This window comes from Tsuneonella flava (genome assembly GCF_002870965.1).
Lineage (GTDB): Bacteria > Pseudomonadota > Alphaproteobacteria > Sphingomonadales > Sphingomonadaceae > Tsuneonella > Tsuneonella flava.
This window is the reverse complement of sequence record NZ_PHSO01000006.1, coordinates 1-57,671: the sequence shown is the minus strand read 5'-3', so window position 1 is coordinate 57,671 and position 57,671 is coordinate 1. Positions and strand designations below refer to the sequence as shown.

At 59.7% G+C, this 57,671-nt stretch carries 46 protein-coding genes and 1 riboswitch; of the genes, 35 read left to right on the top strand and 11 right to left on the bottom strand.

Annotated elements, in window-relative coordinates:
• Positions 1-259 precede the first annotated feature (259 nt).
• The gene (locus CV013_RS10145) at positions 260-3,058 is read left to right on the top strand and encodes a TonB-dependent receptor (RefSeq protein ID WP_223805229.1); all 2,799 of its coding nucleotides are present in this window, start codon (positions 260-262) and stop codon (positions 3,056-3,058) included.
• A 23-nt stretch (positions 3,059-3,081) separates the two neighbouring features.
• On the top strand, positions 3,082-4,008 hold the full coding sequence (locus CV013_RS10140) for an alpha/beta hydrolase (RefSeq protein ID WP_157935762.1): 927 nt from the start codon (positions 3,082-3,084) through the stop codon (positions 4,006-4,008).
• 102 nt (positions 4,009-4,110) lie between these two features.
• Here the strand turns inward: CV013_RS10140 and CV013_RS10135 are convergent, their stop codons facing one another.
• Complete coding sequence (locus CV013_RS10135; protein ID WP_102155323.1) at positions 4,111-4,860, bottom strand: polysaccharide lyase family 7 protein; 750 nt, start codon at positions 4,858-4,860, stop codon at positions 4,111-4,113.
• Positions 4,861-5,011: 151 nt separating this feature from the next.
• On the opposite strand from CV013_RS10135, the gene CV013_RS10130 reads away from it, so the two are divergent.
• From CV013_RS10130 to CV013_RS10070, 13 genes are all read left to right on the top strand, one after another.
• Positions 5,012-5,839, top strand: coding sequence for a FadR/GntR family transcriptional regulator (locus tag CV013_RS10130; protein WP_223805230.1), 828 nt, complete (start codon positions 5,012-5,014; stop codon positions 5,837-5,839).
• Between the two features lie 108 nt (positions 5,840-5,947).
• Entirely contained in the window at positions 5,948-8,215 is a 2,268-nt protein-coding gene (locus CV013_RS10125; RefSeq protein ID WP_102155320.1) for a polysaccharide lyase 6 family protein, read from the top strand.
• Positions 8,216-8,280: 65 nt separating this feature from the next.
• Positions 8,281-10,389: an alginate lyase family protein gene (locus CV013_RS10120; RefSeq protein ID WP_223805231.1), complete on the top strand. Its 2,109-nt coding sequence runs from the start codon at positions 8,281-8,283 to the stop codon at positions 10,387-10,389.
• Position 10,390: 1 nt separating this feature from the next.
• Complete coding sequence (locus CV013_RS10115; RefSeq protein ID WP_102155315.1) at positions 10,391-10,753, top strand: cupin domain-containing protein; 363 nt, start codon at positions 10,391-10,393, stop codon at positions 10,751-10,753.
• A gap of 3 nt (positions 10,754-10,756) precedes the next feature.
• Positions 10,757-12,031: an MFS transporter gene (locus CV013_RS10110; RefSeq protein WP_102155314.1), complete on the top strand. Its 1,275-nt coding sequence runs from the start codon at positions 10,757-10,759 to the stop codon at positions 12,029-12,031.
• A 34-nt stretch (positions 12,032-12,065) separates the two neighbouring features.
• Positions 12,066-12,821 carry an SDR family NAD(P)-dependent oxidoreductase gene (locus CV013_RS10105; protein WP_102155312.1) on the top strand — a complete coding sequence of 252 codons (756 nt, stop codon included), beginning with the start codon at positions 12,066-12,068 and terminating at the stop codon, positions 12,819-12,821.
• 28 nt (positions 12,822-12,849) lie between these two features.
• Positions 12,850-13,737 carry a sugar kinase gene (locus CV013_RS10100; RefSeq protein ID WP_102155309.1) on the top strand — a complete coding sequence of 296 codons (888 nt, stop codon included), beginning with the start codon at positions 12,850-12,852 and terminating at the stop codon, positions 13,735-13,737.
• A gap of 174 nt (positions 13,738-13,911) precedes the next feature.
• On the top strand, positions 13,912-14,664 hold the full coding sequence (locus CV013_RS10095) for an ImuA family protein (protein ID WP_190276498.1): 753 nt from the start codon (positions 13,912-13,914) through the stop codon (positions 14,662-14,664).
• Positions 14,585-16,333 carry a Y-family DNA polymerase gene (locus tag CV013_RS10090; RefSeq protein ID WP_102155307.1) on the top strand — a complete coding sequence of 583 codons (1,749 nt, stop codon included), beginning with the start codon at positions 14,585-14,587 and terminating at the stop codon, positions 16,331-16,333. The genes CV013_RS10095 and CV013_RS10090 overlap by 80 nt, the downstream gene beginning before the upstream one ends.
• Positions 16,330-19,581 carry an error-prone DNA polymerase gene (locus CV013_RS10085; RefSeq protein ID WP_102155306.1) on the top strand — a complete coding sequence of 1,084 codons (3,252 nt, stop codon included), beginning with the start codon at positions 16,330-16,332 and terminating at the stop codon, positions 19,579-19,581. The genes CV013_RS10090 and CV013_RS10085 overlap by 4 nt, the downstream gene beginning before the upstream one ends.
• Before the next feature lie 215 nt (positions 19,582-19,796).
• A complete protein-coding gene (gene acpA, locus CV013_RS10080; RefSeq protein ID WP_102155305.1) occupies positions 19,797-21,440 on the top strand; it encodes an acid phosphatase in 1,644 nt (547 codons plus the stop codon).
• A 182-nt stretch (positions 21,441-21,622) separates the two neighbouring features.
• Positions 21,623-21,964: a hypothetical protein gene (locus CV013_RS10075; protein WP_102155303.1), complete on the top strand. Its 342-nt coding sequence runs from the start codon at positions 21,623-21,625 to the stop codon at positions 21,962-21,964.
• A gap of 155 nt (positions 21,965-22,119) precedes the next feature.
• Complete coding sequence (locus CV013_RS10070; protein ID WP_102155300.1) at positions 22,120-23,070, top strand: glycosyltransferase family 2 protein; 951 nt, start codon at positions 22,120-22,122, stop codon at positions 23,068-23,070.
• 441 nt (positions 23,071-23,511) lie between these two features.
• On the opposite strand, the gene CV013_RS10065 is transcribed toward CV013_RS10070, so the two are convergent.
• Positions 23,512-23,772: a helix-turn-helix domain-containing protein gene (locus tag CV013_RS10065; protein WP_102155298.1), complete on the bottom strand. Its 261-nt coding sequence runs from the start codon at positions 23,770-23,772 to the stop codon at positions 23,512-23,514.
• Positions 23,773-23,879: 107 nt separating this feature from the next.
• Between CV013_RS10065 and CV013_RS10060 the strand changes: the two genes are divergently transcribed.
• Positions 23,880-24,800, top strand: coding sequence for a hypothetical protein (locus tag CV013_RS10060; protein ID WP_102155296.1), 921 nt, complete (start codon positions 23,880-23,882; stop codon positions 24,798-24,800).
• Here CV013_RS10060 and cas1 read toward each other — a convergent pair whose 3' ends face one another.
• Positions 24,801-25,874 carry a CRISPR-associated endonuclease Cas1 gene (gene cas1 / locus CV013_RS10055; protein WP_157935761.1) on the bottom strand — a complete coding sequence of 358 codons (1,074 nt, stop codon included), beginning with the start codon at positions 25,872-25,874 and terminating at the stop codon, positions 24,801-24,803. It lies immediately after the preceding gene.
• A gap of 108 nt (positions 25,875-25,982) precedes the next feature.
• On the opposite strand from cas1, the gene CV013_RS10050 reads away from it, so the two are divergent.
• From CV013_RS10050 to CV013_RS10035, 4 genes are all read left to right on the top strand, one after another.
• The gene (locus tag CV013_RS10050; RefSeq protein ID WP_102155292.1) at positions 25,983-26,648 is read left to right on the top strand and encodes a hypothetical protein; all 666 of its coding nucleotides are present in this window, start codon (positions 25,983-25,985) and stop codon (positions 26,646-26,648) included.
• Between the two features lie 113 nt (positions 26,649-26,761).
• Positions 26,762-27,331: a hypothetical protein gene (locus CV013_RS10045; protein ID WP_123640011.1), complete on the top strand. Its 570-nt coding sequence runs from the start codon at positions 26,762-26,764 to the stop codon at positions 27,329-27,331.
• Positions 27,332-27,339: 8 nt separating this feature from the next.
• Positions 27,340-27,705 carry a hypothetical protein gene (locus CV013_RS10040; protein WP_102155288.1) on the top strand — a complete coding sequence of 122 codons (366 nt, stop codon included), beginning with the start codon at positions 27,340-27,342 and terminating at the stop codon, positions 27,703-27,705.
• Positions 27,702-30,767 (top strand): hypothetical protein, encoded by a 3,066-nt coding sequence (locus tag CV013_RS10035; RefSeq protein WP_102155286.1) that lies wholly within the window; start codon positions 27,702-27,704, stop codon positions 30,765-30,767. Before CV013_RS10040 ends, CV013_RS10035 begins: the two co-directional genes overlap by 4 nt.
• Here CV013_RS10035 and CV013_RS10030 read toward each other — a convergent pair.
• The 3 genes from CV013_RS10030 to CV013_RS10020 form a co-directional block, all read right to left on the bottom strand.
• Positions 30,758-32,128: a DUF6414 family protein gene (locus CV013_RS10030; protein WP_102155284.1), complete on the bottom strand. Its 1,371-nt coding sequence runs from the start codon at positions 32,126-32,128 to the stop codon at positions 30,758-30,760. The two genes, CV013_RS10035 and CV013_RS10030, sit on opposite strands and share 10 nt — an antisense overlap.
• Positions 32,128-33,357 carry an ATP-binding protein gene (locus tag CV013_RS10025; protein WP_102155282.1) on the bottom strand — a complete coding sequence of 410 codons (1,230 nt, stop codon included), beginning with the start codon at positions 33,355-33,357 and terminating at the stop codon, positions 32,128-32,130. Before CV013_RS10025 ends, CV013_RS10030 begins: the two co-directional genes overlap by 1 nt.
• Before the next feature lie 908 nt (positions 33,358-34,265).
• Positions 34,266-35,381 carry a glycosyltransferase gene (locus CV013_RS10020; protein ID WP_102155280.1) on the bottom strand — a complete coding sequence of 372 codons (1,116 nt, stop codon included), beginning with the start codon at positions 35,379-35,381 and terminating at the stop codon, positions 34,266-34,268.
• A 60-nt stretch (positions 35,382-35,441) separates the two neighbouring features.
• Here CV013_RS10020 and CV013_RS10015 point away from each other — a divergent pair, with 60 nt between their 5' ends.
• Positions 35,442-36,314 (top strand): glycosyltransferase family 2 protein, encoded by an 873-nt coding sequence (locus CV013_RS10015; RefSeq protein WP_102155278.1) that lies wholly within the window; start codon positions 35,442-35,444, stop codon positions 36,312-36,314.
• Between the two features lie 408 nt (positions 36,315-36,722).
• Here the strand turns inward: CV013_RS10015 and CV013_RS10010 are convergent, their stop codons facing one another.
• Positions 36,723-37,727, bottom strand: coding sequence for a glycosyltransferase family 2 protein (locus CV013_RS10010; RefSeq protein WP_102155276.1), 1,005 nt, complete (start codon positions 37,725-37,727; stop codon positions 36,723-36,725).
• A gap of 95 nt (positions 37,728-37,822) precedes the next feature.
• Here CV013_RS10010 and CV013_RS10005 point away from each other — a divergent pair, with 95 nt between their 5' ends.
• Both CV013_RS10005 and CV013_RS10000 read left to right on the top strand, forming a co-directional pair.
• A complete protein-coding gene (locus CV013_RS10005; protein WP_102155274.1) occupies positions 37,823-38,758 on the top strand; it encodes a glycosyltransferase in 936 nt (311 codons plus the stop codon).
• Positions 38,759-38,760: 2 nt separating this feature from the next.
• A complete protein-coding gene (locus CV013_RS10000; RefSeq protein ID WP_123640012.1) occupies positions 38,761-39,819 on the top strand; it encodes a polysaccharide pyruvyl transferase family protein in 1,059 nt (352 codons plus the stop codon).
• Positions 39,820-39,846: 27 nt separating this feature from the next.
• On the opposite strand, the gene CV013_RS09995 is transcribed toward CV013_RS10000, so the two are convergent.
• Positions 39,847-41,202, bottom strand: coding sequence for a lipopolysaccharide biosynthesis protein (locus CV013_RS09995; protein WP_123640013.1), 1,356 nt, complete (start codon positions 41,200-41,202; stop codon positions 39,847-39,849).
• A 193-nt stretch (positions 41,203-41,395) separates the two neighbouring features.
• Between CV013_RS09995 and CV013_RS09990 the strand changes: the two genes are divergently transcribed.
• The 10 genes from CV013_RS09990 (at position 41,396) to CV013_RS09945 (ending at position 54,331) form a co-directional block, all read left to right on the top strand.
• Positions 41,396-43,303, top strand: a complete 1,908-nt coding sequence (locus CV013_RS09990; RefSeq protein WP_102155268.1) for an ArnT family glycosyltransferase — start codon at positions 41,396-41,398, stop codon at positions 43,301-43,303.
• 52 nt (positions 43,304-43,355) lie between these two features.
• The gene (locus CV013_RS09985; RefSeq protein WP_102155925.1) at positions 43,356-44,381 is read left to right on the top strand and encodes an ArsR/SmtB family transcription factor; all 1,026 of its coding nucleotides are present in this window, start codon (positions 43,356-43,358) and stop codon (positions 44,379-44,381) included.
• Entirely contained in the window at positions 44,381-45,280 is a 900-nt protein-coding gene (gene metF, locus CV013_RS09980) for a methylenetetrahydrofolate reductase [NAD(P)H] (RefSeq protein WP_102155266.1), read from the top strand. Before CV013_RS09985 ends, metF begins: the two co-directional genes overlap by 1 nt.
• Positions 45,277-46,323, top strand: a complete 1,047-nt coding sequence (locus CV013_RS09975; protein WP_102155264.1) for a homocysteine S-methyltransferase family protein — start codon at positions 45,277-45,279, stop codon at positions 46,321-46,323. The genes metF and CV013_RS09975 overlap by 4 nt, the downstream gene beginning before the upstream one ends.
• A gap of 23 nt (positions 46,324-46,346) precedes the next feature.
• Positions 46,347-48,974 (top strand): methionine synthase, encoded by a 2,628-nt coding sequence (metH, locus tag CV013_RS09970; protein WP_102155262.1) that lies wholly within the window; start codon positions 46,347-46,349, stop codon positions 48,972-48,974.
• A gap of 51 nt (positions 48,975-49,025) precedes the next feature.
• Positions 49,026-49,122: riboswitch (glycine riboswitch) on the top strand.
• A gap of 164 nt (positions 49,123-49,286) precedes the next feature.
• Positions 49,287-50,438, top strand: coding sequence for a glycine cleavage system aminomethyltransferase GcvT (gene gcvT / locus CV013_RS09965; RefSeq protein ID WP_268968802.1), 1,152 nt, complete (start codon positions 49,287-49,289; stop codon positions 50,436-50,438).
• Positions 50,435-50,806: a glycine cleavage system protein GcvH gene (gcvH, locus tag CV013_RS09960; protein ID WP_102155258.1), complete on the top strand. Its 372-nt coding sequence runs from the start codon at positions 50,435-50,437 to the stop codon at positions 50,804-50,806. Before gcvT ends, gcvH begins: the two co-directional genes overlap by 4 nt.
• 97 nt (positions 50,807-50,903) lie before the next feature.
• Positions 50,904-52,265, top strand: coding sequence for an aminomethyl-transferring glycine dehydrogenase subunit GcvPA (gcvPA, locus tag CV013_RS09955; RefSeq protein ID WP_102155256.1), 1,362 nt, complete (start codon positions 50,904-50,906; stop codon positions 52,263-52,265).
• Positions 52,262-53,860, top strand: coding sequence for an aminomethyl-transferring glycine dehydrogenase subunit GcvPB (gene gcvPB / locus CV013_RS09950; protein WP_102155254.1), 1,599 nt, complete (start codon positions 52,262-52,264; stop codon positions 53,858-53,860). The genes gcvPA and gcvPB overlap by 4 nt, the downstream gene beginning before the upstream one ends.
• A 24-nt stretch (positions 53,861-53,884) precedes the next feature.
• Positions 53,885-54,331, top strand: a complete 447-nt coding sequence (locus tag CV013_RS09945) for an ABA4-like family protein (protein ID WP_232806595.1) — start codon at positions 53,885-53,887, stop codon at positions 54,329-54,331.
• A gap of 56 nt (positions 54,332-54,387) precedes the next feature.
• Here the strand turns inward: CV013_RS09945 and CV013_RS09940 are convergent, their stop codons facing one another.
• Positions 54,388-54,519, bottom strand: a complete 132-nt coding sequence (locus CV013_RS09940) for an entericidin A/B family lipoprotein (RefSeq protein ID WP_102155250.1) — start codon at positions 54,517-54,519, stop codon at positions 54,388-54,390.
• Between the two features lie 152 nt (positions 54,520-54,671).
• Here CV013_RS09940 and CV013_RS09935 point away from each other — a divergent pair, with 152 nt between their 5' ends.
• Positions 54,672-54,905, top strand: coding sequence for a hypothetical protein (locus CV013_RS09935; RefSeq protein WP_102155248.1), 234 nt, complete (start codon positions 54,672-54,674; stop codon positions 54,903-54,905).
• On the opposite strand, the gene CV013_RS09930 is transcribed toward CV013_RS09935, so the two are convergent.
• Positions 54,902-55,825, bottom strand: a complete 924-nt coding sequence (locus CV013_RS09930) for a DMT family transporter (protein ID WP_102155246.1) — start codon at positions 55,823-55,825, stop codon at positions 54,902-54,904. The two genes, CV013_RS09935 and CV013_RS09930, sit on opposite strands and share 4 nt — an antisense overlap.
• Before the next feature lie 103 nt (positions 55,826-55,928).
• Positions 55,929-56,648, bottom strand: coding sequence for a helix-turn-helix transcriptional regulator (locus tag CV013_RS09925; RefSeq protein WP_102155244.1), 720 nt, complete (start codon positions 56,646-56,648; stop codon positions 55,929-55,931).
• Between the two features lie 260 nt (positions 56,649-56,908).
• Here CV013_RS09925 and CV013_RS15555 point away from each other — a divergent pair.
• The coding region (locus tag CV013_RS15555; RefSeq protein ID WP_198591854.1) for a BapA/Bap/LapF family prefix-like domain-containing protein at positions 56,909-57,671 on the top strand (763 nt) is incomplete at its 3' end.

The window sequence follows — 57,671 nt, the reverse complement described above, 5'->3', positions numbered from 1 at the left end:
CATGCTGCCTGCCTTTATGCTCCGCTTTATCTGGCCAAAGCGGGGGAGCGCACCCGTAAGCCCCCAAATCCATACCAATTGGTATTACAAAAAATTCCACAAAGTGGGAATTTTCCAATAAATTGGTTGACTAAATTGCCTAGACAATTAGGTGGACTGCAAAAGGTCAATGGGAGGGAGCTAAATGTCACGTAAAGGTAGTGTTGTGCGCGGCGTGCTGAGTGCTAGGCGCCAGGTTTGCATGTCATGCGGTGTGGCCGTGATCGCACTTATGTGGTCGAATGCGGCCATCGCGCAGGACGAATCTGCGGCACCTGAATCTGCTGAAGCATCGACTGATGAGATTGTAGTCAGCGGCATTCGTGCGACAATCCAGGATTCGATCAGCACTAAACGTCAGGCCACCGCAATCGTCGATGCACTGTCTGCCGACGATATTGGCGATATTCCGGCGCTATCGGTCGGTCAGGCTATTCAAACCATTACCGGCGCAACGACCCACCGCGAAAAAGGCGATGCGTCCGAGATCGCTCTTCGCGGTTTGGGGCCGTTTCTGAGCAACTCGACATTTAATGGTCGCGAGGCCAGCAATGGAAGCGGGGACCGGTCTGTCAATTTCAACCAGTTTCCGTCTGAACTGATCAACAAAATTACGATCTACAAATCGCAGCAGGCCGACCTCATTGAAGGGGGCGTTGCGGGCACGATCGAACTGGGAACATTGCGGCCTCTCGATTACGGTCGGCAGCGAATCCAGATCGAAGGTAAGGTAAATTACAACCCATATCAGGACCGTATCATCGGTGATGGGGGCATGGGGTGGCGTGGTACGATCAGCCTGGTCGATCAGTTCGATATCGGCAATCTGGGCAGATTCGGTATCTCTGTCGGTTACCAGCGGCAGCGGACCTCTAACCCCGAAGAAACGATGGCGGGGAGTTCAACCTGGCGGGCTTGTGACGATTCCGTCGATGTTCTGAACGGAAACTGCAGAGACGTTTCGAACGCCGAGGTAAATGAGGGTACGCCGTTCTACATCGTGCCAAATGCACTGACTTATCGCCAGATAAGCGAAAATGACCAGCGCGACGCCGTGTTCGGCGCCATCCAGTGGCAGCCGGCGTCGAATATCGATATCAACTTGGATGTCGAATATTCGGACCGCTCTTTCGCTGAAGATCGCAGCGATCTGACCTTCTCCGAACTTCGGCTGGCGCTGCAAAATCGCGAAGTCGATCCGGCAGGGTTCCTGCGATACGCCGAAGGTATGACTTCGCTCGAATCCACTTCGACTTTGACTGAGCGATCCGAAGAGTATCTGGGCGGGGGGCTTGAGATTGCAGTTGATGCAACCGATCGACTACGCCTGACTGCGGATGTTTCGTATTCGGACACCACTCGACTTGATCGTTCACGCAGTACGCGGCTTCGTACTGACGCCCTGGATATTTTCGGTGACCGCACCCCGGTTGGCAATCAGCGCGTCGCCTATACCTACGATGCGCGCGACAGTTTCGCCCCCGTGTTCACTATCGATCCCCGTTTCGACCTCAACGACTGGTCGCTCTTCAGCGATGATGCCCGCCTGCGCCGGGACGAGCGGCAGCGCGCCAACACCATCTGGGCCGGTCGTTTCGATGTCAGTTATGAGCTTCCAGGAATTGTCTCGGCCTTGCGGGCCGGGGTTCGGTACAGTCACCAGACATATGGCGACTATACCGACCGTGTAGAGATGACTCAGGGCGATCGTGCTGTTGACCGCGATGCTAACCTGCTTTGTAGAACGCAATTTCCGCAGCGCGATTTCCTGAAAGATGCGCCCGGCAATCAGATATCCAGCTGGGCTACTTTCGATCCGCTCTGCCTGTTTAACGCATATCTTGGAACCGAAGACCCCGGCCGCAGTGCCGATATCAGAGGTATTACCAATACAGATGTGCTGGAGCAGGTCTGGGCGGGTTATGTCATGGCCGACTATGAGGGCGCTTTGGGCTCGGTCCCTATTCGCGGAAACGTGGGCGTTCGGGTGGTTAAGACCGACGTTGAATCGAATGGGTTGCGAAGCGCCCTCGATGTCGTCGACAACGGCGACGGGACGATCCGGCTGGTTGAAACCGGCGACTTCGAGACTGTGACGATCAAGCACGACACAACGCGCGTGCTACCCAGCGCCAACCTGATTTTCGAAGTTCAGCCCAATGTCCTGCTCAGGGCTGCGGTGTATCGTGCGATGTCACGCCCAGCTCCAAGCGCGCTATCCGCCGGCCGTTCGATTCGGCTTGACGACGGTACGGCGTTCGCTGACGTGGCCGATGCCATCCGTAGCATCCAGGCAAGCGGAAGTCCTCGTCTGGAGCCGTTGATGTCATGGAATGGCGATCTGGCACTCGAATGGTATCCGAATGCCGACAGCCTCCTCTCGACAACGGTCTACTACAAGCGATTCTCTGGTGGTTTCCAGCCTGTGCGGATCGACGAGGACTTTGTCATTGGCGGCCAGCAAGTCACCATCCCTGTTACGCAGACACGGAACAGCGACGATAAATCGAGTATATATGGCGTAGAGGTCACCGCTGCGACCCGCTTCAGTTTCCTGCCAGCACCGCTGAATGGTCTGGGCACGAAAGTGAGCTACAACTACGCGAAGTCGAATTTTAAATCGCACGATATTCTGCTTGGCGATGTGTACGATCCGGTTACGGACCAAGTCGAGCCGGGGATTATCCCGCCCGCCAATCTATCCGGTTATTCGAAACACGTGGTGTCGGCGCAGGTATATTATGACATCGGTCCACTGTCTCTGCAGGGGATCTACAATTACCGGTCGCAATACTATCAGGATTTCGTCGGAGGAAATAGCCAGTTGCGCTACGTCGGCGATAACCAGACATTTGATTTGCGTGCGTCGCTTGATCTGATGCGAGGCGTGTCTCTGCGTCTCGAAGCTCTGAATATCTTCAATGAGCCTAAGGTGACTTACATGCCGGTTGTAGGAAGCACTCGCCAGTATCACTATTATGGGTCGAAGTACTTCATCGGCCTTCGGGTGAAAATGTGATGGGCTGGGGGCGCCGTATTGATATGACTCGCCAACAGTTGGCGATCGCACTGGCAGTTTCAACTATTACGCTGTCAAGCTGTGCGTCGGCTCAGCCGACAGGTCTGGAAGCATCTCCTTCCAGACCTGAGCAGTCATTACCTGACGGTGCCGGACCTGTGTCTGCAGCTTACAAAGATATCGTCTATCGCTCAGTTGATGGACGGGATCTGCATCTGGATCTCTATACAAGCTCTCGTTCCAACGGACGCGCCTCACCGGTTTTGGTGTATTTTCATGGCGGAGCATGGGCGCGGGGACAGCGCCCGGAAAGCTGGCGAGGCTACTCCCGCTATCTGGAAAAAGGGTATGCGGTGATTACCGTTCAGTACCGGCTGGCTGGCGAGGCCAAAGCTCCCGCTGCGGTTCAGGATGCGCGCTGTGCTTTGCACTGGGTGGCTGAGAATGCTGATCGGTATGGTTTTGATCGCGAGAAGATTGTTGCTCACGGGACTTCCGCAGGTGGCCACCTTGCCTTGATGGCTAGTTACCTTGAGCCCGAAGATGGACTTGACCCTTCGGATTGTAAGCAAGTGCCTCAGGTTGCTGCTGTGCTGGATTTTTATGGTCCGACAAACCTCGCACAAGCCTATAACGGCGCTACCGGGCGTCATTCTTCTGTCGTCCGTTGGGTGGGGGACTATCCAGGCGCCAGGGAAATGGATGTTCGGATGTCGCCTATTACTTATGTAGGACCAGCCGTGCCGCCAACAATGATCGTGCATGGCGATCATGATGAAGTTGTGACTATAGAACAGTCTCGCGAACTTCTGGCAGCTTTGAAGAAGGCCAAGGTGCCTACTCAAATGGTGGTCGTGCCCGGAGGCGGACATGGAAAGTTTCCCGCCTCCGAGAAAAAGCGCATTGCCGGCGAAGTTGATCGCTTTTTATCGAGAAATGGCATCAACTGAGGCACGTGCGGTCATCGCCCTGTAAGCCAAGGCTCGACTGACATATTGTTGAAATTGAGCGCCGCCCATCCTTATCGATGGGCGGCGCATTTTCTGCCCTTGTCAGGTGTCGAAGTTCAACGTCGAGAGGCGAACGTAACAGTCGCCTGCATTCTGCAAATAGCAGCCAGTTTTGAAATACACTGACTTCGACGACTGCGTATAATAACTCATATTATCCGACCAGGTTTGCACCGCATTGTCACCGAGCTTTGCAGTGATTGTGCCATTGTCGTTGTATACGAGGTCAAGCTTCGTAAAGCTGGTGGGCGCCGGTCCCAGCGGTTTATACTGATATTGCGGCGAGATGCCTGCGTTCGTGCGGTAGATTCCCCACAGGTAGTTGCTTAGGCCGCTTCTGGAGCTGAGGAATTCGACCCGCAGGATAGGCTGGCCCCCGGTCTGCCCATAGATCTGCGCGACTGTGAAACGTCCGGAGTAGGAACCGCCATACTTGAGGCTTAGCCGAAGATTCATGGCCATATCGGTGCGGCTTCCCGCAAAAGAATCCCCTCTTAGCTCGTTTCGTTTGGAAGATCCTCCGTTGTCAATCTTGAATTGCATATTGGTATTATCAAGATACCAATTATCTGGATCGTAATAGTAATTAACTATTTTGCTATTTTTTATGCAGGTACTTGAAGTGGGGAGCTGTAATTTGGCGTGATCAAGTGCATTCTTGAATTTCGCTTCGGAATAAGGCGATCCGGTCGTGTCCTGTACCGGATCACAGGTGAACGCAGCCCAGGCCGGCGAAGCCAGCACCATGCTTAGGCCAAGTGTCCCTGCCAGCTTGATGGATTTATTACGCATAATCCTCTCTCCTTTGTGGTATCCATATAAGGTATACGCCGAAGGAAATAATTGGCAATATAAAGAGGATTGTATATTTCGGGGGTGAGGTGTGCGATGGGCTTGTCTGATATGTAGCGGCGGAGCGCAGCGAGCGGAGGTGCGCTGTGCGGTGGCGCGTCAGGCGATATGGCAATGCCAATCTATCGGTGCTAACCATAGCTCCACTAGTAAGGGATGCTTATTCGCGATGGGGCAAATATCTTCGAAGAGACTTTTTCAAACGGTTGCGAAACAGATCGAGAACCTTATTGACGAGGGACTTTATCCAGCCGGAACCCGTCTTCCTGGCGAGAGAGAGCTTGCGGAGAAACTGGGCGTAAGCCGTGTAACCATTCGTGAGGCGGAGATCGCGCTTCAGGCAATAGGGCGGCTCGAAATCAAAACTGGATCAGGTGTTTATGTAAGCGACAACCCCCCGGCGATGAGGCATGCCCTGCCTGCGGTCAGTGCCTTTGAAGTGACAGAGGCTCGTTTGCTGATCGAATCGGAGACGGCAGCATTGGCCGCGCATAACATCGATGAGGTGGGGATCGAACAACTGGAGCGTTTGGTCGCTAAGATGCGGTCTGGCAGTGAGGAGGAGGCCAACGAAGCTGACGAGCTTTTCCATCTCAAGATTGCTGAGGCTTCGAACAATGCCGCGATGGTGCATACCGTAAAATCGCTCTGGCAGATGCGCGAAGAAATTCCCGAGATAAAGCAGGCATATGAGGCGGTGTGCGTCCACGATGCCAAGTCGCGGACTGAGGAGCACAAGGCGGTATTCGATGCTGTAAAGGCACGCGATCCTGCAGGCGCCCGCGCTGCGATGCGCGAACATTTTCACCGGTTGATTGATGCCATGCTGGATGTGGCGGAGCGCAAGGCGATTGCCGAAGCGCAGAAGAAAGCGAGTGCCAGTAGGGAGCGATTTGCAGCCGCCACGCGCATCGCATAATTTGGTATTACATATTTTTTGAATTTTGGCATACCAAAGTGATTGACACTTTGCTCGGCTGTCGGCTAGCTCGCGTTTCGCAAACGGGGCTAAGGCCGGGAGGGGAATGTGCTCAGGATATGCCTGCTGTCGGCAGTCGCGCTGCTGTATGCCGTCCCTGTCCAGGCGGAGAATTACTATGTTCGCAGTCAGGGTGAGTATGCGAAGGCGCTCGAGAGCGTCAAAGCGGGTGACATCATCATTCTGGCGAATGGCGAGTGGCGGGATTTTGATCTCGTAGTTACTGGCAGGGGGCGCAAGGATGCCCCGATCACAGTTATTTCCGAAGAGGCTGGCAAGGTCATACTGACCGGACAGTCCAGTCTTCGCATTGGCGGAGAATATGTCCTCGTAACAGGGCTGGTATTCAAGGATGGCTATAGCCCGCGCGGCGAAGTCATTTCGTTTCGACGTACCAAGGAGGATCAGGCGCGCTATTCGCGCGTGACCGAAGTGGTCATCGACGGTTTCAGCAAGCCGGGCCGTTACGATGTGGACTATTGGGTGGGGCTGTATGGCTCCAGCAATCGGTTCGACCATTCCTACCTTGCTGGAAAGACCAACAAGGGTGTTACTCTCGTGGTGCGCCTCGACACCGAGGGTAGCCGTGAAAACAGTCACCGGATCGATCACAACTACTTCGGCCCGCGGCCCGTTCTTGGCTCCAATGGTGGCGAGACGCTGCGTATCGGAACGAGCCGCTACTCGATGTTCAATTCGAATACGCTGGTAGAGAACAACATTTTCGATCGTTGTGACGGTGAAGTCGAAATCATTTCGTCCAAGTCGGGCGGTAACATTTTCCGTGGCAACGTGTTCCTTCGTTCACGCGGTTCGCTCACACTCCGTCACGGTGACGACAATCTGGTCGAGCGCAACGTGTTCTTCGGCGGAGGTAAGGACTATACGGGCGGAATCCGTGTCATTAATCGCGGCCAGGTCGTTCGTAATAACTATCTGGAAGGGCTGCGCGGGACAGGATTTTCAAGTGCTCTGTCATTGATGAACGGCGTGCCAAATTCGCCAGTCAACCGATACGTTCAGGTTGAGCGTGCGGCCATCACCAATAATACCGTCATCGATAGCACTAGAGTGACGCTGGGTGCTGGCGAGGACGAGGAGCGATCCGCCCCGCCAATTGACAGTTTGTTCGCGCGCAACCTTCTGAGTGCGAAAGATAGCGCTTCATTCCTCGCGGTCGACACGGACATATCAGGGATTGCGATGGCCGATAATCTCTTCGTCGGCGGAGAGGGGCGCAGCGAAATTCCGGGAATTAAGCGCGCCAACGTGCAGATGGTACGTGCCGAAAACGGTTTGCTCTACCCAGCCGATCCGTCGCTCTTGCAAGTGGGCGCCCCGCGCGATCTCTCGCCGGTAGCGCTGAATCAGGTCGGCCCTCGGTGGTATGCAAAGCCGTCGCCCGATCCTGGTTTCGGCGCTTCGGGCAAAGTGATTGAAGTTACAAATGAAGAGGGGGCCTTGGTTAAGGCCGCGAGCGCAGCTGGGGTCGGCGACGTGCTCATGCTTGCGCCGGGCGATCACGTGGTCAGTCAGGTCATCGCATTGGACAAAGCACTTACCTTCCGTGGCGCAGCCGCGGACGAGGGTAGGGATAGCATTGTCCGTTTCACCGGTCCGGCGCTGATCGAGCTTCGTGAAGGCGGTGCCATTCAACTGGAAGACATGGTGATAGACGGCGGCCTTGCACCGAATTCAGCCGGGAATTCGGTGATCCGCACGCCCACATCGCTTCTACAGTCAAATATCCGCGTGGACATGGACAACGTCACGGTGCGCGATCTCGATGCGAGCGAGGCTTTCAACGTGCTCACACTGGGTGCGGGCGTGCTCGCCGAGCAGGTGGCTATCAGCAACAGTGCATTCGCCAACATTTCCGGCACGGTTGTTTCTGCTGCATCGGAGTTCGACGACGACGGAAAATACAACCTCGAGTATCTCGAGATTGCGAATAGCAGCTTTGCAAAAGTGCAAGGCAATATTGCCGATGTCTATCGCGGCGGGCGCGATGAAAGCACCTTCGGGCCGTCAGTCAAGATCGCCGGTAATGTGTTGTCCGAAGTGGGGCGGGGTCGTGCCGATGGCGAAGCCTGGTCCCTTCGTCTGCACGGGGTGCAGACAGCGAGAATCGAGCGTAATTCTTTCGCCTCGAGTGCCCCGTTGTTGATCGAACATACATCCGGCACGCCGGTCACTGAAGTGATCGGCAACCATTATTCCGCCACGCCCGCACCGGTTTATAAAGAGCTCGTTTACGAGGGTAAGCTGCGTGTCCGGGATCGTGATAACGTATTCGACAAGGTGCCCGCGAAATGATTTGTCGTGCTCTCATTGCATCTCTGGCCCTGGCAGGTTGCAGCCCGGCTCTGGCGGATCACGATGTGGCTACGAGCCCTCCCGCTGTGCCCAGCGCGGACCTGCCCCCGCTCTTTGCTGCAGAGGTGGAACACGCGCGCGCATTTGTTGACGGGATGATGGCGCAGGGTGTTGTCGTTCCGGTGCCTACAGATCCGGGTGGCGGATACACTCACGAACAGCACAAGCGTAATTATAAGGCAATCTACCTCGGCGGCCAGCTTTATCGTGTGACAGGTGAGCAGGCATATGCCGACTATGTGCGCGATATTCTGCTGGCCTATGCCAAACTCTATCCAACTCTGGGCGAGCATCCTGCCAAAGCGAACCAGAACCCGGGTCGCCTGTTCTGGCAGGTTTTGAACGACGCTGTCTGGCTTGTTCATGCGGTTCAGGGTTATGGCGATATTCGCGACACGCTGCGCGGTGCCGATCGCCAGCTGATCGACGATCAGGTCTTCCGGCGGGCGGCGCAGTTCCTCTCGGTGGACTCGCGCGCGACTTTCGACCGAATTCATAATCATGCTACCTGGGCCGCGGCCGGTGTGGGCATGACCGGCTATCTCCTCGGTGACGAAGACCTTGTCGAACGCGCCCTGATGGGTTCGGACAAGAGCGGTAAGACGGGGTTTCTGCGTCAGACCGAACTGCTCTTCTCTCCCGATGGGTATTACACCGAAGGGCCATACTATCAGCGTTATGCCCTGATGCCGTTCATGGTGTTTGCCGATGCCATCGCTAAAAACGATCCGAAACGCCGGATTTTCCAAAGGCGCGACGGCATCCTGCTGAAGGCGCTGAATACAACAATCCAGTTGACCTACGGCGGGTATTTCTTCCCGTTCAACGATGCGCTTCGCGACAAAAGCCTCAACACCGACGAGCTCTATCACGGTGTTGCAATCGCTTATGCTGAAACGGGCGATCCGGGCCTGCTGGATATTGCGCGGTCACAAGGCCGAACGATTCTTACCGATGATGGACTCAAGCTTTCTCGCGATATCGCTGCTGGCAAAGCGAAGCCGTTTCCATTCCGGTCGCTTCTTCTTTCCGATGGGCCAGAGGGGGGGCAGGGAGCCGTTGCCATCCTCCGACACGGGCAGGGCGCAAGCCATATGGCTCTCGTCGCTAAAAACACCTCGCAAGGCATGGGTCACGGCCATTTCGACAAGCTGAGCTGGCAGTTTTACGACAACGGTCACGAAATCGTCAGCGATTACGGTGCAGCACGTTTCCTGAATATCGTCGCCAAGGAAGGTGGACGATATCTGCCGGAAAACGAGAGCTGGGCCAAGCAAACGGTCGCGCACAACGCGCTCGTCATTAACGGCGAGAGCCATTTTGGCGGCGACCAGAAGCTGGCCGACCTCCACGCCCCGCAACAACTCTATTTCGATGCAAGTGCGGATCTCCAGATCAGCACCGCGACCATCGACAGCGCCTATCCCGAACACGGTGTGACCATGACGCGCACGCTGGCCCTGCTCGATGTGGCCGGTCTCGATGCGCCAGTCGTGATCGACGTGCTCAATGCCTCGGGCGACAGTTCGCTCACCTATGATCTGCCGCTGCACTATTCCGGCCAGATCATAGAAACCGGCTTTCCGATCAGCCGCTACCTTACTGAACGGCCCGTGCTGGGGGATGCCAATGGATACCAGCACATCTGGGTTGACGGCACGGCTACACCCACTGCCGACAACGCGTTCATGACATGGATTCTGGGTGGGCGTTTCTACACCTATCGCTTTGTTCCGCAGAATGATCTGAAGGTGATCCTCGGCGAAAGCGGGGCGAACGACCCCAACTTCAACCTGCGCCGCGAACCGATGATCATCCAGCGCAAGACCGATGGTCGTGATGCAAGTTTCGTGAGTTTGCTGGAACCGCATGGTCTCTACGACGGGGCTGCGGAGCAGACGGTCGGAAGTCGTAGCCAGATTGCTTCGCTGCGACATGAAACCCACGATGGCTACGACTTCGTAATCGTGGAGACGAAAAGCGGTGCGAAGACTGCCCTCGCTCTCTCATACGACAGCGATCCCGCCAAAACACATAATGCGAAGATCGACGGCCACGATGTGCGCTGGACCGGCTTTGCGGCGCGAATAGCGCTCAATGGAGAGAGCAACTGATATGGGCACGCCAGTTACCAACCACAGCCAAGCCTTCGTGTATGCCGATAAGGTGGAGAAAGAAGAGCTTGGAGGCGGAGTTTCACGCCAGATCCTCGGCTATGGACCTGATCTGATGATCGTGCGCGCATGGTTCGACAAGGGCGCGGTGGGGGCTGTCCACGCGCATCCGCATAGCCAGGCGACTTATGTCGAAAGCGGCAGGTTTGAAGTGTTCATCGATGGGCAAAAGAGCGAACTGAGCGCCGGTGACGGGTTCTATGTCGCCCCTCACCGCAATCACGGTGCCGTGTGCATCGAAGCCGGTGTTCTGATCGATACCTTCAACCCCGTGCGCGAAGACTTCCTGAGTCAGGAGGGCTGATCGATGAAAGTGGGCAAGTTGCGTTACTGGATCGTGGGCCTTGTCGCCATCGCGACGATCATCAACTACATCGACCGCGGGGCGCTCGCGGTGTTCTGGCCGGAAATTTCGCAGGAGCTTGGCCTGACCAAGGCCGACTATGCGATCATCATCAACATCTTCACTTTCGCCTACGCCTTCGGGCAGACGATCTTCGGGAAGATCTTTGACTGGATCGGCGTTCGCCTCGGTTTCGTTCTCTCGATTGTCGTCTGGTCGGCAGCGACCATGCTGCACGCTGTTGCCACTCAGATGGCGAGCTTCGCAGTTTTCCGCGGCTTGCTGGGCGTGGCGGAAGCGGGCAACTGGCCGGGCGCGACCAAGGCCAATGCCGAGTGGTTTCCGATCAACGAACGGGCATTGGCGCAGGGGATATTCAACTCCGGCGCAGCCATCGGAGGGATTGTTTCCGCCCCTGTTGTTGGCCTGCTGTTTGTGTTCCTCGGCTCGTGGCAGGCAACCTTCGTCGCGATTGGTGCACTCGGGTTCCTGTGGCTGATCCCCTGGCTGATCGTTTATAAGTCCGGCCCGGACTCGCATCCGTGGATCTCCGAAGAAGAGCGCCAGTTCATTCTCACCGGCCAGCGGAACAAGGATGTCGACGAGGTCGCCGACTATGCGCCCAGCTCGGGCGAGATTCTATCGCGCAAGGAAAGCTGGGGCGTCATCATGGCCTCGGCCTTCCTCGATCCGATCTGGTGGCTCTTCGTCGGATGGCTGCCGCTCTATCTCTTCGAAACTTACGGCTTCGGCGTTGAGGAAATCGCCACTTACGCGGGCATTCCCTATGTAGGCGCGATGTTCGGTGCCTGGTTCGGTGGACTGGTCGCGCAAAACCGGATCAAGGCTGGGTGGACTGTTAACCGCACACGCAAGTCGGTGATTGCGCTCGGCGGGCTGATTATGCTCGTTGCACTGATCGCTACCATTCAAGCGGCGACGCCGTTAATCGCAGTTTTGCTGATGGCGGCGATCCTTTTCGGTTTCCAGACTGCTGTTGGTAATATCCAGACCTTACCCAGCGATTTCTACAGCGGGAAATCCGTCGGTACTCTGGCAGGGTATGCTGGCACGGCGGCCAAGCTTGCCGTCGTCGGCCTGAACTTCCTCATCCCGGTCATAACCGTGAACTCCTATGCGCCTGCATTCATAGTCGGTGCGGGCCTTGCGATCATGACTGTGCTTTCCGTTCTCATTCTGTGCCCGGAAATCAAACCTCTCAAACCCAAAACCGCATAGTGCGGCCAACCCTCAAAAAGACTGGGACATACACATGAAGCTCAAGGGTAAAACCGCAATCGTCACCGGGGGCAGTCGCGATATCGGACGCGCTATCTCCGTGAAGCTGGCCAGCGAAGGGGCGAACGTCGCCGTCAATTGGTTCGACAACGAGAGCGATGTCGATGCGACGCTTGCTCTGATCGAGGCTGCTAGTGGCGGCAAAGCGATCAAAGTCCACGCAGATATGACTAAGGGTGCGTCGGCGCAGGCGCTGATCGATGCAGCGCGTGAAGCATTTGGTGACGAGATCCACATTCTCGCCAATGTCGTTGGTGGATTGGTCGCGCGAAAGACGCTGGACGAAATGGACGAGGATTTTTTCAACTTCCTCATGCAACTAAACATGACCTCGACGTTTCTCGCGACTAAGGCCGCTGTGCCGCACATGCCTGCAGGCTCGTCCATCGTGAATTTTGCATCGCTCGCCGGTCGTGATGGAGGCGGTCCGGGCGCCAGTGCCTATGCGACATCCAAGGGGGCAGTGATGACCTGGACCCGCGCGATGGCCAAGGAACTGGGGCCGAAGGGAATCCGCGTGAACTCGCTGTGCCCCGGCATGATTGCGACCAGGTTCCATGACGACTTCACCAAGGACGAAGCGCGCAAAAATGTCGCCAACGCCACCCCGCTGCGCCGTGAAGGGTGTGCAGAGGAATGCGCCGACACTGTCGCGTATCTCGCCTCCGACGAAGCCTCTTTCCTTACGGGCGTAAATCTCGACATCAACGGAGGTCTCGCTTTCTCCTGACCGGGAGCAACCGCGACAACAGGCTGCAATGACAACCTTTATCTTCGGCGAAGCGATGCTGGAGTATCATAGCCATGGCGGAGCCGGTCTCCGCTATGGCGGCGATACGCTCAATACCGCGATCCATCTCGCGCGGGCTGGTCATGACGTGGCTTACGTCACGGCAATCGGCAACGATCCTATCAGTGACGCGCTGGAAGCAGCCTGGTCTGCCGAAGGTGTCGATACGCGCTATGTTCTGCGTCATCCCGCGCGCAACCTTGGCATCTACGCGATTCACGTGGATGGCGATGGAGAGCGCAGCTTTCTCTATTGGCGCGATCGCAGCGCGGCGCGCGAGATGTTCGAACTGCCGGGGATGCACTCCGCATTGGCCGAGGCTGCCTTGGCGAGGCTTGTGTACTTCAGCCTCATCTCGCTGGCGATCATTTCCCCGGAAGGCCGCGAGCAGCTGCTCGCTCTGTCGGCTCAGCGCAAGGCCGATGGCAAGGATGTCGCTTACGATAGCAACTATCGCCCGGCCCTTTGGGAAGGTGCCCAGTGTGCGAGAGCACTTTCGGAACGCGCGATGGTTGCAGCAACGATCGGGCTGCCCACCAACACCGATGAGCGTGAGCTGTGGGAGACCGACGAGGACGAGCAGGAGATCGCCAAGCGGTGGCTTTCGTTCCATCAGGGCGTGGTAGCGGTAAAAGCGGCCGAGCGCGGCTGCGTTCTGGGCACAACCGGTCATGAGATGCCACAGATTGTCCCTGCCAAGTCCGCCGAAATGATTGATTCCAGCGGTGCCGGCGACGCGTTCAATGCAGGTTTTCTGAGTGGCTGGTTGAACTCGCGGTCATTGGTTGAATGTGCGGAGTCAGGACAGGCTCTTGCACGCAAAACGCTGTCACATCAGGGCGCAATCATGCTGTGATGGCGCTCGTCCTATGGAGCCGTGTGCAGGTTCACGGCTTACCGTCGTAATAAACGCTGCAACCGGTATCTTCTGGCAAATGATCAATGGGTTCTAACCCCCTGCAACGACAAGCATCTTGACGCAGTATGTTTAAAGTGGAACATAAAGTGAACATATAGTTTTTGAGTCGTGATGCCCGGATTAACCCGCCCCCTCCTTATTGACGAGCTGCGGCAGCAGATTGCCCAGTTCGATACCCCGACGCGGGCTCGTGGAACGCTGCCGTTCAGTATCGACGAGGTGGATCGCAGACTCGCTGATGGAGGTCTGGCAATGGGTGCTCTCCACGAAATTGCGCCTTCGGCCCCGGCGCTGGCTGAGGAAGCGGCAGCCACTTTGTTTGCAGCGGGTATTGCCACGCGTGCTTCGTCGGGCCCGGTATTGTGGGCTTTAAGCCGGTTTGACCTTTATGCTCCTGCTCTCGAGCAAGCCGGTTTGCCGCCGGAACGCTTGCTTTTTGCACAGGCGCGCGATGATCGCGAGCTGTTGGCGGTTATGGAAGATGGATTGCGCCACCGCGGTCTTGCCGCGGTTATCGGCGAGGTGCGTCGTGTGGATATGACGGCATCGCGGCGTCTCCAACTTGCCGCAGCCGATGGGCAGACTCCGGCACTACTTTTGCGGCGATGGCGCAAGCGGGAGTTGTGTCCGCTCAGCGCCCCGTCTGCAGCGACCACACGCTGGCGTATCGGCTGTGCGCTGTCCACACCGTTGGGAGTGCCCGGTGTCGGGCGTCCGCGTTGGACAGTCGAACTGGTGCGTCAGCGCAACGGTAATCCGTTTTCGATTGTTCTGGAGGGATGCGATGCGCAGGGTCGCCTCGCTGTTCCTGCCGCAGCTTCCGATCGAGCAGCTGGGGCGGAACGGCACGTCAAAGCCGCTTAAACGTGCTGCCGAACTCCCGCTCTCTGACGATCCGGGAGACTGTTCGGTGCCGCGTAACGGGCACTGGCGACCGGGTGCGCGCTGGGCACGGGAAGGAACGATCGCTGCGTACCGGCAACTGCCTGTGCGCGAACTTGGACGACGTTCGGAAGCGCAGGAGCATCCGTTCAGAGGCTTGCCAGAAAACGAAGACTTGCAGGTCGTCAGCGCGGCACCTCCAGCTCCTGCGATTGATGCTCCGCTGGTTCTGTCTATCCGGCAGAGACAGTGCGAAGTCATTCATGCTGCCAACGGCGTCGCTCTGACCCTTGGTCTTCGCCCTGGTATGGCGGTCGCGCAGGCACGCGCGCTTTATGCCGAGCTCGATATCAGGCCCGCAGATCTCGCCGCAGAGAACGCTGCTCTTGGACGTCTGGCCATTCATGCGGCGCGTCATTGGACTCCGCTTGTTGCGGTGGCGGCTCCCGATGGCCTGTTTCTCGATCTGACAGGCACCAGCCACCTGTTCGGCGGCGAAGCGGCATTCTGCCGCCGGTTGCTGGCTTTCTTTACCCGATTACGGCTGACCGCGCGGGTGGCGATTACCGATACGCCGGGGGCGGCCCATGCATTGGCGCGGTTCTCTGGCAATCCAATCACTATCGTTGCGCCGGGTCAGGCAACCGCAGCGATCGCTCCACTGCCATTGGCGGCGCTGCGGCTGGAAACTGGCGCACTCGCAGCCGCCAGGCGTTTTGGGCTCGAACGCATCGGGGATCTGCTGCCGCTTCCGCGTGGCCCACTGGCGAAGCGCCTCGGCCGCAATGCGATCGACCGGCTCGATCAGGCTATCGGTCGTCTTGCAGAACCGATCGACAGCGTAGTGCCATTCGAAGCGCCGGTGGCTGAGCGCCGTCTGTTGGAACCGATCTTCACTGCCGAAGCCATTGCACAGGTGATGAGCGATTTGACGCAGGACCTCGTCGATGCACTGCGCGCGCGCGGTCTGGGGGTCCGACAGGCCACGCTTGCCTTCTTGCGGGTCGATGGCACCGAGCAGACCATTGGCGTCGGTCTGGCGCGGGCAAGCCGCAATGCACAGCACCTGATAAAGCTTCTGACGTTTCGGCTGGAGCGGATCGATCCGGGTATGGGGATCGAGGCGGGCAGACTAACCGCGCGTCATACAGAGGTGCTGGATGCTGAGAATTGCGCCTCTGTACTGACTGGCGAAACGCCGGAGATGGACATCGCCGGTCTGGTCGATCGGCTGGCCGGGCGGATCGGACATGATGCGCTCTTCAAATCTACACTGGTTGAAAGCGATGTTCCTGAACGCGCGGTGGTCAGGACGGGGCCCTTGTCGGAAGCAACAGGCTGGCCGACGTGGAAACGTCCGGCCCGGTTGCTGGCCCGGCCTGAACCGCTGTTTGGGGTTATCGCCTTGCTGCCCGATCATCCGCCGCGTCGCTTTGGCTGGCGGGGGCAGATGCATGATGTGATCGCAGGCGACGGGCCAGAGCGCATTTATGGCGAATGGTGGGTGCGCGATGGCGAGGTCTGGGCGGTACGGGATTACTACCGCGTGGAGGATTGCGAAGGCCGCCGGTTCTGGCTGTTCCGACGTGGTGACGGCGTCGAGGTCGAGACGGGCGATCGCAGCTGGTGGATGCATGGGGCGTTCGGATGACCTACGTCGAGCTGCAGGTCACCAGCCATTTCTCATTCCTGCGCGGCGCATCTTCGCCCGAAGACCTGTTTTCTGCGGCCGCTCTGTTGGGGTATTCGGCACTGGGCATGGCTGACTTAGGCACAGTCGCTGGTATGGTTCGTGCCTGGCAGGGGCAAAAGACAACCGGCGTGCGGCTGATTGCAGGTACGCGCGTACATCTCACCGATGGTCGACAACTGTTGCTGTATCCCACCGACCGCGCCGCATGGTCCCGCATGACCCGGCTGCTTACCGTCGGCAAGGCATGTGGAGGCAAAGGGCAATGCGTGCTCGAATGGAGCGATATCGCGCATCATGCCGAAGGGCTGATCGCTATTCTCCTGCCCAATATGCCAGATGCCGGGCTGGCGAACGATTTGGCTGACTTGCGTAATGTGTTTGGCCTGCGGGGCCATCTTGCCCTTACGCTGCGCCGCCGGCCTGACGATATGCTCAGGCTGCACGATCTGGCCGCGATGGCAGACGATGCGGATCTGCGCTGCGTTGCCACCGGTGATGTGCTTTATCATTCGAGCAATGCGCGCCTGTTGCAGGATATTGTCACTGCCATTCGTGAAGGTACGACGGTCGACCGGCTAGGATTCCGGCGCGAACGTCATGGCGATCGCAATCTCAAATCGCCGGAAGAAATGGAGCGCCGCTTCGCCGCTTTTCCCGATGCGGTTCAGGCGACTGCCGATATCGCCGCTACCTGCACCTTCGATCTTGGCGAACTGAGCTATCAATATCCGCATGAGCGGGTGCTGGCAGGTATGAGCGCGCAGGAGGCGCTGGAAAAGCTGTCGCAGGAGGCAGCACAGCGGATGTTCCCCGGCGGGATCCCTCAGGCCCATGCCGATCAGATCGCGCATGAACTCGCATTGATCCGCCAGCTCGATTATGCGCCTTATTTTCTGACCGTAAACGCTATCGTTACCGAAGCTCGTCGGCGGGGCATTCTTTGTCAGGGACGTGGTTCGGCAGCGAACAGCTGCGTCTGTTTCGTGCTGGGGATTACTTCGATCGACCCTGTAAAGCACGAGTTGCTGTTCGAACGGTTTATCTCGGGCGAACGGCCCGAACCGCCCGATATCGATGTCGACTTCGAGCATGAGCGGCGCGAGGAAGTCATCCAGTGGATCTACGAAACATATGGCCGCCGTCATTCCGCGCTAACCGCTGTCGTCATGCGCTTTCGTGCGCGCGGAGCGATCCGTGAGGTCGGCAAAGCGTTGGGATTACCCGAAGATCTGACCGTTTCCCTGTCGGGACTGGTCTGGGGCTGGTCGGTTGATGGCGTTGGAGAAAAACAGGCGAAAGAACTCAATCTCAATCTGAGCGATCGACGCCTGCGCCTGGCGCTTGATCTTGCCAGCAGACTGATCGGAACGCCGCGCCATCTCTCGCAGCATCCCGGCGGCTTCGTGCTGACGCATGACCGGCTTGACGATCTGGTGCCGATAGAGCCAGCCGCGATGGCGGATCGGCAAGTCATCGAATGGGACAAAGACGACATCGATGCGCTGAAGTTCATGAAGGTCGATGTGTTGGGCCTGGGCATGCTGGGCTGCATGAACCGCGCCTTTGCTCTGCTTGAGCAGGAGAAAGGCATACGGGTTACGATGGCCGACCTTCAGGATGACGATCCGGGGGTCTATGCCATGATCCAGAAGGCCGATACTCTTGGCACCTTTCAGATCGAAAGCCGTGCGCAGATGTCGATGCTGCCACGTATGAAGCCGCGCCGGTTCTACGATCTCGTCATCGAGGTCGCCATCGTGCGGCCCGGTCCGATTCAGGGTGACATGGTTCACCCCTATCTACGGCGTCGCGAAGGCCGTGAGCGCCCCGAATATCCCAAGCCGGAACTGCGTGCGGTACTGGAGAAGACGCTTGGCGTTCCGCTCTTTCAGGAACAGGCGATGAAAGTAGCGATTGTCGGCGCAGGCTTTACACCTGCCGAAGCCGATCAGTTGCGCCGGGCCATGGCGACCTTCAAGCTGACCGGGGGCGTAGGTCATTTCTACGACAAGCTGGTCGGCGGCATGGTGGAGCGCGGCTATCCGCAAGACTTTGCTGAGCGCACTTTCAAGCAGATCGAGGGGTTTGGTAGTTATGGCTTTCCGGAAAGCCACGCTGCCTCCTTCGCTAAGATCGCTTATGCTTCTTGCTGGATGAAGCACCATCATCCCGACGTGTTTTGCGCTGCGCTGCTGAATGCACAGCCGATGGGGTTTTATGCTCCGGCGCAGATCGTACAAGATGCACAGCAGCACGGGGTCGAGGTGCGACCTGTCTGCATCAACGCCAGCCGCTGGGATTGCACGCTCGAACCGGCCAGAGACGGTTTGTTTGCTGTGCGGCTTGGGTTCAGGCAGGTGCGCGGCCTTGCCAACCTGCATGGTGCGGCAATCGCTTCTGCACGTGGCGCGGCGCTCTATACGTCAATCGAAGAAGTCTGGCGCCGCGCCGGTGTGCCACGTGCAGCAATCGAACGTCTTGCCGAAGCCGATGCCTTTCATAGTTTTGGCAGTGATCGGCGTAATGGTTTATGGCAGGCGCACGGTGTGGATGATGCACCGCTGCCCCTGTTCGCGGCAGCCGACGCGCGGGAAGGCGTGTTCAGCGCCGAGTGTGTCGAGCCCTTGATTGCATTACAGGCGATGAGCGATGGGCGTGAGGTGGTCGAGGATTATCGCACGACGCAGCTATCGCTTCGCGCACATCCGGTCTCGTTCCTGCGGGGTGAATTGACTCAACGCGGAATGAAGCGGTGCGGCGATCTTTCCACGATCAGAGATGGTGAGTGTGTTGAAGTCGCAGGAGTCGTGCTCGTTAGGCAAAGGCCTGGAAGCGCCAAGGGTGTGCTGTTCATCACGATCGAGGATGAAAGCGGAGTCGCCCAGGGTATCGTCTGGCCCGACCGCTTCGAGACTTTCCGCCGCGTCGTGATGTCCTCGTCGATGGTCGGCCTGAAAGGCCGCCTTCAGAAGGAAGGCGAAGTCATCCATATCATCATTGACCGGATCGATGATCTGACACCTATGCTTCGCCAGATCGGGGCGATGAACTACCCGTATAGTCCGGGGAGTGAGGATCAGGCCACGCCCTCTTGTTTGCCAGATCGTGGTGGCTCAGGTTCGATGTCGCAATCCGTTGATTCCTATCAACCGCCCCTGGCCGATCCGGAAGATCTGATCCGCATTCACAGCCACGATTTTCACTGACGCACCGGACACATTTAGCGGGGAACCGCAAGTCCTTGAGGTCTGCCGCTGCCGGCTGCGGCTGTCTTCGATTGTGCGCGCAAATTGTCCGTTTGGCGAAAATCGATTTGCTGGCTATCGAGCGGTTTGTCGCAGGCGTCCGGCTTTGCACTGTCAGGTGAGCGGCGATCCGAGCGGATTGTAATCTGCATTATTGAGCAGCGTGGTGTTTTGATATGTCTGAAAATAAAGATAAATCTGGAAGTCTTTCGGGCATCAACCGGCGAGAGTTGCTCGGCGGACTGGCGACAGTGACCGCTGTGGCCGGGATCGGGATCGATGCACCGGTTCAGGCAAAGGCATCACGGAAATCCGCAGATGGAAATTTGCGCGACGCGATCGATACGGTGGTCGTGATCTACGCAGAAAACCGCAGCTTTAACAATCTGTTCGCGGGCTTTCCCGGGCTCGAACAGCCGCTCGACACAGTAGCGCCAGAGCGTTTCCGTCAGCGGGATCGCGATGGCACCGTTTTGCCTCACCTTCCCCCGGTATGGGAAGGGCTGGTGCCGGTGAAGCAGGTGGTGGAACACGGGGAGTTTCTGATCGGGCCGGATGATCTGCCGCAACTGCCTAACGCTCCGTTCGCTCTGAAAACGCCGGATGGCGACCCGCTTCCGCACGGAATTATCACACGCGATCTGATACATAGCTTCTACAACAATCAGTTGCAGATCAACGGCGGTCGCAACGATGGCTTTGTCGCATGGGGCGATAGCGGCGCGCTGGTGATGGGGCACTATGGCGACGGCAGCGCCAATTTGCGTATCTGGCAGATCGCTCGCGAATTTGCCTTGTGCGACAACTTCTTCATGGGCGCATTTGGCGGGTCGTTTCTCAATCATCAGTATTTGGTATCGGCCACCGCCCCGTTTTATCCCAATGCGGACGAGAGCCCGGCGAAGGGCAAGATTGTGAAGTTCGATCCGGCCTTTCCTGGGCAGCTTCGCCCGCTGGTCCGGCCTGGTACGGCCGCCAGTGCGCTGGAGGGGCCGCTCCGGTTTCAGCCGGATTCTATCTCCCCCGATTTCCGCGCGGTGAACACGATGCTGCCGCCATATATGCCCGGTTATCAACCAGATCCCGACAAACCAGGCTATGCGCTGGCGAGCAGCCCGCTGACTTTGCCGCCGCAAAGCCATGCGACGATTGGCGACCGGTTGAGCGCGGCCGGGGTTAGCTGGGCGTGGTATGCCGGGGGGTGGTCGGCGGCGCTCGATGGCGATGCGAAAAGCAAGGAATTTCCGTGGAGCCCGAACTTTCAGCCGCATCATCAGCCATTTAACTACTTCATGCGGTTCGCGCCCGGAACGCCGGAGCGCGCGCGTCATCTGCGCGATGGCGGGCTGGGTGAAACGGCGCGGACCAATCGGTTTCTGGCCGATGCCGAGGAAGGCAAGCTGCCTGCGGTTAGCTTCTATAAGCCTCAGGGAAACCTCAATATGCATGCCGGATATTCGGACGTCGATGCGGGCGACCGGCATCTGGCGGGCGTGATCGACGTGCTGCGTAACTCACCGCAATGGGATCGGATGCTGGTGGTTATCACTTTCGACGAAAACGGTGGCTGGTGGGATCATGTCGCCCCTCCGAAGGGGGATCGCTGGGGGCCGGGCACTCGCATTCCGGCCCTGATCGTGTCGCCCCATGCCAAGCGTGGCCATGTCGATCATACGATCTATGACACTGGTTCTATTGCACGTTTTCTGGTTCGGCGGTTCGGGCTGGAAACGCTGCCGGGCCTTGTCGAGCGGGAGAAAGCCATGATTGCCGCAGGCGGTCCGCCGCCGGGCGACCTGACCGGGGCGCTGACGCTTTAACGCGGCGCTTTGACAGGTTGTTTGACACTAAATACGGGATGTAATATTCTGATAATAAAGAATAAATGATAACTTGCATCGGAATGTTGTGCAGACTTGTCTCTATGCCTCCAGTTCAAGAGGTATTCGGGCACCGAATCTCACTGATGACAGCATAATTGCTGCAAAATGGGGGAGATCGTATGAAAATTTCCAAAATTATCGTCGCTGCTGGCGCCGCCATGCTGATCGCGCAGCCTGCGCTGGCGGTTGACCCGGCCAACCACAACACGACCCGCAGCAACAAGGCCAGCGGGATTATCGCCAGCGGTGGTTCGGGCGATTCGACCGGCGACACCGCCGATGCGGAAGGCGATGCGAAAAACGTGCCCGCCGCGCAGGAGGCCGCCAAACAGGTCGCCCCTGCCAGCGAAACCAACGCCGATCATGCCAGACATCATAAGATGAAGGTCCACGGCAAGGCCGCCCCGGCGCCCGCTGCCAAGCCGGATGCGGCAACCGGCGATGCCGCTGCGCCGAAGTAACCTGCGGTAAACGGCCCGCGCCAGGCGGGCAGGCCGCGCCGCATGGGCCCGCCCTCGCGTCAACCTGCTCATCGCGGTGCATGACGGCACGCCACCGCTTGCCGACTGCCGCCCCTGTCCCCTAAACCGCGCGGCTGACAGGGAACCAAAGCCGCATGACCAAGCTGATTATCCAGATCCCGGCCTATAACGAGGCCGCTCACCTGCCCGAAACGATCGCTTGCCTGCCGCGCACGATCCCCGGCATCGACACCGTCGAATACTTGGTGATCGATGACGGGAGCAGCGATGGCACATCGGATGTCGCGCGCAAGCTGGGGGTGCACCATATCGTGCGCCACCGCCGCAATCGCGGGCTGGCAGCGGCATTCCGCAGCGGGATAGAGGCGGCGCTGGCCGCCGGGGCGGACATCGTCGTCAACACCGATGCCGATAATCAATACGAAGGGGCCGATATTCCCGCGCTGGTGCAACCAATTCTGGACGGGCGCGCCGATGTCGTGATCGGGGATCGCGGGGTCGGCAACAACGCCCATTTCGGCCCGGTCAAGCGCCTGCTGCAACGGCTGGGTAGCGCGACCGTGCGGCGGCTGTCGCGGGTGGAAGTGGACGATGCGGTCAGCGGGTTCCGCGCGATGAGCCGCGAAGCGGCAGGGCGGATCTACGTCACCACCGAATTTTCCTACACCACCGAAATGCTGATTCAGGCCGGGCGCAAGCGGATGGCGGTGACATCGGTGCCGGTGCGGACCAACGGCCCGATCCGCCCGTCGCGCCTGTTCAGTTCGATCCCGCAGTTCATCATCAACACCGGCACCACTATCATGCGTGCCTATGCCCAGTATTACGCGTTGAAAGTGTTTGCCTTTATCGGCGCGCTGCTGGGCGTGATCGGGGCGATCCCGGTGCTGCGCTTCCTCTATTTCTACATCGACGGGCAGGGCGACGGACACCTGCAATCTCTGGTGCTGGGGGTCGGCCTGCTGGTGCTGGGCTTCCTGTGCGTGATGCTGGGCATTCTGGCCGATCTGGTAAGCGCCAACCGCAAACTGCTGGAACAGCTATCCAACCGCGTGCGGCGGATAGAGGACGATCTGAAGCATTAGAGGGCGTTTATCCCGCTGTTCGCCAGTGCGAACGCAGTGAAGCAATCCATGACGCGACGGTTCCGCCCATCGCGGCGGTCATGGTGGGGACGATGGCGGTCGATAGATTGCCGCGTCGCCTGCGGTTCCTCGCAATGACGAGGGACGGGGGACCATGTCGCTTGTCGCGATCCCACAGAGCACCCTCTCCGCCATCGTCACCCCGACCTTGAGCCGGGGGGTATAGTGAACGACACATAAAGGGAGAGAGTTGACCACACAGATGATATGACGAACGGCGTTCGATTTTCGTAGAAGCCAAGCCCCACATTTCGCGAATGGGGATACCACCCACCCATCGTAAGAGTGTCCCTCAGAAATCAGAACATCTTAGACCGAATGATCGCTGAGCGAGGGATTAAGCGCGGTACACGCGCCGATTTTAAGCTATTGGAGAATATCCTAAACTTCCAATTTTGAGGATAATTTCTCGCGGATATTGGTTAGCAGAGTGGAAGATGAGACGTTCATGGCTTCAGCGATGGCGATGAACTCGAGAATATCCAGCCGTCGTTCAATCTTCTCAATTTTGTTCACGAAAGATGGGTGCTTGCCGAGACGTCGCGCTAGCTCTCGTTGTGAGATTCCAAGCCCCTCACGAACCGCTTTGATCGTTTCGATAGCAGAACGATAGTCGGGCGAAACCACCCATCCCCGCTGCATTGAAACGTCCCCGATTCTTAACCCGAGACTTTAAGTATATGTAAACCGCCATGTCCCCATAATGGGGACACTTGATAACATGTGCGGAGGTCTCGTTGATTACACGAATGAACATTGCGAATCTGATTGCAGTGGGATTTCTGGCGGCATGTTCGTCACAATCCGATGCTATCGGAGCTTACATCGCCTCTGACACGGACGGTGCAATGATGGTGCAAATTACATCAGCTGACGAAGGTAAGATCAGTGGCACGGTATCGATTGTCGGTGCGGTTCAGGATGGCAAGAACATTGCCGGGGCCAGACCATTCAGCGGTACAATCGATGGAAAGGCCATCAATCTCTCCATCGAAAATGGGACAGGTGTCAGTTTAGCGACTGGCGCCATAGAGGGCGACAAGCTTCGGCTGACGTGGTTCGCTAACGGAAGTTCTACGCAGGCCACATTTGAAAAAAGTGATGCCGCAAGATTTGGTGAGTTGGCAGACGCCTCTCGGACTCGCGCAGCGGAAAAAAGGCAAGACATTGAGAGTCTGGCAGCTGCCAAAGATCGCACTCAACGTCGGTCCGAAACTCAAAAGTCGATAGAGAAGTTGGCGGATAAGGTATTTTCAAAGGCCAACGAGCTTTCGGAAAAAAGCAGGAAGATTGACGTATTGATTGCAGGCTACCAAGCCGCAAGGAATCGCACCGCAAAGATGAAAACCGCTATACAGCATATCAATGCAAAATCGCCCGAAGGCTCATACCAGATAAGCCAAATCAATTATCAGATGAACGATTTAGCAAACGACATAGAGAGTATACATATTAGTGTGCAAAACTATAGAGCGGCCCTAATTGGGTTTGCGAACGATGCCGGGTCACAATCAAGTCAGCACCTTGCCGAATGTCAAACTGATCGATTGCTGGATTGCTCTCGTCTTTCAGCAAGTATGCTATTGTTCCAAAGCCGATACAAACAATTCCAACGTGATTATCAGCGAGAGAATACGGCATATAATGCCAAATCTGGTGCTGATATTTAATTAGCTAGCAAGCGCCGCAACTACTCGCGCCAATTGAGGCGACAATCTGCAAACCCCGTCTTTGCGCAAGATGAAATCATTGGCTGCAAACGTGTGACCGCGCACAAATTGCAGAATTTGCGCATCGATTGGTGATCGTTCCAACTCGATCATATCGAGTACCCAAGCAGGACTGTCCCGGTTGCTGTTATGCATGATGCCGATGGTCGGATCATACCCATTGGCAATAGCTTCGATTTGGAGTTTGGCTATCTTCACCGCATAGGCATAGTTCAATATGGCGTTGACTGGATGGGAAGCGTTGCGGTTTTCCGCTTTCACGCCAGTTGCGCGAGAACTGCGCCAGTTATAGGCGCGCCATTCTTGCGGCACCGGGCGGCGGGCTGTCCCTTTCCATTTTATCGGCAAGCCATGCCACGCCCGAAAGTACGCAGAGGCGCATTCGCCTTCGATGACAAAGATTGCATTCAGGTCTTTGAAGGTTTCACTTTCCAGCCGTGCGATACCGGCATTGGCCTTGAACAACGCCATGTCACGTGACTGCGATGCAGGTATGTGGACCTCAAGGGTCGGGATACTGTTGGCGATTTTGCGGCGGATAAGGTCGGCTGCAAAGGCTAGGCGCTTGGCCATATCGGCGCGTGTAGCAAGTTGCCAATCCACCTTCTCCCGATCGGCAGCATAGCCGGTGCCACTGGCGACTGTGGCGATCTCACCGTTCGAACGAATGCGAGCAAGCGCAACGCCTTGTTCGGCTAGCCACGAAAGTACATCGAACGAGAGGGTGCCGCTCCCATCCAGTAAGAGGATGCGGGTCGGCAGGTCGAGATCGCGCGGAAAAAAGCGATAAGCGTGTCGGTCTTGCGGGTAGTGCGTGAATCCATCACGGATGACCAAAGCGCCGTTTTCGATGCGCAGAGACACCCCATGGCCATTCAATATCAGTGGGGCAGGATTACGCTGGCGTAACTTCCTTTTGGGTAAAGACTGTGCATATTCCGAAAGCCAGAATTCTGAGCGATTTGCCCATGCATCGGCAATTCCATTCGAACGAATTTCGGTTTCTTGAAGCATTCGAATTTGTAGCACAAAATCCCGGAATCGCGGCATAATTTCAAGGTTAATCCGGCAATTAGCATTAGCGTGCTAAAGCGAAGCAATCGGCAATTTGGGTTTTTGGAAATGGCGAAGCCAACTAACCGCGAAATTTGGCAAAAGGGCGTTTCGATCAAGAGCGCTTGGCTGCAATTCGCCTGCATCGACGATCAAACCCGCTATTCTGAATTAGCCTCACCTGCGAAGCTCAAAGAGCGAGCCTCAAATGCCAATTTTGAAACTGTGGGCGATGTGTTGAAACTTATGTCGGCCGGGTTCGGAGATTGGACAGCACAATCTCAATTTGGAGATGAATTGCGGGAATCGCTATTGGACGAGCTGTTTAACGATCAATTGGCTGCATATGGCTATAGGATCGCGCCATCGCCTAGCCGGGAGCCGGTGCGAATTGTGGCGGAATTGTTTGATGAAGCTGAGCCAAATTGGAAATCTGGCGAGCTGTCCGCTCGTGGACGCACCTATTCCGAAATTCGCATAATTGACCTGAGCGAATTGCAGGGTTTGGAGCAACGCCGCCCCGGTCCAAAAGGCTCTGGAGCGGTAATTCGTGCAGCGATTACTGCGCTCCAGCATAAGCAAATTAATTTGTGTGGTGTCCCTCGCAAAGAAGCAATTGCCTTAATTCGATTAGAAATTGGCGGCAATCACCCAAAAGGCTCCGGTCTCAGTGATGTAAATTTAGCGAAATACCTTTTGGAAATTTGCCCAAAGCGCGGACTGAAATTCGAATAGCATTCAATTGCCTTGCAACTTGAGAACAAGAGGATTCGCTCACTTGGCATGAGCGCGGAATCCTATGGTCGATTCGCAGCAAGCCCGCTGCGATGGTGCCAGAGGGTTCATTCGTGGCCAGAAAACGCGATTACAAAGCGGAGTATCAGCGGCGGATTGCGAACGCTGCCAAGCGAGGCTTGAGCCGTGCGCAGGCACGTGGCCACGCCAGAGCAGGCGAGAAGCCAATCCGCGCCAAGCGGATCAAAAGCGATGAGCGGTTAGAGGCCGCGCTCAAGCTTCTGCGCCAGACAAACAATCAGGGACGCGCTGCAAAGGAGGCCGGAGTTTCCGCGGAACGCTTCCGGCGCTTCCTGCGGAGCAATTCGCTTGCCGAAAGGCAGGGCCGCAAGTGGGTTCTCACCGACAATCGCAGCCGCCGGATGACCGTCATCACGGGCGGGGAAGCCGTCGAACTCACGTTGCGGGACTTCGAGCAATCATCTCTCAATGGCAGGTACTTGGCCGCCGTTGGAGCCTTCCTGCACACCAATGACATCGATCTCTTGCGCTCATTCGAAGGCCAATCGGTCATCGATGGCGCTGGCCTGGCTCACCCGCTCGAAACGGATCCCAATGCTCTTTACCGCCTCTCCGCCGCCGGAGGTGAGGTGTTCCATGAAGTGTACCGGCTCAACGTGTGAGAAATGAAATGACTGACAAAGAACTCGCCCGCGAAATTCGCAAGCAACGTCGTTTGGAGAAGCTGGGCAGCAACAACCCAATCTGTGGCACCTGCGGCGAATTCGATTACCGGGTGCTGGAGCGGCACCATGTTGCAGGCCGCAAGCATGATCCCGACACAGTTATCATTTGCCGGAACTGCCATCGCAAAGTGAGCGACGATCAGAAGGACCACCCTGAACTTACACTCCACTCTGACCAGATGCTGCACGCTATCGGGCTATTCCTGCTTGGGATGGCGGACCTGCTCAAACTGATCCTCGAAAAGCTGAATGAATTCGGGCTGGCACTGGTTGAGCGAGCAACGCCTGCTGGTGTGGGGGTGAAGTCATGACCCCGATCACTGATCGCCTGCCGATTTCCCTACGCGCCTACGCCAACGCACCCAAAGCACGAAAGCCCTATCGAAGCGCTGAGGCTTCGGATTGGTCGCTGACTTTCGATTGTGAAACCTGTGTGGACGCTGGGCAAGCGCTACGCTTTGGAGCGTATCAGTTTCGCAAGGGTAGCGAATTGAAAGAGGCGGGGTTGTTCTATGATCCGCAAGGTATCTCAGCGGCGGAGGTAACGACCCTCCGCGCTTATGCAAAACGACATCGGTTGCTGGTCCGCAATCGTGACGAATTCGTTGACGAGATGATTTTCCTGCGAGCTTATCAGCTTCGCGCACGCATAATCGGTTTCAATTTGCCGTTCGACATTTCCCGGCTTGCCATCGATCACGGTGTTGCACGCGGCGCGATGTATGGCGGCTTCACCTTTACCCTATCTCATCAGAAAATTTGGCCGCATATCCGCGTGAAGCATCTATCCCGACGCTGCGCACTAATCGATTTTTCCGCGCCTTATCGCCCGCGGGACAGCAGAGGACAGCGCAAGCGGGGTGACAAAACACCAGTGCGGCGCGGCTATTTCGTAGATGTAAACACCTTGGCCGTTTCGCTCCTGTCTCAGAATTTCAGCTTGGGCAGCCTGAGCAAGTTCCTGAAAGTGGCGAACCCCAAACTCGACTTTGACGAATTCGACGGGCCAGTTTCCGATACGATGCTCAGCTATGCGGTGCGCGACGTGCAGACCACTTGGGAATGCTACGCAACTTTGCTGGAAAAGCTGAGCGGGTTGGACCTGCCAGATTTGCGGCCAGAGGAAATCTATAGCGAAGCGAGCATCGGCAAAGGCTATCTCAGAGCAATGGGCATTGCCCCGTGGCGGGAATTGCAGCCCGTTTTTCCGCCCGAAATGCTGGGGTGCATTCTGTCGAGCTATTACGGCGGGCGCTCCGAAATCAGAATCAGACGCGAAGCACGACAAGTCATCCTGTGCGATTTTCTTTCGATGTATCCGACCGTTTGCACCCTTATGGGGCTTTGGCGCTTTGTGATTGCCAGCGGCTTGCGGCAGCGCAAAGCAACGCAAAAGACGCGGGCGTTTCTCGCCAAAGTGACTTTGGCGGACCTACAATCGCCAGATATATGGCCGCAATTAGCGACATTAGTTCAGGTGAAACCGAATGCCGACATTTTCCCTGCTCGGGCGATCTATGATGCTGACGCAATGGCAACCATCGGCGCGAACTATCTCAGCTCTGAAACGCCACTTTGGTTTACTCTGGCCGATTGCATTGCTTCGAAATTGTTGACCGGCAAGGCTCCCAAAATTGTGAAAGCCATCGCCTTTGAGCCGGTGGCAATGCAGGCAGACCTTTGCCCGATCAACGTCAGCGGCAATCCGCAATACCGGGTCGATCCGGTCGAAACGGATTTTTTCCGGCGCGTCATTGAATTGCGCAAGGAGACCAAGGACCGGACGAAAGGTGCCAGCGGCGATGAACTGGCCGCGCTGGATAGCGAACAATACGCGCTTAAGATTTGCGCCAATTCCACAAGCTACGGCATTTGGATGCAGGTCAATGTGGCCAAACGCTCCAAGGGCTTCGATGCCACGATATTCGGCCATGATGGCGAGCCGTTCGAACTGGAAACCGACAAGGCCGAAAGGCCGGGTGAGTATTTCCACCCGCTGCTAGGCTCACTGATTACCGGCGCAGCGCGGCTAATGCTGGCGATCACGGAAAGCCTGATTGCATCGCGAAGGTTGGAATGGGCATTCTGCGACACGGACAGCATGGCAATTGCCAAACCCGATGGGATGGCTGGCGATGAATTCAGCCAGCGGGTGCAGGAAATCACAGACTGGTTTGCCGCGCTCAATCCATATGCCTTTCCCGGCTCGATCTTGAAAATCGAAGACGAGAACTATGGGCTGGAAACAGGTGAGCCTGAGCCGCTTTATTGCTGGGCAATATCATCGAAGCGATATGCGCTTTTCAATCTGGCGGACGGCGGCAGTCCGATCTTGCGCAAGGTATCGGCACACGGGCTTGGCCACCTATTGCCACCCTACCGCGCCGACAATTCTCCTACTGATATTCCCGCCCCACATAAAAGCGTATTGCGAAGCGGAGTCGAGCGCTGGCACTGCGATTTGTGGTTTGAAATCGTCAAAGCTGGCCTTGGCGAAAAGCCCGAAATGCCCCGGCTCGATTTCCACCCAGCCATGAACGCCCCGGCAGTCAGCCGTTACGGTGCTACCGCGCCAGAGCTGTTGCGATGGTTCAAGGGCCACAATGCCAATCGCTCCTATCGCGATCAGGTAAAGCCGTTCGGTTTCCTGCTAGCCCTTCGCGCCAAGCAGGAGTGGCGTTCGAATAAGGCGGTCATTACGCATCCCCGGCGAGGACGGCCACCCAAAATCGAATTACCCAAACCCGTTGCCCTGTTCGAGCAAGACTTGGAAAAGGTTGCTGCAACAGCATTCGACCGGGAAAGCGGCAAACCTGTTTCCGCAGATGCCTTGCAGACATATCGCGAAGCCGTGGCGCAATATCACCTGCACCCGGAATCCAAACTCCTTGGTGGCGATTATCGGGACCGTGGCGCAACGCGGCGGCGGCATATTCAGGCAATCGGCATTCGTCATATCGGCAAGGAAGCCAACGAGCTGGACAGGCAGCAAATGCTTGGGGCCGATGGCGAGCTAAACCCCGATTACGGCCTAACTGCCGATGGCGTTGAACAGCTCAGGTCTGACTTGGCGAAGGTTGCGGAAATTCTCGGCAAGGCCGCGGCTGCCAAGGCCATGCGGCTTTCTTCAAGGCGGCTGCGCGCAATCCTATCTGGCGACGTTGTGCCAAACGATGCGATCGTGCGGAGCCTCTTTTGCCAATTCTCTGCGGCAATTGCGAAAGCGGAATTGCTGTGCGCAGAGCGGCAACAAAGATTTCACCACCTCAACCAAATGGTTCAAGAACTGGGGCTGCGGCGTGCGGCTCGAAAGTTGCGTATCGACCCGTCAAATTTGCGGAGAAAGCTCGCATCACTGACGCGTCACCAGTAGATCGCAACCACCTCAACGTCCAAAAGCCGATTATCAGTCTTTTCGATCTCGACGGGTTCGGAGTCTTGCTCCCCTTGTTGGGGGTCCGAATTTCGGGGAAGCAATGGCAGGTCTTGAATTTGGCGGACACGTGCGCGAAGTTCCAAATCGGCGTTGGGATCGATTGTCTCACCAATCAAGTCTTCAACAACTGCCTTGGTTTGAGCGAATGCCGCTCTTTGTCCCTCAGCCGAGTTGCTCACCAGTCTCAGATTTGAAATCGACCTATCAATCTCTTGAGCCTCCTGAGTGGAGACTTCACGATCTAGTTGGGCGACAAGCAAGTCCTTATAACGGAGCAACGCCACCATTAGTTTTTGCGACTGACCATCCGGCTTGGGCTCTTCTCTTGCTCGCGAAGATTGCGCAATCGCAGCACGACTGGATACCTCAATTTGCCCGGCCAAGTCTGGTGCGAACTGGCTGAAAATATCCGCTACCTTTATGGGATTCCAATCAGTTTGCAGGCCCGATTTAGAAAGCCTGCAAAGTACGGTGAATTCGCTATCAGCAAATAGAATTCGGCGAATGTCCTTCCAATACGCCAGATGCTCGGTCACGCCCACGATCTGCAGTGGTCGATTATCAAGCCCAAATTTTTTGATTACAGAGCTATGAATAATATAGTCTTCACCTTCATATTCAACAACTCCATACTCGGTCACAAGACCGTCAATTGGAATTAGCCCTGCAAGGAGCTTATTGATGATCTTGTTGACATTCTTTGCTTGATAAAGGTCCGAAAACTTCACATTTTCCAGAAAGAGTGTTGGGCTTTCGTCGAACATTTCAGAGAATTCAGCGACCATTGTGCTGATTTGAAAAATCCACGATGCAGACAGCTTTACCTTAAACTCGACTAGATCGCCTCGTTTCAAATCTTGGGCTTTGAAAGCCGAGTCACTGTTTAGAGAAGCGATAAATTCTGAGAAAGAAGCCGCAGAGCACTTCGGCTTTGTCGGCTTGATTTTTCGGAGGTGCTCTAGCTCATGAAGCTCCCGGAAAAGCGACTGAGCGTTGGCTTTACGGACAGTCTGCAAAGCGGTGCTATTTGTTGTTTGGAATCTAGATGATGCTTCAGCAGAGGGAAGCAATGGCCCATTTACCCCGACTTTTCCTCCGCTTTCGAGAGAGCGTCCTTCTTCAATCTGCGACGTAATGTTCTCTGTGATTTCCCCTTTTTGTGATGCCAAGAGGCTAGCGAGGCTAACCTCATCAAGATAGATGAACTCGCGCAGAGGCTCGCTTTCGCTGTCAACAATCGCAACTTTGTCATCCGAACCAAATGCGATCCAAGGGAAGGCCCGGCTGAACTTCAGCATCACCGTTTCTCCTTTTGCTGTGAGCGTTCAGGGCGACGTGCTACTCGCTCAAAAGCTTGGGCAAAATCTTCACCTACGACCCGGTTCCTTTTGTCCGCTGCTGCGATCAAGGCAGCCTCTGTCCATATCGACGACAGTCTGGCTGCTGACCAGTTATGCGTGCGAATGGCTACCTCGCTGATTGGAAGGTCATCGCCGCAATTTATGCGACGAGCATCAACCTTGAGTATCTCAATACGGTCTAGAACGGTTGGCAAACCAAACTCAATTTCCCAGTCAAATCGACCGGGACGCGTCAACGCAGAATCCAACGCTTCCACACGATTTGTTGCCGCAATTACGATTGTTGTGTTCTGAGAATTGCTAAAGCCATCCATAAGAGTGAGGAATTGAGCGACAAGCTTACGTGATGCTTCGTGTGTGTCACCGCTCCTGCTCTCGGCGATGCTATCGATCTCATCAAAAAAGATGATCGATTTGCCAGATGGTGACTTGTCTGCGTGTTCGAAAATCCGACGCAGCAAATTCTCTGAATCGCCCACCCATTTGCTGACGATTGCAGGGCCGCTAATGTCATAAAAGTTTGCATTGCTTTGATTTGCAATGATGCGCGCTAGGTGCGTTTTGCCCGTGCCAGGAGGGCCAGTAAACAAAATCCCTCTTACCGGTCTCGCACCAATTTTTCTTAGTTCTTCTCGCCGCTCAAACTGTGTCTCAATTAGTTCTTTTGCTCTACTGATGACCTCTTGATACCCACCGAAATCATCGAAAGACAGCCCATCATCATCTGGACGGACTAAGAATGAAGCGGCTGACGTTTCCTCGTCGGCTGGGTGTTGCCGCACCCGAATAGAGTCTTTGGAAAGCACTCGAAGAATTGCGGATGACTCATCAATCTCGACCGTAGAATTCTGGTTGATCGTAAGTGCATTGGGGTTGGACAGTGTCAGAAGTGCGCTGCCTGATTCCCCTAAGATGGTGCCATCTTCTAAGACCTCCCGAATGACTGACGTAAGATGAGAGGTTGGCCAAACTTCGGAAGGAACCCGAAACCATTCGCCATCGCATGAGAGAATGGTATCGTTCTTTTCTAAGGAGCCAGCCGCAATACCAGTAATCCAAGCTGTTCGACCATCTTTAAGTCGTAAGAATACCGCCCCCGCATCTTCATCCACATAAGTGACCCTCATCAGGTCGCCCTTGCGTTCATCTTCCGGTTGCGGCTTCATGTCGCAAGCGTAGTTCAATTGCGCAAAGTAGGATAGGTGCCGTCAATCTTGACTGTGCAATTTGTGAGATTTGTCCGCCGCTAATGACCATTCCAACAAAAATTGGGGAGCCAGCCGTGTGGTCAGCTCCCCGCATTTTTGTGTCGTTCGCAATACCCCCCGACCTTGAGCCGGGGTCTAGCTTTCCTCGGGTGCGGCGGGGGAAGGTTAAGCTGGGCCCCGGATCGGGTCCGGGGCGACGGGGTGCTTTTTTGCGGGCGGGGAGAGGGTATGGCGGGCGCTTGCCGCACCGGCGCGTTGCATCTGGCCGTTTCCCGGCGCCCTCCGCGTCGTCGCCTCGGACGCGATGCGGGGATGGCTTCCCGCACCCAACCACCCAACTCGTCATTGCGAACGGACTGAAGCAATCCATGACGCGACGGTTCCGCCCATCGCGGCGGTCGTGGTGGGGCGAGGGCGGTCGATGGATTGCCGCGTCGCCTTGCGGCTCCTTGCAACGACGAGGGAGGGAGAGGGGAAGGCGCGATAGTATTGGCCAACCATCGGCAGTGCGACCCCTACCCCTGAACCAAACCCTCTTCGTGCCTACGCGTCTTCGTGTGACAAGGTTCCACCCGACGGTTCCGCCTTCCGCATCGGTTGTGGCCGGGACGATGGCGGTCGACGGATTGCCGCAGCGCCTGCGGTTCCTCGCAATGACGAGGGAGATGTTGTTCCTCCACTATCGTCACCCCGGCCTTGAGCCGGGGTCCAGCTTTCCTCGGGCGCGGTGGGGGAAGGTAAAGCTGGGCCCCGGATTGGGTCCGGGGCGACGGGGTGCTGTTTTGCGGGTGGAGCGAGGGTATGGCGGGCGCTCGCCGTACCGGCGCGTTGGTTGCACTTTTTCTGCATCCTCCCGACCTGCACCTCTATCCCACAACCGCCTCTGCCAGTTTGGCCCACGACAGCGTATCGCGCTGTGCCGCCAGTGCGGGCTGCATCGCGGCGGCGGTTTGGCGGGTGGCGGTATCGCGCAGCAGGGCGGCCAGCGCGGCGATGTCGCCGCCGGGGAACAGCCAGCCGGTTGCGCCGTGGGTCACCGCTTCGCGCAGGCCGGGCACGTCGCTGGCGATCACCGGGCGCTGATAATGCTGGGCCAGTGCCAGCACGCCCGATCCGGTTGCGGCGCGATAGGGGGCGACCAGTGCGTCGCACCGGGCGAACAGTTCGGCGGTTTCGGCATCGCTGAGATAGCGGGGGACGATCTCGACTGTGTCCGACAGGCCCAGCCGGGCGACTTGTGCGCGGGTTTCGTCCAGCCCGCTCCAGAATTCGCCGGCGATGGTCAGCCGCACATCGTGCAGCCCGCTCTGCGCCAGTGCCTCGATCAGCAGGTCCAGCCCCTTGTACGGGCGCACCAGACCGAAAAACAGCAGCTCCAGCGCGGCGCGGCGGGGCAGAGTGCCGGTGGGGGTGGGGTAATCGTCGTATAGCGGGTGCGGGCTGATCGCGACGGGCATTGCGGGGGCGATGGCGGCGAGTTGCGCGGCCACGGGGGCATTGTGGGCCACGGCGCGGTCGGCCTGCGCGATCTGCCATGCCAGCAGGCGGTTTTTCCACCCCGCCGCCTCGTGATCGCGGGCGTTGTGAACCATTGCCACCACCGGGATGCCGCGCCGCTGCAGATCGCGCGCGATCCAACCCAATGCGGGGGCGGTGAAGAACGTCCACGCCGGGACAATCGCCAGATCGGGTGCGAATGCTGCTACCTCGCGGGCGGTGTGCCGCCATGTCAGCGGGTTGAGCGTGTCGATGGTCTGGCTCACCGCGACCCCGGCGGGCGGGGGCAGAGCGTTGTCGATTTGCGCTTCGCCGGGGAACAGCCGGGCGGGATACTGGCGGGCGAACGACCATGCCTGCACCGCCACGCCGCTGTGCCGTGCCAGTTCCGCCGCCAGCGCGCCGCTGTGCCGCGCGATCCCGCTGCGGAGCGGGGCGACCGGCCCGATCAGAGCGATCCGTTGCAGGGGGCGGGGTGCAGTCATCGGTTGTATCGGTTTGCCTTGAGCGGTGGAGCAAGCCCCATTAGAGGCGAATGGCGCGCGATGCTATCGCTCGATCCGATCATGCCGATCACAGGAACCCCGCGTGTGCCGCAAGCTGTCACTATCACGCTGACCCGATATGCCGAGCCGGATGCGCTGGTGGCGGAGGCGATCCGCCATGCCGTGGCGCAACAGGGCGTGACCGGTGAAGTGCTGTTTATCGAACAGAATATGGCGGGCGGGATTACGGAGCAGGCGTTTGCCGATGCGCCGCTGGCGTTCCGCATGATCCGCGCACAGCTGGGCGGCCTGTCCGAAGCGCGCAATCTGGCGATGGATCATGCGGCGCATTCGCTGATCCTGTTCCTCGATGCCGATGCGATGGCCGCGCCCGACTGGGCCGCGCGACTGGCGGAGACGCTGGCGGACAACCCGCGTGTCGCTGTCGCGGGCAGCCGCATTGTGCCCGGATGGCCGGGGAAACCGCCGCTGTGGGCGAAAGCGCGGGTGGTGAACGATCAGTATTCGATGCTCGATCTGGGTAGCGGTACGTTTCCTTATCACCGGGTGGTGGGGGCCGGGTTCGCGGTCGATATGGCGCGGCTGCCGCCACATATGCGGTTCGATCCCACGCTGGGCCGCCGCGAAGGCAAGCTGTTCAGCGGGGAGGAAAGCGAATTCTGCGCCCGCGTGCGCGCCGCCGGGCTGGAGGTAGTGTACGACGGGCGCGCCTGCGTCACCCATGTGGTGCCGCCCGAACGCACCCGCCTGCCGTGGATTGCGCGCCGCCTGTTCTATGCCGGGCATGGCCGCGCGGTGCTGGGCGGAACGCCCGCGCCATCGCAGAGGCCGGGGCTGGCGGACTGGCTGACTCTGCCGCTGACCCTGCCGCCTTATGCGCTGGGGTGGCTGAAGGGGAAGCTGCTGGGATAGTGGTTCTGGGGCCCGGACCATGGATTGCCACGTCGCCTGCGGTTCATCGCAATGACGGAGGGAGGGGAGCTTATTATCGTCCTGCGTCACCCCGGCCTTGAGCCGGGGTCCAGCTTCTGCTGGCGCGGCGGCGCGGGAAGGTAAAGCGGGGCCCCGGATCGGGTCCGGGGCGAGGGGGTGCTATTTTGCGGGTGAGGACGGGGGCGATTGGGCGACCCCCTACCTCCAACCCAAATCCACTCCGTGCCTTCGTGCCTTCGTGCCTTCGTGCCTTCGTGCCTTCGTGTGAAAAGCTCCCACCCGACGCCCCCTCCCATTGCAGCGGTTGTGAGCGGATCAAGGCCAGGGCGACGGTGTGCGGTGTTGCTGGCGGGGCGAGTGTTCGCCTCACCGCCTCACCGCCGCGCATCATTCCCCCCGTTGCGGTTTCCAGCCTTTCAGTTCCAGCACCCGCAGCGCCAGCGGGGCCAGCATATCGGGGGCCTGCCGCACCAGTTCCACGCCCAGCCGCACCGCCTGCATCCCGCCGCCGCGCAGAAACGCCTCCGCCAGAATGCCCGCCGCGCGGCGTCGTTCGGGCACACCCGCGCCATCGTAAGCGAGCGCGGCGCGCAGGCCGCTGGCCGATTGCGCCAGCAGCGCGGCTTCGGGGGCCTGCTGGCGATAAAGCACGTCGAGAAACGCAGCGAGGCGCGGGTGCAGCGATGGGGGATAGTGCGCCGCGACCTGTTCCCACGCGATCTTGCGGGCGATGCGATCCTGATCGGCCAGTCTGGTCATCGAGATATTGCCGGGGTGCATCCGGTATCGCACCAGCGGTTCGCCCAGCACTGCGATCCGCCCGGCCTGCGCCAGCCTTGCGGCCAGCCGGTAATCCTGCGCGTACCGCACATCGGTGGAATAGCGCACCGGCGCGCCATCGGGCATCAGGCGGCGATAGCAGAAGCCGGGGTGCACCATCGGCATACGGAACCGCACTGCCCATTGTGCCACGCGCCAGCCCATCGGATTGCGCCGCACGAACCGCTGCCGCCCGTTTTCGTCGATAGAGATATAGCTGCACCCCACCAGCATATGATCGGGGTGCGCGTCGAGAAACGCGACCTGCCTCGCAAACCGATCGGGTTCGCACAGGTCGTCCCCATCCAGCCGCGCGATCAGCGGGGCGCGGGCGATGGCGAGCGCGCGGTTGGCGCTGGGGTACGGGCCAAGGTTGCTGTCGTTGCGGATCGCGATCACCCGCGGATCGGCCGCGGCATAGTCGGCCAGAATCTGCGGAGTGGCGTCGGTGCTGGTATCGTCCACCACGATCAGTTCGAAATCGCCCATCGATTGCGCCAGCACGCTATCGATCGCAGCGCGCAAGTGGGCCTGCGCGTTATAGACGGCCATCACGACCGAGAGGCGTGGCATTCGGGACACTATCGGGCTTCCATCGGGCTTGTCCGCGCATAGCTGGCCCGGCGCCGCTTGTCGCGTCCCATCCCGGCGTAATAAGGCACTTTTTCATGACCGGGTGTTCGATCATCATTCCCAGCCGCAATGGCGCCGATACGCTTGGGGCAGCGCTGGCCGCGCTGGCGCAGGTCGAACGGCCAGAGGGCGCAGGGGGCAATGGCGCGTGGGATATCGTGCTGATCGATAATGCCAGCAGCGATGCCACGCCCGATATCATGCGCCGGTTTGCCACCGCGCATGGCGCGCAGTTTCTCAGCGAACCGCGTCCCGGCAAATCCCATGCGCTCAACCGCGGGATAGCGGCGGCGCGGGGCGATCTGCTGATTTTCATGGACGACGATGTGCTGCCCGTGCCGCGCTGGGCGCAGGCCTATGTGGAAGCGGCGGAGAGTTCGCCGCACGTGGGCGTGTTTGCCGGGGCGGTGCGCCCGCACTGGAGTGCGCCGCCGCCCGAATGGCTCGAAACGCTGGCGCAGGCGGGGCGCGCCTGTGGTTGTACCGATCCGTGCCGCCATGCCGGGCCGGTCGATCCGGTCGATGTCAAAGGCGGCAATTTCGCGGTCCGGCGCAGCGCGCTGGGCGATGTGCGGTTCGATACCGGAGCCACTAACTTTGGGGCTGACAATCTCGGTGCTGGTGGGGCGCCGACCGGCGGGGAAGACAGCCAGTTCGTGCGCGCGTTGGCGGAACGTGGGCAAGCGGTCCATTTCGTGCCGCAAGCGATTGTCGCCCATATCGTTGGCGCTGAGGAGATGACTTTGCGGCATCAGCTTTCCCGCTTCGTGCGGATCGGTCGGGGCGCGGCGGTGGTGGACGGTGGCGGGCTGCGCGGCGCGGCACTTGCTGCCGCCAAAGTGCCGGTGTTCGGTGCCCGGTCTGCCATGCGCTATGCCCGTGCCGACCGAGCGGGGGCGGCGATGGCGCTGGCGCAGGCGGCGATGAATCTGGGGCGGCTGAGCCAGTCCATCGGCAAGGGCAGGGTGTGACGGTGGGGCGGCTGCAATCACTGAAAAACCTCGCCCGCACCGGCCTGTCGCGCGCAGCGAGGCCGGGGCGCAAGATCGGTTATATCGGCTGGGTCGGCCACGCCAATCTGGGCGATGAAGCGATGGCCGATGCCGCCGCGCATCTGCTGGGGCAGCGGCCCGAAATCCTCTCCACTCCGCGGGTCGAGCAGATGCTGGCAGCGGTGCGGCTGGGCGGCAAGGCGCGGCACCGGCGGGCCTTTGTCGGCGGGGGCACGCTTATCAATGGCGGCTACATCGATCTGGTCGAACGCTGTCTGGACGCGGGCGTGGCGATGGCCACGCTGGGCACCGGCGTTGGCAGCCCCGGCTTTTCCGCCGGGGAAAGCGCGTTCGATCCGCGCTGGACCGCAGCGCTCAACCGGTTTGATCGGGTGGGCGTGCGCGGCCCGCGTTCGCTGGCGAAGCTGCACGATAACGGCGTGGTTCGGGCAAAGGTGACTGGCGATCTGGCACTGGCGCTGACCCCCGATGCGCCGCTGGCCAGCCCGGATGCGCGCACGATTCTGTTCAACACTTCCCCCGGCCAGACCGCGCAGGACATTGCCAATCTGGCCGCATTCGACCGTGCTGCGGGGCAATTGCTGGGCGAACTGGTGGCCGATGGGTGGAAAGTGATGCCACTGGCGTTCCATGCAGACGATCACGCACCGATTGCCGCTGTGCTGGCGGCGGCGGGCATGGGCGGTGCACCGATCTATCAGCCGCGCAATTTCGATGGCTATGCCGCACTGGCGCGCCATGCCAGTCTGTCGCTGTCGGTGCGGCTGCATGGCAGTGTGCTGGCATCGATGTGTGGGCTGGCCAACCTGCTGGTCGAATATCGCGGCAAGTGTCGCGATTTCGCGGAGTCGGTGGGGATGGAATCGTCGCTGGTCGCGCTCGACGGGTTCAGCGCCGATGCGATGCAGGCGCAGTTTGCCGCGCTGCTGGCCGACCGGCCCGATCGCGGGCGGGAATTACACGCGGCCTGCCTCCGCTACCGCACCGGGCTGGAGCGGTATGTCGCTGACCTGATGTGATGCGGCGCGCCGTCAGCGGCCAACGTCTCAGCGCGCGGAACGTCGGCGCGCGAGTACGCCAAGGATCGAAGTATCGATCCCCAATATCCGCCGGATCGCGATCAGCAGCACGACATTCCACGTCACTGTCGCCGCCAGAATACCCATCGCTGCCGCTGCTGCGCCATAGTGAGGGATGAACAGCAACCCCACTGCGATATTGACCGCCAGTCCGGCCAGTTGCCCGAACACCGCGATCCCCGTGCGCCCGGCCATGCTGAACACCACGCCCAGCGGGCCGCAGGCGGCGTTGAACACTTGCGCGGCGGCGACGATCCACAGCAATGGCGCGCTGGCGGAAAAGTCGCGCCCGAACACCAGCATCAGCCACGGCCCGGCCCCGGCAATCGCCAGCCCCGCCAGCAGAGTCAGCAAAGTCGTGGTCCAGGTGAATGTGCCGGTGACCGACAGGATGCGTTCGTGTTCCTCGCGGTGCCAGAATTCGGCCATACGCGGGGCATAGCGCATACTGGCTGCCTGTATCGGCAAGGCGAGCAAGGGCATCAGCCGGGCGACCGGCTGGAACAGGCCTGTCTCTCGCGGTCCCGCCAGCGCCGCCAGCAGCAGCGTGTTCAGTTCGCCCTGCAAGATCGCGATCATCCCCATCCCCAGAAAGGGAAACGATGCCGCCATGATCGCGCGCCCGCCCACCCATTCGCCCGGTGCGGGCAAGTGGCGCAATTCCTTGCGGGCGATCCACACCCATGCCACCACCGCCGCCGCCAGCGCGGCGACCGTGGCGGCGATCAGATACTCGCTTGGGTCAAACGCCAGCCCGCCAATCGCGACTGTGACCAGTACCGATACCATCACCGCAGGGCGCAGGAATTCGCCCGGCACTTGCGCCATCGCGATTTGCCCGAACCCTTGCGCCCATCCCCGAAACAGCGCGACGAAGGCGAGCGGCACCACCAGCACTCCGCCCAGTGCGAACGGGTGGCGCATCGCCTCCGCCACAGGAACGGCAGGCACCAGCGCCAGCGATGCCACCAGCGCGACAACGACACTGACCGCCAGCGTCGCGATAAACGAATGTCGCAGAAATGCCGCCAGCGCGCCCGGTTGCTCCGCCGCGCGCCGTGCGGGCACTTCGCGCACTGCCAGCGCGCCGAAGCCGAGCATCGCCGCGCTCGACAGGACTTGGGCGGCAGACAGCACTGTCGCTGTGGTGCCATATCCCGCGGGGCCGAGCAGGCGGGCAGTCAGCACTGCCTGCACGAACAGCAGGCCCATGCCCGACAGGCGGATCGCCATGCTCAGCCCGCTGGCGCGCGCGATCGGGCCTGCGGCCAGCTTGCGCCCTTCGTGCAAGGCATTTTGCAACAGGCGGCTGAAACTGCTCACGGTATAGAGATCGTCCTGCTATGGCGCGCGCCGCCGGGCCGGGCGGGGGTGATGGAAACGGGGGCGTTCCGCAATCCTGCCGGATCGGCTAAACCCCTGCAAACGCCTTTCCTTAAAGAAGCCGGACCTCGATGGCATCCCCATTTTGCTTCAATCCTTCCCGTCTTGTTGTGCCGCTCGGAGTATGCGGGGCATGTTGACTGCACGATCATGGGCGGCGCTGGGGCTGCTGTTGCTGGTGTTTGCTATCGCGACATTCCAGATGTCGTCCGGGCTGTTCACGATTGACGAATTCATTCTCTACGCCGGGGCCGATGCCATGTGGCGCAGCGGCGGCTTTGCCATCGACAACGCGATTGCGGGCGTCGTTTCCAATCAGTTGAAACCGATGCTGATGGTGGCCGGGCCGCACGGGATCGTGCCGCAGTATCCGCCGGGCATGTCGGTGCTGGGCGCGCCGCTGCTGGCGCTGTTCGGTATGCACGGAATGATGCTGCTCAACAGCTTGTCCGCAGCGGTCACTGTCTGGCTGCTGTATCGCATGGCGGCGCGCCATTTCGGTGGCGCGAAAGTCGCGCTGGCGGCATGTGCGCTGTTGCTGGGGGGCAGCTTTTTCCTCGAATATGCGTTCGCGGTCTGGCCCCATGCGGTCAGCGTGATGTGTGTGACCGGCGCAATGTCGCTGGCGTTCGACAGCATTACCGACGCGCAGGGCAGGGCGCGGGCGCGGCGCTCGCTCGCCATCGGGGCGCTGATCGGGCTGGGCCTGCTGTTCCGCACCGATACGGTGCTGGCGGTGCCTGCGCTGGCGATGGCGCTGTTCCTGTTTGCCGACCGCCCATTCTATCGCCTGACGCTGACAGGCGCGGGCTTTGCCCCGTTCGTGGCGCTGGCATCGCTGGCCAATCTGGCGAAGTTCGGCACGCTCAATCCTGTGTCATACGGGCAGGAGATGGCGGGCGGGACCAACTTTGCCTCCCACGCGCTGGCGATGGCGGGGCTGGTTGTCGCCGGGTTGCTGGCGGTTGCAGGGCGGCTGGCGTGGGATCGCTATAGCCAGCGGATCGCCAACTGGCGGCCTGCGCTGTGGATCGCGGGCGCGCTGTTGCTGATAGCGGCGGTGGTCGCCCATGCATTCGTGTGGCGATACCTGCACGGGTTCTGGGCGCTGGTGATCGATTCCACGCAGGTACAGGCGATGCAGCCGGGGATGCAGCATTTGCCCAACGGCACGCTCAGCTACTGGGGTTTCTGGAAGAAAGCGCTGGGGCAATCGATGCCCTGGCTCGGCGTGCTGGCCGCGCTCGCCTATGCCGGGCGGGGGATCGACCGGCGCATCCGCTGGACTGTCGCGCTGCTGGCACTGGTGTGGAGCCTGCCGTTCTTCCCGAAGGACTGGCACGGCGGGATGGGCATCAACATGCGCTATTTCCTGCCGCTGGTGCCACTGCTCGCGGTGTTCGCGGCATCGCTGATCGCGGAGCTGGCGCAGGCAGGCACAGCGACGAAGCGCAAGCTGATACTGGGCGCGGCGCTGGGCGTTGCGGCCAATCTGATGTGGGTCGAATGGCACCCGACACATATTGCCGGGGCCAACCAGATCCTGCCGACATGGCTGTTCCTTCTGACCGCCGCGCTCGCTCTGGCGGCGGGGCTGCGCTGGCGCGGGCAAGCCGCGCTGCGTTCGCTGACGATGGTGGCGGTCGGCGCCGGGATCGGCATGGCGGCGATACTGGCCAGCGGCGATCTGCACGATAGCCAGCGCACGCGCGACCGGGCCAATGTGCTGAGCCGCGAATACGGGCAGATGCCCGCCAATTCGCTGGCCTTTATCCCGGCGCCGTTCCTCGTCGGCTGGGCGCTGGAGCCGGGGCATGTGATCGCGCAGCGCAATATCGGCACGGGCAAGTTCGATTTCGACCTGATCGATCAGGCAATCGATCACGGATACCGGGTCTATATCTGGCCGCGGTTCGTCACCACTGCACTGATCGAGCGGCCCGGCTATCGGCTGGAGAAGAGCGGGCTGAGCAGCGGCAGAGCGGAATTATTCGAACTCGTCCGCGACGATAGCGCGCAATCCCCCGCATACGAAGAGTAGTCGTTCATTCGCGGGTTGACTTTTTAGATATAAACATATCTTTATGTCGCCTGTGAATATCGATGTCCTCATCCGTGCAATGGCCGATCCGACGCGCCAGCGCATCCTCCGTCTGGCCGGAGCGATGGAGCTGGCCGTGGGCGAGCTGGCGCAAGTATTGGGGCAGAGCCAGCCGCGCGTATCGCGGCACGTGGCGATCCTGTGCGATGCGGGCTTGCTGGAAAAGCGGCGCGAGGGAAGCTGGGTGTTCCTCAGCCAGCCACCTGCCGAGGGGGCGGACGCCGGTGCGCGCACCCGGCAGGCCGCCGCCGAACTGCTGCTGGTGGCAGAAGCGGAAGACACCGCCTTTGCGCGCCAGTGTACCGAAGATCGCCGTCATCTGGCCGATATCCGCGCCAATCGGGAAAAGGCCGCCGCCGCCTATTTCGCGGCCCATGCGTCGGAATGGGATCGTTTGCGCGCTCTGTTCGCACCGGCTGAAACGGTGGAGGCGGCGCTGGTGGCGGCGCTGTCGGCGCAACCATTGGGCAAAGTGCTCGATATCGGCACGGGCACCGGGCGGATTGCGGAGCTGCTGGAGCCTTATGCCGATCATGTGACCGGCCTTGATAAAAGCCCCGAAATGCTGCGCCTTGCCCGTGCGCGGTTGCAGGATTTCCCGGCCGAGCGAGTGGCGCTGGTTCAGGGCGATCTGGGCGCACTGCCGTTCGAACCGGGCAGTTTCGATACGGTGGTGTTCCATCAGGTGCTGCACTACGCGCAGGAACCGGGCTTCGCTCTGGCAGAAGCGGCGCGGGTGTGCCGCCCCGGCGGGACTATCGCGATTGCCGATCTGGCAACCCATTCGCGCGAGGAACTGCGGCGCGAACATGCCCATGCGCGACTTGGCTTCGCAGACGCGCAGATGGCGGAAATGCTGGCCGCGCATGGCTTTATCCCCGACACTCCGCATGCCTGCGAAGGGGGCGAACTGGTGGTCAAAGTCTGGACCGGCCAGCGCCAGCCCACTGCCGACAACACTCATCCCCACAGCCATTCCGCCGTGCCCGGCGCGGACCGTTCGCGAAAGGTTTCCTGATGAATACCCCAGCCCCGCAGGAGCCCGCTTTCGCGGCGCTGCCCGGCGATATTGGCGTGTCGTTCGAATTCTTCCCGCCCAAGAGCGAGAAGATGGAGGCGCAGCTATGGAACGCGATCGAGGAACTGGCGCCGTTCAATCCGCGCTTCGTTTCGGTGACATATGGCGCAGGCGGTTCGACCCGCGAACGCACCCACGCCACTGTATCGCGTCTCGTCACGGAAACGCCGCTGACACCTGCCGCGCATCTGACATGCGTGGGAGCCTCCAAAGGTGAGATCGACGAGATTGCCGATGCTTATTGGGACGCGGGCGTGCGCCATATCGTCGCCCTGCGCGGCGATCCTCCGCCCGACAGCGGCGGGCGGTTCACGCCACATCCCGAAGGCTATGCCAGCGCGGCCGATCTGGTCGAAGGGCTGCGGAAAAGGCACGAGTTCGAAATCTCCGTCGCCGCCTATCCCGAAGTGCATCCCGAAGCGGACAGCGCGCAGGCCGATCTCGATAACCTGAAGCGCAAGATCGATGCCGGTGCCAGCCAGGCGATCACGCAGTTCTTCTATTCGACAGACGCCTATTTCCGCTTTCTGGACAAGGCGCTGGCGGCGGGGATCGAAGTGCCAATCCTGCCCGGCATCATGCCGGTGACGACTTTTGCCGCGATCCGGCGGATGAGCGCGAACACCGCGATACCCGAATGGATGGAAAGCCTGTTCGATGGGCTGGACGAACGGCCCGGCCCGCGCGCGCTGGTCGCCGCGACAGTCGCCGCCGATTTCTGCCGCCGCCTCTATGACGGTGGTGTGCGCGATTTTCATTTCTACACGCTCAACCGGGCGGATCAGGCATTTGCGGTGTGCCAGTTGCTCGGTCTGCGCGCGACAGGAGACAGCCAGTGAGTGTTCGCCAGCAATTCATCGATCAGGCGGCGCAGCGCGTGCTGATTACCGACGGGGCGTTCGGTACGGAAATCCAGAACTGGAAACTGTCCGAAGCCGACTATGCCGGCGATCTGGGCCTGTCGCACGATCAGAAGGGCAACAACGACATCCTCGCGCTGTCGAAGCCTGATGTACCCGAATCGATCCACCGCGCCTATTTCGAGGCAGGGGCCGATATCGCGGAAACCAATACGTTTTCCGCCAACCGTATCAGTCAGGCCGATTACGGGGCCGAACATCTGGTGCGCGATATCAACCTGGCATCGGCGCGGCTGGCGCGGCAGGTGGCGGATGAATTCGCCGCGAAAGACGGTCGCCCGCGCTTTGTCGCCGGGGCGATCGGGCCAACCAACAAGACTCTGTCGCTGTCGCCCGATGTCGAAGACCCCGGCTATCGCGAGATCGATTTCGATTATCTGGTCGATGTCTATCACGAACAGGCTGCCGCTCTGGTAGAGGGCGGGGCGGATTTCATCCTGATCGAAACGGTGTTCGACACGCTTAACTGCAAGGCCGGGATCATGGCCGTGCGTAAGCTGGAGCGCGAGCTGGGTCGCGATGTGCCGATCATGCTGTCGATGACGCTGACCGACCTGTCGGGGCGCAATCTGTCGGGTCATACGGTGGAGGCATTCTGGCATGCCGTGCGCCACGCCAAACCGTTGACGGTGGGGCTGAACTGTTCGTTCGGCGCGGAACAATTGCGCCCGCATATCCAGTTGCTCAGCCGGATCGCGGATACGCTGATCATGGCCTATCCCAACGCCGGTCTGCCCAACGAACTGGGCGAATATGACGAAGCACCGGAAACCACCGCCGGAATGCTGAAGGCGTGGGCCGAAAACGGCACTGTCAACGTGCTGGGCGGATGCTGCGGATCGACCCCCGCGCATATCGCCGCGATCGCGCAGGCGGTGGCCGATTCCACTCCGCGCGCCATACCGACCCCTGAAGTCGCCACGCGGCTTGCCGGGCTCGAACCCTTTACGATGGCCGCCTGAGCGCGCCCGATACCGGACATACAATGAACGATCAGACCACTGCCTCTTCCGGCTCGCAATTCGTCAATATCGGTGAGCGGACCAATGTGACCGGTTCGGCCCGGTTCAAGAAACTCGTCATGGCAGGCGATTATCCCGCCGCCGTCGAAGTCGCGCGCCAGCAGGTCGAAAACGGCGCGCAAGTGGTCGATGTCAACATGGACGAAGGCCTGCTCGACGCTGTCGAGGCGATGACCACGTTCCTGAAACTGATCGCTGCCGAACCCGATATCGCGCGTGTGCCGGTCATGATCGACAGTTCGAAATGGGACGTGATCGAAGCGGGCCTTAAATGCGTGTCGGGCAAGCCGATCGTCAATTCGATCAGCATGAAGGAAGGGGAGGAACAATTCCTCGACCATGCGCGCAAATGCATGGACTATGGCGCTGCGGTCGTCGTCATGGCGTTCGACGAAGCGGGGCAGGCCGATACGAAAGAGCGCAAAGTCGACATCTGTACCCGCGCCTATGACTTGCTTACGGGGATCGGCTTCCCGCCTGAAGATATCATCTTCGATGCCAACGTATTCGCCGTGGCGACAGGGATCGAGGAACACGATCGCTACGCGCTCGATTTCATCGAAGCGGTGCGCGAAATCCGGCTGGCGTGCCCGCATGTCCATTGCAGCGGCGGCTTGTCGAACCTCAGCTTCAGTTTCCGCGGCAACGAAACCGTGCGCCGGGCGATGCATTCGGTGTTCCTCTATCACGCGATACCTGCCGGGCTGGATATGGCCATCGTCAACGCGGGTCAGCTCGATATTTACGACGATATCGATCCCGAACTGCGCGATGCCTGCGAAGATGTGATCCTGATGCGTCGCCCCGATGCGACGGAGCGGCTGATCGCGCTTGCCGAAAGCTACAAGGGCAAGAGCAAGGAAGACGAAAAGCAGGCCGCCGAATGGCGCGGCTGGCCGGTCGAACGGCGGCTGGAACACGCGCTGGTCAAAGGGATCGACGCCGATGTCGTGTCCGATACCGAAGAAGCGCGGCTGGCTGTCGCAGAGCGTGGCGGGCGCCCGATCGAAGTGATCGAAGGCCCGCTGATGGACGGGATGAACGTGGTCGGCGATCTGTTCGGCAGCGGCAAGATGTTCCTGCCGCAAGTCGTCAAATCCGCCCGCGTGATGAAGAAGGCCGTGGCCCACCTGATCCCCTTCATCGAAGCGGAGAAGGAAGAAGGCGCCAAGGCCAAGGGCAAGATCGTGATGGCGACCGTGAAGGGCGACGTGCACGATATCGGCAAGAACATTGTCGGCGTTGTGCTTCAGTGTAACGGCTACGAAGTGATCGACCTTGGGGTGATGGTCCCCTGGTCGAAAATCATCGAGACGGCCAAAGCGGAAGACGCGGATATCATCGGCCTGTCGGGCCTGATTACCCCGTCGCTCGATGAAATGGTGACTGTGGGCGAGGAAATGCAGCGCGCCGCGATGGATATTCCTCTGCTGATCGGCGGGGCGACCACCAGCAAGATCCACACCGCGCTGCGGATCGATCCGGCCTATGACGGGCCGGTGATCCACGTGCTCGACGCCAGCCGCGCGGTCGGGGTGGCGAGCAAGCTGCTGTCCGACACCCAGCGCGATAGCTATGTCGAGGAAGTGGCTGCCGATTACACCCATGTACGCGATGTGCGTGCCGGCAAGACAGCCAGTGTGCTGCTGACATTGGAAGAAGCGCGCGATAACGCGGCGCGGGTCGATTTCAGCGACAAGCCCGGCCCGCCGGACGATCCCGGCATCCATGTTTTCGATAGCTGGTCGCTCAGCGATCTGGTCGATCACTTCGACTGGACTCCGTTCTTCCGGGCATGGGAACTGGCAGGCAACTATCCGGCGATTCTGGACGACGACGTGGTGGGCGAAAGCGCGCGCCAGTTGTTTGCCGATGCACAGGCGATGCTCAAACGGATCGTGGACGAACACTGGCTGACCGCGCGTGGCGTCTGCGGGTTCTGGCCTTGCGCCCGCGATGGAGACGATGTGACGATCCACCGCGTTCGCCGCGAGGAACACGTGCGCCTGCCGTTCCTGCGGCAACAGGTCCGCAAGAGCCGGGACCGGGCGAATTACTGCCTGGCCGATTTCATCGATCCGGCGGGCGACTGGATCGGCGGCTTTGCTGTCGGCATCCACGGGATCGAACCGCATATCGAACGCTTCCGCGCCGATCACGATGACTATTCCGATATCCTGCTGAAAGCGCTGGCGGACCGTTTTGCGGAGGCATTTGCGGAACGGCTGCATAAACACGTCCGCACCGATCTGTGGGGCTATGCCGCAGGCGAACAACTGACCAACGAAGCGCTGATTAAAGAGCAGTATCGCGGCATTCGCCCGGCACCGGGCTATCCTGCCTGCCCCGACCACTCGCTGAAGCCGATCCTGTTCGATCTGCTGGAAGCGGAAAAGAACGCGGGGATCGTGCTGACCGAAAGCAACGCCATGTTGCCGACATCGGCTGTCAGCGGGTTTTATTTCGCGCATCCGCAGAGCGAGTATTTCGGGGTTGCCCGCATCGGTCGCGACCAGTTGGAAGACTATGCCGCGCGCAGAGGCGTGGATATCGCCACTGCCGAACGGTGGTTACGCCCCAATCTCGATTGACCGCGCGCAGGGAATCGCGCAGGGATTACTGAGTCGCCGGATGCGAATCCGACACCTGCCGCGGGAGAGCTCCCGCGTCATACCGACGAGGGACGCCGAAGGAGCAACCGCCCCGGAATCTCTCAGGCCACAGGACCGTGGCAGGACATGCGACACTCTGGAAAGCGGCATCGCGTTGGCGGTGCCCACCGAAGGGGTATGGCGAGCTGTTCCGTGCGGAATGGCCAGTCGAAGCTCTCAGGTTTCCCGACAGAGGGGGCGGCGGTTTCAGATGCCTGCACCGGGCATTGCCGCGCCTGTCGGGAATCTGATGTGAGCGATAGCAGCGAAAACGAAGAAACCACTGAACTTCTGGCTCTGCCGATGGACGCATGGCACCGCGCGCAAGGTGCCCGCATGGTGCCCTTCGCCGGATATGAAATGCCGATCCAGTACGAAGGCATTCTGGCAGAACACCAGTGGACCCGCGATCATGCCGGTCTGTTCGATGTCAGCCACATGGGCCAGCTTATCGTGGAAGGGGAAGGTGCGGCCGCTGCGCTGGAAGCTCTGCTGCCGGGAGAGATTGCCGCGCTGAAGCCGGGCAAGGTCCGTTATTCGCTCCTGCTCGATGAAAACGGCGGGATTCTCGACGATCTGATGGTCACCAATGTTACCCCGGAAGGGGGCGTCGCGCGTTATTATCTGGTGGTCAACGGCGCGACCAAGTGGGACGATATCGCTCACTTGCGCGAATTCCTGCCCGATGAAATCACTCTGACGCATCTGGATGATCGCGCTCTGCTCGCGCTGCAGGGGCCGGAAGCGGCCGTGGCGCTCGAACGCGCGATGCGCGGGCTGACCGAGGATTTCGGCTTCATGGAAGCGAAGGAATACCAGTTCGGTGAACTCGATCTGATGGTGTCGCGTTCGGGCTATACCGGCGAAGACGGGTTCGAGATTTCAGTCGCCGCTGATCAGGCGGAACAGCTTGCCGGTCGGTTGTGTGCCGAACTGGAAGTGAAGCCCATCGGCCTTGGCGCGCGCGACAGCTTGCGGCTGGAGGCTGGGCTGCCGCTCTACGGTCACGACCTGTCGCCCGAAACCGACCCGGTCAGCGCGGACCTGACATTTGCGATCAGCAAGCGCCGCCGCGCCGAAGGGGGCTTCCGCGGTGCGAAGCGCGTTCTCCGCCTGCTGGCCGATGGTGCGCCGACAAAGCGCGTCGGCCTCGCGCTGGAAGGGCGCATGGCGGCACGCGAAGGCGCCGATGTATTCGCGGGCGATACCAAAGTCGGCACTGTCACATCGGGTGGATTTGCGCCCACGCTCGGCCATCCGATTGCGATGGCTTATGTCGACACCGCTCATTCTGCCGAAGGCACCGCGCTCGAACTCGAAGTGCGTGGCAAGCGTCTGCCTGCCACGGTCGTGCCGATGCCGTTTGTACCCCATCGTTATTTCCGCAAGGGAGCTGCCAAATGACCCGTTATTTCACTGAAGATCACGAATGGATCGAAGTTGACGGCACCAGTGCCACTGTCGGCATCACCGATTACGCGCAGAGCCAGCTTGGCGATGTGGTGTTCGTCGAAACGCCCGACGAAGGTGCTACGCTGACCAAGGGCGGCGATGCCGCCGTGGTCGAAAGCGTCAAGGCCGCCAGCGACGTCTATTCCCCGGTCAGCGGCACTGTGACCGAAGGCAACGCCGCGCTGGAAGAAGATCCCGCGCTGGTCAACACCGCGCCGGAAGGCGATGGCTGGTTCTTCAAGCTGACCATTGCCGACGCCAGCGAACTGGACGGCCTGATGGACGAAGCGAAGTACAAGGAATTCGTGGACGGGCTGTGATCGCCTGACGTGCGCCCCCGCGTAAGCGGGGGCACGAGCCACGTGCTCTGCTGCCAGAGGCCCTCGCCAGAGCGGGGGCGCACCAACAAGGGTTACTATGCGCTATCTACCCCTGACCGATGCCGACCGTTCGGCCATGCTCGAAACCATCGGCGCGTCCGATGTCGATGCACTGTTCGCGGACGTTCCGGCGGATCATTACCTGACCGCGCCGATTGAGGGCCTGCCGCTCCATGCCAGTGAAATGGCGGTGGAAAAGCATATGCGTGCGCTCAGCAAGAAGAATCTGGCCGCTGCCGATGCGGCGTTCTTCCTGGGGGCGGGGGCCTATCGCCACCATGTTCCGGCGACAGTCGATCACATGATCCAGCGCGGTGAATTCCTGACGGCCTATACTCCGTATCAGCCGGAAATCGCGCAGGGCACTTTGCAGATGCTGTTCGAATTCCAGACGCAGGTGGCCAGGCTCTACGGCTGCGCGGTGGCGAATGCATCGATGTACGATGGCTCTACCGCGTGCTGGGAAGCGGTGGCGATGGCGGGCCGGGTAACACGGCGCAAGCGTGTGGTGCTGTCGGGTGCATTGCATCCGCACTATGCCGAAACGGTCAAGACAATGGCCAGGTTCACCGAAGACCAGATCGCTGACGCGCTGCCTTCGCTGACGGCAAAACCCGACAATGCCGGGCTGATCGCCCGGATCGACGATCAGACGAGCTGTGTCGTGGTGCAGTATCCCGATATTCTGGGCCGCATTCCCGATCTGGCCGAAATTGCTGAGGCTGCCCATGCCAGGGGCGCTCTGCTGGTGGTGGTGAACACCGAACCGGTGGCGCTGGGCGCGATCAAGGCGCCGGGCGAACTGGGCGCGGATATCGTGGTTGGTGAAGGGCAGTCGATTGGCGTCGGCCTGCAATTCGGCGGGCCGTACCTTGGCCTGTTTGCTGTGCGCGACCCCAAACACGTGCGCCAGATGCCCGGTCGCCTGTGCGGCGAAACCGTGGATGCAGAGGGCAAGCGCGGTTTTGTGCTGACACTCTCCACCCGCGAACAACATATCCGGCGCGAAAAAGCGACCAGCAACATCTGCACCAATTCGGGGCTGTGCGCGCTGGCGTTCTCGATCCACCTGACACTGCTGGGTGAAAAGGGGCTGCGGGCGCTGGCGGCGGAAAACCACCGGCTGGCCTGCATCGCCGCCGATCGGCTGGCGAAAGTGCCGGGGGCGACAGTGCTCAACGACACGTTCTTCAACGAATTTACTGTGATCCTCCCTGCCGACGCACGCGCGGTAGTGCGTAAGCTGGCGGACGATAAAGTGCTGGCCGGTGTCTCGCTGGGCCGCCTGTTCCCGACCGTCGATGCACTGTCGGGCGGGCTGGTCGTCGCAGTGACCGAGACGACCACCGAGGAGGATATCGAAACACTGGGCCGTGCGCTTGAGGAGGTGCTGTCATGAACGCCCCGAACCAGAGCGGCTGGAAGCCCACTTCGCCTGTGGCCGGCACTGCCGATGGCGCCAACACCGTCACCGGCAACAAGGCGCTGATGCTGGAAGAACCGTTGATTTTCGAAATCGGCAATTGCGAGACGACCGGTGTCGATCTGCCCGAACCGGACCTGAGCAGCAACCGCCTTGGCGGGTTTGAGCGCGATGCGGAAATCGGCCTGCCGGGTCTGTCCGAACCGGAAACGGTGCGCCACTACACGCGGCTCAGCCGCCAGAACTATGCCATCGATCTCGGCCTGTTCCCGCTGGGCAGTTGCACGATGAAGCACAACCCGCGTGTGAACGAGAAAGTCGCGCGGATGCCGGGCTTTGCCGATGTCCACCCGTTGCAGCCGGTCGATACGGTGCAGGGCGCGCTGGGCGTTATCAACGAACTGGCTCAGTGGTTGTGCAAGCTGACCGGGATGCCCGGTGTGGCGATGACGCCCAAGGCAGGCGCACATGGCGAGCTGTGCGGTATCCTGTGCATCCGCGCTGCGCTGGAGGCGAAGGGCGACGCCCGCGAAGTGATCCTCGTGCCCGAAAGCGCGCATGGCACCAATCCGGCCACCGCGGCCTTTGCCGGTTATCGGGTGGAAAATATCCCCGCCACGGCTGAAGGGCGCGTCGATCTGGCGGCGCTCAAGGCGCGGCTGGGGCCGGATGTCGCCGGGGTGATGATTACCAACCCCAACACCTGTGGCCTGTTCGAACGCGATATGAAGGCGATTTCGGACGCGGTTCATGCCGCTGGCGGATACGTCTATTGCGACGGCGCCAATTTCAACGCCATCGTTGGCCGGGTGCGTCCGGGGGATCTGGGCGTCGATGCGATGCACATCAACCTGCACAAAACGTTCTCCACGCCCCACGGCGGCGGTGGACCGGGTTCCGGCCCGGTGGTGTTGAGCGAAGCGCTGTGCCCCTATGGCCCGCTGCCGTTCAGCGAGTTTCACGCCGATGGCACGTTGACGCTGGTGGAGGAAGAAACCGCTGGCGAACGCCATCCGCACAGCTTTGGCCGGATGAGCGCGTTCCACGGGCAGATGGGCATGTTCACCCGTGCGCTGGCCTATATCCTCAGCCACGGGGCCGATGGTTTGCGGCAGGTGGCGGGCGATGCTGTGCTCAACGCCAATTACATCCTCCGCAGTCTCGAAGATGCGCTCGACGCACCGTTCGGCGCCAGCGGCCCCTGTATGCACGAGGCGCTATTCAGCGATAAAGGCTTTGCCGAAGGGATGACTACGCTCGATCTGGCCAAGGGGCTGATCGACGAGGGGTATCATCCGATGACGATGTATTTCCCGCTGGTCGTCCACGGCGCGATGCTGATCGAACCCACTGAGACAGAGAGCAAGGCAGGTCTGGATCAGTTTATTGCTGCGCTCCGCAGTCTGGCCGAACGGGCGCGGGCAGGGGACGAAACGCTGAAGGCGGCTCCGATCCATGCGCCGCGCCGCCGCCTCGACGAAACCCTCGCCGCGCGCAAGCCGGTGCTGACGTGGAGCGAGCCGGAGGTTGCGCCCGGCGAACCATCGCTGAGCGAGCAGGGCGGAAGTTAAGGGCGCTGAATTATGTGGCAGGCGATGTTTTCCGTGACCAATACGATCGCGCTGGTGGCGTGGATCGTGTTGCTGGCGTTGCCCCGGCGGCCATTCCCGCTGGCGATGGTGCTCTATGCCGGTGTGGGGGTGCTCTCGCTTGCCTATACGTGCGGGCTCGCGGTGCTGATCGCGCAAGGTGGGCTGGACTTCACCCAGTTCACGACGATTGCGGGTATCCGCGAACTGTTTGCCAGCGATGCGGGCATCGCGATTGGCTGGACGCACTATCTGGCGTTCGATCTGTTTGCCGGTCTGTGGATCGCGCGCGATGCCGATGCCAAGGGATTTGGCCGGTTGTTTCAGGTGCCGTTCCTGCTGCTGACGTTCTTCGCCGGGCCGGTCGGGCTGTTCGGATGGCTGCTGGTGCGCGAACGGCGCGCCCGTGGCCCCGGCGGATGGTCACGCAAAAAGAAAACGCCCGCCGGATAAATTCCGGCGGGCGTTCCCTGCGACCTCGAAAGGCCTTTTGGTTATTGCGTGTTGTTTCAGTTGATCGCGTCGGAACCGGCCTGACCGACTGACTCGATATCGCGCCCCATACCCTTCACGGTATTGCAGGCGGCTGTGGTCATGGTGATAGCGGCGATGCCGAGGGCAATCATGATCTTGCGTGCCATGTGTGTTTCCCTTGATCTGGACGTATGGCGGTTAAAAGTGGTCGAGGGTGTTAACGGTCGACCGCGCGTGCCGTTCCCGTAGCCGCGAACAAATTTCGCGGCTCATCGCGTGTAGTCTGGCGTCTGTCGCTTAAGCTCCCATATGGCGTGGCATGACGGACCTGCACGCCTTCTTTGCCTTTGCCAGCGACGCGGAAATCGCTGCACTCTGGGCAGCGGGTTTCTTTGCCGTTGCGGCAGTCGCGCGCATCGCGGAATCACGACGGATCAAGCGAGCCCGGATCGACCGGGTGGGATGGGTGCCGTGGACCGGCATATTTCTGGTCTGCGCGGTGATCGGCGCGGCTCTGCTGGCGCTTTCCGCGAAAGGCCTGGTGACAGGCTAAACGTTGACACCGCCAGGCGGCACGGTGTCTGCGCGTTCGATGGCCAGCTTGTGTTCGCGATAGGCGATGATCAGGCCAGCCATCACGATCAGCGGTGCGCCGACCCAGGTGGACGCGGGTGGCAGATTGCTGAAAAACAGCCACCCGAACAGCGTTGCCCAGATCAGCCCTGAATAATCCATCACGATTACACTCGACACCGGGCCATAGCGTAGTGCTGCGGTCAGCATCAGTTGGCCGAACAGTCCGGTGCAACCAAGCCCGGCCAGCAGCATCCATTGGTAAGGGGTGTGATGCCAGTGGCCGACGAATGGCAGGAATGTCGCCAGTACCGGCAGAGTGAACAGCGCGAAATAGAACACGATGGTCAGCGGTTCTTCGGTCCGGTTGAGGTCGCGGATCTGGATAGAGATCAGCGCGATCATAAATGCCGATCCCAGCGCCACGCCGGCGCCGAATAGTGGGATATGAGCGTGCCCCGGCTGCGCGATCACCAGTACGCCGGCGAATCCCAGAATAACAGCAGCCCAGCGGTAAGGGCCGACCGTTTCCTTCAGCAGAACCGCCGAAAGTATCACCGCCCAGATGGCCGACGTGAAGCCAAACGTCGTCGCTTCAGCTAGCGGCAGCAGAGTGACCGCGCCGAAGTTGAGGAACATTCCGGCCAGACCATAGAGGGCGCGTTTGCCATGCACCTTCGGTCGCTGCGTCTTCAGCTTGCCGAGATTGCCCCGCAGAGCGAGATAACCAATCACCAACGGCACAGTTGGCAGTTGCCGCCAGAACAGAATTTCCGCCAGATGCATCCCGCTTTCGCTGCCGAGTTTCACGAAGACCAGCATCATGGCCAGCGCCAATGCCGCACCCAGGCGGATCACCAGCGCCAGTATCGGGCGTTGTCGTGGCAGTTCGGTTTGCACATCACGGGACTTACGCGTGTGGGAATGTGGCGCAAGCGAGCGAATCTATCCCCGCCCAAGCGGAAGGTAAGCGCTGCCGGTTACCGGCACCCAGACAAGCACATCATTCGAACGAACAGGAGTAGATCGCAACCGCCTGTACTTTTGTCGATACGCCCAGCTTCTTCAGGATCGTTTTCATATGATAATCGACCGTGCGCTTCTTCTGGCCGATAATCTGCCCGATATCGCCGTTTGACTTACCTTTTGCGGCCCACCGTAATATTTCCATCTGATGATCGGTCAGGCCGGCCAGTATCGCCTTTGGAGTTGCCAGTCCGGAGTTGTCGTAACCCAGCGCTTCGAGCCGCATCATCGCTATACTCCCCAGCAGAGGAATGCTGCGGATAGTCTGACTGTCGAACTCGTTCTTGCTGGCGGACAATACCGTCATTGCGGCGAGCGCGCCCGATGGCGATGCCAACGGGGCTGTCACACCGCCTTTCAACCCTGAATATTCAAGGTAGCGGGCGTACTCTTCCTCGTTTTCGGTTCGCCAGTCGGCCACCTGCCAGCCGCACACCTCACCGCCACTTGCAGCATAGGCCAGCAGCGGATCGCGCTCCGCCCAACGATCCTGATCGTACAGTTTCATGTCCGCTTCGGTCCATGACGATACAGTCGGGTCGAGCATGAATTCACGCTTGTCGGATTTACCGCAGGACAGGTTGAAGCTGTCAAACCCCAGCGCGGTTACAGCATTTTGTAACGCTTTTTCGAGGTCCGCACGCGTCTGAGCTCGCGCGATAGCGAAGGTTGCAGCATTTAAAGCGTCTATTATCATATGCTTAATCGGCAATCTATCTGGCGTTGCAGATGGCTCAATGGTCAATAACAAAGGGGGAATTTGGGTAAATTCTCCCTTCTATAGCTGCGCTGTCGATGGATGCAACTGCATCATGATGCACCTGATTTGAAGTGGCGAGTTAATTACTTAATGATTCCTCGGGTTCCGGGTTTGTAACCGGATACAATCGCACAATAATTGAAATTCAGGGATTTAATTGCATGCCAGCTTCGGCCCCCCATGTCTCAACGAACCTCGTGAACGCCGAGATTATTGACAAGAAGAGCGGGTCCCGGCGGAGCATTGATGAAGGTGAAAAGATTTCTCTTCATCGTCCATCCGTTATCGTACTGAAGCTGGCACCGGAAAATGTGGCGAGCTACGAACGCCGCGGTGACGATCTCGTATTGATACTTAAGGATGGCCAGGAGATCGCCATCGATGACTTTTTCGTCAAATATCCCGACGCGAACGATTCCAGGGAAGGTACGTCGGACGGTACCGACGGAGCCGAGGGAATCGATGCAGATGAAGGTCGTAACGAGCTCGTGCTGCAAGACGATTACGGTGTTGTCTGGTGGGGCCAGTACCCGGAAGAATGGTCTGAATTCCATTTCACCGAAATCGAGCTCGACGATGTGGCTGGCTTCGTCTGGTGGCCCTGGCTCTTGGGCGCCCTGGGTGGCGGAGCAGGAATAGCCGCGCTGGCAAGCGGTGGCGGAGAAGATCCGAAACATCCACCGGTCGCCACCGACGACACCGACAGCACCAACGAAGACACCCCGGTCAGCGGCAACGTGCTGACCAACGACAGCGATCCCGATGGCGACGCGCTGAGTGTGACGAGCTTTACGGTGGCTGGCGATCCAGCCACCCACGCAGCAGGCGATACCGTGACCATTGCCGGTGTGGGCACGATCACCATTGGCAGCAACGGCGCTTATACCTTCACGCCCGATGCCAACTGGAACGGCACGGTTCCAACCATCACCTACACCGTCAGCGATGGCGAAGGTGGCA

Coding starts and splice junctions, on each gene's coding strand:
- CV013_RS10110 (WP_102155314.1), top strand. CDS start 10,757: ATGAAAGTGGGCAAGTTGCGTTACTGGATCGTGGGCCTTGTCGCCATC.
- CV013_RS10015 (WP_102155278.1), top strand. CDS start 35,442: ATGCTATCGCTCGATCCGATCATGCCGATCACAGGAACCCCGCGTGTG.
- CV013_RS09990 (WP_102155268.1), top strand. CDS start 41,396: ATGTTGACTGCACGATCATGGGCGGCGCTGGGGCTGCTGTTGCTGGTG.
- CV013_RS09925 (WP_102155244.1), bottom strand. CDS start 56,648: ATGATAATAGACGCTTTAAATGCTGCAACCTTCGCTATCGCGCGAGCT.
- CV013_RS10090 (WP_102155307.1), top strand. CDS start 14,585: ATGCGCAGGGTCGCCTCGCTGTTCCTGCCGCAGCTTCCGATCGAGCAG.
- gcvPA (WP_102155256.1), top strand. CDS start 50,904: ATGCGCTATCTACCCCTGACCGATGCCGACCGTTCGGCCATGCTCGAA.
- acpA (WP_102155305.1), top strand. CDS start 19,797: ATGTCTGAAAATAAAGATAAATCTGGAAGTCTTTCGGGCATCAACCGG.
- CV013_RS09940 (WP_102155250.1), bottom strand. CDS start 54,519: ATGGCACGCAAGATCATGATTGCCCTCGGCATCGCCGCTATCACCATG.
- CV013_RS10030 (WP_102155284.1), bottom strand. CDS start 32,128: ATGCTGAAGTTCAGCCGGGCCTTCCCTTGGATCGCATTTGGTTCGGAT.
- metH (WP_102155262.1), top strand. CDS start 46,347: ATGAACGATCAGACCACTGCCTCTTCCGGCTCGCAATTCGTCAATATC.
- CV013_RS10070 (WP_102155300.1), top strand. CDS start 22,120: ATGACCAAGCTGATTATCCAGATCCCGGCCTATAACGAGGCCGCTCAC.
- CV013_RS10115 (WP_102155315.1), top strand. CDS start 10,391: ATGGGCACGCCAGTTACCAACCACAGCCAAGCCTTCGTGTATGCCGAT.
- metF (WP_102155266.1), top strand. CDS start 44,381: ATGAATACCCCAGCCCCGCAGGAGCCCGCTTTCGCGGCGCTGCCCGGC.
- CV013_RS10085 (WP_102155306.1), top strand. CDS start 16,330: ATGACCTACGTCGAGCTGCAGGTCACCAGCCATTTCTCATTCCTGCGC.
- CV013_RS10105 (WP_102155312.1), top strand. CDS start 12,066: ATGAAGCTCAAGGGTAAAACCGCAATCGTCACCGGGGGCAGTCGCGAT.
- CV013_RS09935 (WP_102155248.1), top strand. CDS start 54,672: ATGACGGACCTGCACGCCTTCTTTGCCTTTGCCAGCGACGCGGAAATC.
- CV013_RS10060 (WP_102155296.1), top strand. CDS start 23,880: ATGAACATTGCGAATCTGATTGCAGTGGGATTTCTGGCGGCATGTTCG.
- CV013_RS10040 (WP_102155288.1), top strand. CDS start 27,340: ATGACTGACAAAGAACTCGCCCGCGAAATTCGCAAGCAACGTCGTTTG.
- CV013_RS10010 (WP_102155276.1), bottom strand. CDS start 37,727: ATGCCACGCCTCTCGGTCGTGATGGCCGTCTATAACGCGCAGGCCCAC.
- CV013_RS10020 (WP_102155280.1), bottom strand. CDS start 35,381: ATGACTGCACCCCGCCCCCTGCAACGGATCGCTCTGATCGGGCCGGTC.
- CV013_RS10065 (WP_102155298.1), bottom strand. CDS start 23,772: ATGCAGCGGGGATGGGTGGTTTCGCCCGACTATCGTTCTGCTATCGAA.
- gcvH (WP_102155258.1), top strand. CDS start 50,435: ATGACCCGTTATTTCACTGAAGATCACGAATGGATCGAAGTTGACGGC.
- CV013_RS10075 (WP_102155303.1), top strand. CDS start 21,623: ATGAAAATTTCCAAAATTATCGTCGCTGCTGGCGCCGCCATGCTGATC.
- CV013_RS10050 (WP_102155292.1), top strand. CDS start 25,983: ATGGCGAAGCCAACTAACCGCGAAATTTGGCAAAAGGGCGTTTCGATC.
- CV013_RS10035 (WP_102155286.1), top strand. CDS start 27,702: ATGACCCCGATCACTGATCGCCTGCCGATTTCCCTACGCGCCTACGCC.
- CV013_RS10095 (WP_190276498.1), top strand. CDS start 13,912: ATGCCCGGATTAACCCGCCCCCTCCTTATTGACGAGCTGCGGCAGCAG.
- CV013_RS10100 (WP_102155309.1), top strand. CDS start 12,850: ATGACAACCTTTATCTTCGGCGAAGCGATGCTGGAGTATCATAGCCAT.
- CV013_RS09945 (WP_232806595.1), top strand. CDS start 53,885: ATGTTTTCCGTGACCAATACGATCGCGCTGGTGGCGTGGATCGTGTTG.
- CV013_RS10005 (WP_102155274.1), top strand. CDS start 37,823: ATGACCGGGTGTTCGATCATCATTCCCAGCCGCAATGGCGCCGATACG.
- gcvPB (WP_102155254.1), top strand. CDS start 52,262: ATGAACGCCCCGAACCAGAGCGGCTGGAAGCCCACTTCGCCTGTGGCC.
- cas1 (WP_157935761.1), bottom strand. CDS start 25,874: ATGCTTCAAGAAACCGAAATTCGTTCGAATGGAATTGCCGATGCATGG.
- CV013_RS10140 (WP_157935762.1), top strand. CDS start 3,082: ATGACTCGCCAACAGTTGGCGATCGCACTGGCAGTTTCAACTATTACG.
- CV013_RS10025 (WP_102155282.1), bottom strand. CDS start 33,357: ATGAAGCCGCAACCGGAAGATGAACGCAAGGGCGACCTGATGAGGGTC.
- CV013_RS10135 (WP_102155323.1), bottom strand. CDS start 4,860: ATGCGTAATAAATCCATCAAGCTGGCAGGGACACTTGGCCTAAGCATG.